We start from the raw sequence: 57,671 nt of genomic DNA on the forward strand, positions 1-57,671 counted from the left end.
ATGCGTAAAAGTTGCCATCATCATAGCGGTTTTTAATGATACCCAACTCACGAATATCTCTAGATAAAGTTGCTTGTGTTGTAGACACACCAACTTTTAACAGACGTTGTGATAACTCTTCTTGTGTATCTATCTTATTATTACGGATTAATTCCCGAATAATCTCTTGCCGTTTTTGTTTTTTCATATGTCTCATTATACCATAAATTGACTGATTATCTTATTTAACACTGATGTTTATCATCACTTACATTTCTTCCGGTGCTTCAACACCTAAGAGTCTAAGACTTTCTTTCAATACAACACCTGTTGCATAAGCTAAAGACAATCGTGCTGCTTTTTCGCTACTTTCTTCTAAAATACGCGTATGGGCGTAATATTTATTAAAGGCTTGGGCAAGATTAATCGCATATTTGGCAATAGCTGAAGGTTCAAATAGCCTAGCTGCTCTATTAATCACATCAGGAAAAGCTTGCAATAATTTGACAATTGCCCAGCTCTCATCATCTGAAAGTGAGAAACTTTGGCCAATCACGGCTTCTGGTTTAAAGTCAGCCTTCTTGAGGATAGACTGAATTCGAGCGTGCGCGTATTGGACGTAAGGTCCTGTTTCACCTTCAAACGATACCATCTCTTCAAGATTAAAATCATAGCCATTCAACCGCTCATTTTTTAAGTCATAAAATTTAATCGCACCAACACCAACTTCATGTGCAACTACTGCTTTATTTGGTAAATCAGGATTTTTAGCCTCTATTTGTGCTTGTGCACGTTTGACTGCTTCTTGAATCGTTGGTTCTAATAAAATCACGTTACCTTTACGTGTTGACAATTTTTTACCTGCTTTGGTAACCAAGCCAAACGGTACATGATAAATATCCTCAGACCATGCGTACCCCATCTTATCAAGCACAGCTTTCAGTTGTTTGAAGTGTCCTGACTGTTCTTGTCCTACTACATAAATTGATTTAGCAAAGTCATATGTCCGCTTGCGATAAAGTGCTGCTGCTAAATCACGTGTGATGTAAAGTGTTGCCCCATCAGATTTTTTAATCAAAGCAGGGTTTTCAAATCCTTCTAACTCAACAACAGTAGCTCCTTCTGACTCCGTTAGGAGTTGCTTATCTGCAAGGATATCGATAATTTCTGACATTTTATCATTATAAAATGCCTCACCGTTCATACTGTCAAACGTGACACCTAATTCTTGATAGATACGATCAAATTCAACTAAAGACTCATCTCTGAACCATTGCCAAAGTGCTAGTGCTTCTGCATCACCATTTTCTAGTTTTAAGAACCATTCACGCGCAGATTCATCAATCGTAGGATCCTCAGCAGCCTCAGCATTGATTCTCACATAAAGTTTTAATAACTCTGAGATTGGGTGCTGACGGATTGCTGCCTCATCGCCATATTTTTTATAGGCTACAATCAACATGCCAAACTGTTTGCCCCAATCACCTAAGTGATTGATTCGAACAGGTGTGTAGCCAATCTTACGATAAATTTCGGCTAAAGCATCTCCGATAACGGTTGAGCGTAAGTGACCGATTGAAAATGGTTTTGCGATATTTGGCGATGACATATCGATAGCGACTTTTTCACCATTCGGTGCTACTGTTGCATAGTCTTCACCCTGTTCTAAAATAGCTGATAGTACTGATGTCATCGTTGCTGACTTATCTAAGAAAAAGTTAACATATGGTCCTGTTGCGACGATTTTTTCAAAACCATCTTGTGATAGTTTCTCTACGATATCAAGTGCAATCATATTTGGTGCTTTTCGTAAAGTCTTAGCTAGTGAAAAGACAGGAAAAGCCAAATCACCCATCTCTGGTTTCTTTGGTATTTCTAGTAAGTTAGTGATCTCAGACTCAGTGAGTGCATTATCTAAAACAGCTGCTAATGCTTGAGTTGCTAATTGTTTATCATTTGTCATTTTCATCATGTCCTTTAAAAAGTATTCATGTCTATTTTATCATATTTTAGTCCCTGTAGGGAATGAAATCGCGTATTCTAACTGCCAGATGACGCTATGAACCCCTTGTGAAACTTAGCGACAAAAAAACAAACCAGTCAGATGGTTTGCTCAAACTAAAAGACAAAGGCAACTGAGATCTGTCTCGTCATCGTTTTAAAACTATTATAGTTTCCCTAAATATAAGCAATAGCTAAAAAAAGTGCAATTCAGCCGATGGCTTCAATTAGTAGGTGTGCACAATATGTAGCACAACTGTCTTCTAACACTGAAGAGGTCTTGTTGTATCGAGAGTTTTTATAATAGTCCTTGTTTCTGTAATACTGCTTTAGTTCCTTTAGGATATTTTCCTTTATTATAATAATTTAAGAACCTATCCAACCAATCAGAAGAGGTATAGCCTGCTTGTATCGAAAAGTTTTTCAACTTAGCAGCATAGACCTTAACCGGAGTTAAATCTGTAAAATCCATTGATTGTCCAGCGTATATAACGTTTATATCCGATAATCTTGGTTTTACAAATTTTTCTTTTGTTGCTTTACCTATAGCCATGCCTACTAACGGAAATGAGTATTTTGGATACGCATAAGTGGTAACAATCTCTTCGGATAACCGCCTAATGCTACCTATGACACAGGTTCCAAGCCCCATACTTTCAGCAGTAATCGCAGCATTCTCAAGAGCAAGCGACGCATCAACCGCTCCGATAAGTAATGGCTCTATTTCTCCACCAAGATCTGCATCTATACCATACAAACTTAGGTTGATATTGAATAATAAAAAGACACTTGATTGCCTAATCGTGTTAACATTGTTCACTTGATTATCATGTTTTTCCACTAAATTGGCCAATTTTTCTTTTTCTTTTCCAGTAAAGACTAGAATACTATAGGCTTGACCATTTTCCCAAGAAGGAGCTTGCTTCGCAGATGAAATGATAGCACTTAGCGCTTCTTGAGAGAGCGTATACTCACCATCAAATCCTCTAACAGTTGCGTGATTTTGTATCACATTAATCGTTTCATTCATCATCGTTTTACGCCTCCTTTTAACGTCTGTACTTTATTGTATAATTAAGATATAATATGTGCAATACTGTCAAAAAAGATACTATGTCGATAGGAGAATATCATTGAGAAAAACATATGAACAAATGGTCAACTGTAATTGCGATACCGCTAATGCGTTAGCAGTCATTGGTGGCAAATGGAAAATCCTAATGCTATACCATATTTCAAAAGGTGATAAAGGTTTTAATGAGTTAGTCAGATTACTAGTTGGCATTACGCCTCACACCTTAAGCAAAGATTTAAGAGAATTAATTGAGGATGGTTTAGTTGAAAAAACAATCTTACAACATATACCACCAAGAACGAGTTATCAGTTAACTGATGTAGGCAGAGAGTTAGAGCCTATATTATTAAAAATTAAAGAGTTTGGCCATAGACATCCGATAAAACGCCATTAAAGTATAATTTAACGCCCAAAACATAATCTTTTAAAATTAAATAGTCGTACTTGATTTTTTTAGTTTAAATCAACAGTCAATATTGAATTGGACTCTACTAATTATTTTTCCATAACATACAATAAAACCTAGCCATATAATCACTAGGTTTTTTCAGTATGGGCAAACCGGTCAGACGGTTTGTTATTTTCTAGATTTGAAGCTCAATTACTAGTGAGCTTTTAGACTGATTTTTTGCCAAGTTTAAACAGTATCATACCAAAGCCTACATATGCTAATAAAACAAGCAACGGTTGGCTGATTGCATGACCATCAAAGAAAGCGATATTTCTGAGCAAGGTACCTGTTGCACCTGGCGGTAATAACTGTCCAAATGCTCCCCAACCATTAGGCAGTAACTCAGGTGCTGTGAGTAAACCTGATAATGGATTACCTAATAAAATCAGAACGATTGCGGCAATGCCAAGCCCCGGTAACCCAAGCACCTCTAATATGCCTAATACAAAGAAGCTAGTTGCCATAATACCAAGCATAGCCCCTAAGGATGTGAGTAAGTAATTACCATCAAATGTCCCTATACCAAATTGGATCACTGCAATCAAGCCAAGCCCACCGATGATTGAAAAACCAATAACGGCTATAAATTTTTGTCTTTTTCCTTTGATTAATTGGCTAATTGCAACCGTACCAATCCAACCACCAAGTGCAATGGGCAACGCACCTGCTGCTAATCCTGATCCCTTTTCATCAGTTTTTGGAAATGCTTTAACCTCAACAATCTTGACTTGTTTTGCTGAAATCGCGACTAGTTTTTGAGTAAGCACCTTAAGTTTGACACTATCTGTAGTCTTTGTCATTAATTGCGTCAGCTGTTCCTGTGCAGCTGATTTTTGTTGCGTCAACATTTCCTTAGCTACATCTGTTAATAGTTGGGCTACTGTAGTAGACGCTGCGGTTGCTTTATATAAAGTAACATCTCCTGATGGATCTATTGCATACACACCATATGCTTTTCTTTCTTTCATTGCGTTAACAGCTGTTTTTTCAGTATTAAATCGTGTGACTTTAAACCCTTTTGCTTGAAGTGACTGACTTATTTTATCGTAAATTGCATCATTTTTTTCTATGATACCAATAGGTACCTGTTGGACGCCACTATGTACAGCAGGTAAGGCAAAAGCTGCCATCATAATTGCTAATATTGCAGTAAGTATCACGACTAATGATAAAATAAAACGCCAAGTTGATTTCATTTTATAACTCCCTTTGTTTTGATACTTAAATCTTATCAAACAGACAACTAAAAAAACACCACCAATTTCCCACAAGTGTTGGATAGTGATGATGTTTGTTAATTTACGTAAGATAAATACAGGTAACCATAGCTTAATCCATCAAAAGTCGCATTGTTTTCGGTGAAATACGGCTAATAATTTTAGCAAATTCTTCTGGTGTTTCGATAAAATCTCTCTCAATCCATATTTTAATCAAATTCAATATCATCCCCTGAAAAATCGAAAACACATAAACATCTGGTAGATCGATAGCTTGAACGATATTGCCGTCAATTAAAAATTGCTCAGAAAACACTGAAAACCGTGCTGTAAACAAGCCATCAGACTTATCACTTAAAAATAGTTTGATGGCTTCTTTATGATCATAGATACGATGGATTAGTAAATTAATCCGAGAGTCTATCAATTCATGATCATCTAATTTGAGCACAGTCACTTCTGGTAGCCCTTCTACTATTTTAGTGATTAACCTCGTTTGTACTTGTGCCATCAAATCTTCTTTATCCAAGAAATGTTCATAAAAAGTAGACCGATTAATCCTTGCTTTTTTAACAATGGCACTCACACTAATCTTCTGGTAACCTACTGTATCTAGTAAGGCTAAAAATGTCTCTGTTATTTTTTGATCTGTCATGACATATCGTTTGTCAGTTTTTTTACTTATCATCATGGATTCCTACTACATGTTTAAGCATCTGTTTCGTACTCAAAGCGACAGTTGCATCTGTTGCCTCATTCGCACCATAAGCAATAAAAGGCTCCTCAAAAATCATACCGCAGAGTTGACTGGTCATCTCAAGTGGTCGCAATACCTCCGTCATTGTATGCTGTTTACGTCCATCGGGCTGATAGTCAGCTTCTGTTGATCCTGCAGATAGTAGCAGCATGAACGATTTACCATGCAAATAAGTCCCGGTTGAGCCATGTGCAAATCCTCGAGTTAATACCACATCTTGCCATTGTTTCAGTAAAGGTGGTGTGCTATACCAGTACAAAGGAAATTGGAAAACAACTCGATCATGTTGTTTTAGCAAGTCCTGCTCTTTTAAAGCATCAATCTTACCATCTGGATACGCCGCGTACAAGTCATGGCAAGTCACATCTTCTTGCAATAATGCTGCTTGCCAAGCACGATTAAAGCGAGACTGAGATAGATTAGGATGGGCCATAATAATTAATGTTTTCATATTTTTTCTTCCTTAAGATATACTTTTTAACAAGTAATACTAGAGTTTAATCTAGTCGCTATACCTCTAGTTTACACACAAAAAATAAAAAAGTATACTCAAAAACATTTTATTTTTTTTAAAAAATGCAGTATAATGCAGTATACTAAAACAATAGTAGACAATTATCAAAATGGAGAAATAGATGGCAAATACCAATCGACTTAAAATCGTTATAAATCAGTTAAAAGATTTGACCGCACAAGAATCTGTCATATTTAATCTCTTTCATACCAATAGTACGATTGATAAAGTCATTGATATGTTACGAAAATCAACCTCGACAATTCTAGCAACTGAGTTGCGAACACATGTGCAATACAAAGTCAAATTCGCAGATGTTTTATATCTTGACTATGTTGATAGAAATGTGTGTTTATATACCAAAGATGCGAGTTTTTGGGTCAAAACTTCTTTTGTCAAACTATTCACCCAACTGCCAAGTCATTTCGTTCAGATTTCGAAAAATAATGCTGTCAACATCTATGAAGTCCAAGCTGTAGAAACTAATATCGGCGGGAATTTAATCATCAAACTCTCTACCGACGAAAAACTCGTCGTCAGTCGTCGCTATATCAAAAATTTTAAAGCATTTTTGATCGACCAAGCGTAATTTAACCGCATGTGTTCAGTATACTGCCACATGTGTCAACTGCTATTTCTTTTTATGTCTTACATACCTATAATAAAAACATAAAAAGAAAAGAGGTTGCACATTACATGTCCCAATTATTAAACATCATCGGTCAAATCCTATCACATACACCTATCTGGGTGTGGGTTATTTTAATTGTCCTAATCAAAAGAGGGATGGCTTTGCAAACAGATTCTCCTGTTTCTCTTGCTAAATCCTTTATCATGCCGACTATCTTTATACTATGGGGATTAGATACGATTGTAACTAAATTTCACCATCCACTTTATCTGCTAATGGCATACCTACTATGTTTATGTTTGGGCGCTTGTGTTAGTCTTTATATTTATCGCAACAAAAGATTTTATATCCAAAATACAATTTTGATGCAAAGCGGCAGCAAGATACCTTTAATCATCATGATCAGTAATTTTTGTATTAAATATTGTTTAAATGTGCTATTATCTACACAACCTTCACTATACAGTGTATTTGGGTTTAATCTCATCTATGGCGTCATCTCAGGATTTACCGTCGGACTATTTTTTGGTGGGATCATTCAATCATTTCGAGCAAAATCACGTCTACTCGCTTAACCTTACATCACAATTCATAGCAAGGAAAAATTAAGATGTCTATTTTACAACGCTGTTTCAAAGCCTTAGGTATCGGGTCTTTTGTCTACTTATTAATCCTGTTCATCAATGATGGTGTAGTCGTCTACACGTCAGGAGTGATCTATGTATTTGCAATTTCTATATTTATTGCATTGACAAGTTATATCTTTAATATAGACTCACTAAATTTCATCACTTGTTTAGTCATCCATTATATATTAGTGAATATATTTGTGATTGTTGCCAATTATACCATGCACTTCACCGGAAACTACATTCACTTGTTTTTCTCCATTTTTATCATCTATGTGGTGTCTTTTATCGTGACAACAATTCAGACAAGGCTAACTGTTAAACAACTCAACAACTTACTAGACCAAGTCCATCACAAACCTTAGTCCGTGACACATCCCAATCATATTATAAAAATACCTCTTAAAGATAGTCAATCATCTTTAAGAGGTATTTTTTATAGACTACATGGTCAGTCTTTGACTTTGTGGCTGTCAGTTGCTAGTCATGCCAAAATCTCTTGCTGCCCATTGCTATATACCACGATAACTGATTCTTTTGTCGGCACGTTGTAATCCGAATCTGTCAATGGTGCACCATAAGCTGTACCAGTTTTATAAAGTTTTCGTTTATATAACTTCCCATCCTTTATAATCTCTGCATCAATAGACCACTCACCATACTTAGAATAGTCATATGTATGACTAAATTTGATTTTTTCTATACCAGGTTGTGTCCGTTTAAGCGCCATTACTGCTAGCCGCTGATTATCAAGGTTTTTCTTTTCATTACTGTTTTTGTCCAGATTCCCCTTAATGCGTAAGCATAAAACAACTGTGATTAGCAATATAATCCCTAATACGATTTTTACTTTCTGTTTTGTCATCTTTTTATCTCTCAAGCATCATCCTCACAGTTATTCAGTTAAAAAGATATCTTTTCAACGTCTCTAAACCTACTTCGTATACCACTGATAGTCCAATTACTACAAAAAATAGATACAGAAAAAATTTCCTATTATAGTTGTCTCCCTTGCGATAATAATAATATTCATGGTAATCAAAATTTAGTAGCCAGCGAATAAACGTATACACCATAAACAAACCATAATAGTAATATAACCTCATCATTAAGAGATGTGTTTGCGTATCATCTACTTTCCAGAGAATCGAATTTTCTAGAAAAGGACTGATCACTACTGTTATAGCTAACACTACAACACTGATTAGAAACAGTACTAAGTCTTTAGTTTTCAATTGCTTTTTAGAAAGTGATTGATTGCCAGAAATATATCTTCCCAGTGTATATATAATTAATATCCAAGTTACCCAGCCAACAAATAAAGATACATGATCACCATCATAACCGTGACTTATTAAGTCATTTGTATCTGAATATCCGTCTATAAAGGGAGATGAAATATATGCCGAATCATAAAAATAGAAAATAGATACTATCAAATTATCCAGATACGCATAACAGCGCCCTAGCTTGAGTCGCCTAGCATTTTTACGTAGTGTCCGTCTATCTACCATCGCCTACCTCTCCACAGTTACCTGATTACCACCACGAAGCATACTGTCTGAGTGTGATTCTGGTACTTCGAGTATAGGCTAAGGCATTAATGGCTGCACGATCATAAAGCGATAGGTGAATGAGGGCAAGATTTGTTACTGTATAAGTAGCTACAATAGGCACAATACCAATCGGTCCCCCTAAACACAAACTAAAAACAGCACTTTCAACGACCGTTCTCATTGCTTTTCTGGTATTTTTTTCTACTTCTTTTCTTGGTATTTTTTTAGCAGCTTCATCCCAATAGTACATAAAATCGTCAACTGTCTTCACTTTACGTAAAACACCATCATTCATATACTTATAATAATCTTTTGTAAACCTCCCTGCTTTTAAAAGACCTTTAGCTGTAGCCACCCAAGTTTTAAATGACTTCAAGTTTTTTATTAATTTACTTAAACTTACTTTCTCTAACCCAGATCCACTCTTAACCAGCTCTGCTGTTCTTCTAGTACTGTTGAGCAGTTTACCACCGTAGGTTGTCTTGATAAAGGCGTTATATACACTGTCATCATTTTCTCCCATATATTCAGGACAGTAGTAATCCGTTCGTAACTTGGGTCCCACGTTACCTGCTGTTTTGTCTGAATCGTTGACATCAAAATAGTAGAGGAGATACATCTTCATCTTCTCTTCTTCTGTCGGATTGCTGCCATAGCGGTTTCGGGCATATCTGTTGATAGAAAAATACTTATCCGTCTCTTTAAAGTTAATCGGATCTTCAGACATTCTTGCACGGCTATTTTCCTGTTGAACTTGAGGAGGTGGGCTTACTCTTGAAAAATCAATCTGCGTCTTAGCTAACATCTCAAAAGATAGTCCGATTTCCCTGAGTTCATCATCCATCATCTGATAGAGCTCTAACTTTTGCAAATTCTCTCGCTCTTGATTTTCCTGACTAAGCTGTTCGTAAGCTTTCACAGTTGCGCTACTAAACGGCAAACAAAATGTAAGCGCTAACAATAGACATAAAAATTTTTTCATTTATTCACACATCTTTCCATGATATAATCTGATTATATCATCAATCGAATTCATTGTCTAATTTTTTCGTATATTTTATGAATTATAGAAAATAAAAAAAGTTACACTAAGGTAACTTTTTAGTTTAGGATTTATTCAACTGAGAATAAATAAGGATAAACAGGTTGTCCACCATCAAATATCTCGATTTCAACATCAGGGTACGTCTCTGATAATTCAGCTGATAACTTATCAGCTAATTTACGCGAACCATCCGCACCGATATAGAGACTAATAATTTCAGCATCTTCGTTATCAGCGAGCATCTTAGCAAATGTTTGCGTTAAGACATCATGTATATCTTTTTCTGAAACCACAATCTTGTTATCGATCATACCAAGCCAATCATTTTCATGGATGGCAAGTCCATCAATAGATGTATCTCTGACAGCATTTGTCACTTGACCACTCGTCACTTCTGAAAGATTTTCAGTCATATCTGAGACATTTTCAGCTAATGTTTTACTTGCTTCAAAAGCTAATAAAGCTGTTAGACCTTGTGAAACTGTTTTAGATTCAACCACACTAGCAGGCACATCAACAACATCAGCTGCTGATTGGGCTGCCATAAAGATATTTTTATTATTTGGTAGAATAATCACATTTCTAGCATTCACAAGATCAATTGCTTTCACGATATCCTCCGTAGACGGATTCATTGTTTGACCACCAGAAATAACATAATCAACACCCATATCTTTGAAAATTTTAGCTAAACCATCACCTGCAGCGATTGCGATGATACCAAATTCTTTAGGCTCAGCCGATTTTACAGGTGCTACTTGCTTTTCTTCTTTAATCACTTGTGCATCGTGTTGCTCACGCATGTTGTCAACTTTGACTTTAACTAAAGCACCGTATTTTAGCCCTTCTTGCATAACAAGACCTGGATCTTCAGTATGCACATGGACTTTAACGATTTCATCATCATTAACAACTAATAAAGAATCACCGATTTCATTCAAGTAATTTCTAAACGTCTCATAGTCAAAAGATTTACTCGCTGTAGGCCCTTGACCTAAGCCAACCATGATCTCTGTACAATAACCGTATTTGATATCTTCAGTTGCAATGTGACCTGCGACTGATTTATGATGTTCAGCATTGACCATCTCATCCATAACAGCAGGTGTTGCTTCAAATTCTGCTGAATCTAAATATTCACCAGTCGCTGCAGCAACAAACCCTTCTAAGATATAAACAAGCCCTTGACCACCAGAGTCAACGACACCGACTTCTTTTAAGACAGGCAACATATCAGGTGTTTTAGCAAGTGCTACTTTAGCCCCTTCAAGAGCTGCTTTTAAAACAACTATCGCATCATCAGACTCATTAGCTGCTTTACCCGCAAAAGCTGATGCCCCACGAGAAACTGTTAAAATTGTTCCTTCTACTGGTTTCATAACCGCTTTATAAGCGACTTCTACACCATTTTGGAAAGCTTTTGCTAGATTTTCTCCAGTAAATACTGTTTCATCTTTGATAGCTTGACCAAATCCACGGAAAATTTGCGACAAGATAACACCTGAGTTACCACGCGCACCCATCAAAAGACCTTTAGCAAGAATAGCCGCAACTTCACCTACCGTAGTCGCTTGTTTATCGGAAACGGCTTTTGCACCGTTTGTGATCGTCATGCCCATGTTAGTCCCTGTATCGCCATCTGGAACAGGAAAAACATTAAGTGAGTTAACATACTCAGCTTGACTATTTAATCTGGTACTAGCAGCCTGAATCATCTCCTGAAATTGGCTTGCATTAATTGTATTAGTCATGTTAGTCAGCCACCACTTTCACATTCTGTACGAAAACATTGACTGAATTTGCTGTTACACCCAGTTGGTTTTCTAGATTAAATTTAACACGTTCTTGTACATTTTTAGCAACTTCAGAAATCTTGACACCAAAAGATACAATCACATAAATATCAACGTCAACACCATTATTTGTCGCCGAAATCACAACACCTTTAGCATAGTTTTCTTGACGTAGCAGTGTTTTGAAATTATCTTTGACAGCATTTTTACTAGTCATACCGACTACACCGAAAATTTCAGTCGTTGATGCACCAACAATGGTAGAAATTACATCATTTTCAATGTCAACTGTTCCATTTTTTGTATTAATTGTCACAGACATATTTTATCCTCGCTTATGATGAGTTTTGCAAAGTTTACTTAAAGCAAAACTCCTATGTTTAAAAGCCTAACAACCATCTATAACCTGATGAGATCACAAATATCACAGACTCTTGCATCTATTTTAACATAATCTAATCAATTAAAAAACCGTGAAGTCTTTTCACGGTAAATTTATAATAATTAAACGCGTTCTACTGAAAGGTTTTTAAGTGCACGAGCTGATGCCCATACTGATTTCACTTTACCATTTTCAACGATTTTAATTTTTTGTAAGTTTGGTTTAACTTGTTTTTTCGTTTTGTTCATCGCATGCGAACGGTTGTTAGCAGATGAAGTCTTACGACCTGTAAAGTAACATACTTTAGCCATGATATATTTCTCCTCGAGTATTTTTTTTGTTAGTCATTTCATAACATACTAGAACATTATATCATATCTCACTTTAAAATCAAGCCATTTTAATGATTTTTTTCAGGTATTGCCCACAACGTTAAACACACATTTTTCAGTATAATACTTTATTAATATCCTGTCGGATGATTTTTATGCCATTGCCAAGCATTCGTGATGATGTGTTCAATATCATGTTTAGCAGACCAGCCTAAAACTTGTCCTGCTTTACTTGCATCTGCGACTAAGGCATCTGGATCCCCTGGACGACGTTCTCCGATTTGACTAGGAATGTCGCATCCTGTCACTTTTCGTGCAGTTTCAAGCACTTCTAAATTTGAGTATCCTTTACTTGAGCCCAGGTTAAATGCATCAGATTGACCACCAGCTTTAAGATATTCCAACGCCTTGATATGCGCATCTATCAGATCTTCCATATCGATATAATCTCGAATACAAGTCCCATCAGGCGTCTGATAATCATCACCATATATAGTAATCACGTCACGTTGTCCTAATGCAGTTTGCAAGATAATCGGAATCAGATGTGTTTCATTTTTATGTGCTTCTCCAATAGAGCCATCACCTTTTGCTCCAGCTACATTAAAATAGCGAAGTGCTACATATGTCATATCTGTCGCAGTTGATTGCCATTTCATCATTTTTTCCATGATGAGTTTACTTTCTCCATAAGGATTAATCGGATTTTGAGGTGTTAATTCAGAAATTGGCGAACTTTCTGGCACGCCAAATGTTGCAGCTGTTGATGAAAAAACAATATGTTTCACATCAAATGCTTGCATGGTCTCCAAAATAGAGATACATCCTCCTACATTATTATCAAAATACATCATTGGGTTCACCATAGATTCCCCAACTAAAGAATACGCACAAAAATGCATGATGCCTTCAATATTGTTTTCTGAGCTAAAGACGTGTGATAAAAATTCGCGATCTAAAACATCCCCCTCATACAAACGCACGTTCTCAGGTATAGCTTGTCGATGACCTGTAACGAAGTTATCTACCACTGCTACATCATACCCTTTTTCCATCAACATCGATACAGCGTGACTACCAACATACCCTGCCCCGCCAAGTACTAAAACCGTCATAATTTTTCTCCTTATAACCTGTTCAAATGCTAGTTGCTTATAATATCTGTCAACAAACTTTCATTTTTCATAATACCTTAATTATACAATTTTACTTAATTAAAATCTATCACATTTTAAGTTAATCATAATAGACCACTGATTAAGTCATCGCAAGCGATCCATAGCACACCTTATCTATCATTAACAGCCGCTATGAATCTGTCGAATCCTATCTGTCCGTTATGATCATCTTTAAAAACACCCGCATCTTGTAAAACTTGCTCAAATACTGCACCAACTGCTTGTTGAACTTTTTCATGTACGTCTTGGGGGGTAACAGTTAGTGAATTTTTCAAATGATTTGCCCAACTCAGATGACTATCAGCAATCTCATTTGATTGATTAAGCAAGTACTTTTCAACCTCATTAAGTTCATCTTTTAAACGCGGTGGTAAAATGGCAAGTCCCATCACTTCAATTAAACCAATATTTTCTTTTTTAATGTGATGTAGCGTCTCATGTGGATGAAAGATACCATCTGGAAATACTTCACTTGTATTATTATCTCTAAATACTAAATCAAGCACATAATCAGTACCTATTTTTCTAGCAATTGGGGTAATCGTATGATGCAATACATTATCTTCAGTTTTCGAAACAATCTGTAGCGATTTGTCATCATATTGTCGCCACTTTTCTAGTATCTCGCTACTCGCAGCTAACAAAACAGCCTTATTGGTACTACTTAATCGCAAAACCGACATCGGCCAATTCACAATACCTGCTTGAATATCTGGATAATTTTGTAATTGGACAGTTTTGCGGATATGTGCTTTCATCATCGGAAAGTCATAGTACCCTGCTTGATAATGGTCATGTGTTAAAATAGAGCCTCCGACAATCGGTAAATCAGCATTTGAGCCGATCATATAATGCGGGAACACATCCAAAAAACTGAGTAAATTATCAAATGTTTGCTCATTAATGATCATCGGCTGATGCATTTCATTAAATACAATAGCATGTTCTTGATAATAAGCATATGGCGAATATTGAAATCCCCATTTTTGATCACCTAGTCGCATTCTAATGGCACGATGATTACTTCTTGCTGGATGATTACCTCCGCCATACAGACCTTCATTTTCAAGACACAAAGCACATTTGGGGTAGCCTGATGATTGTTTCATTTTCTCCAAAGCGATCATTTTAGGATCTTTTTCTGGTTTGGAAAGATTAATGGTAATCTCTAACTCACCGTATTTTGTTTGATGTTTGAAGCCAACATTCTTAGCAATATCTCTTGTTTTGACTTGATCAACTTGCCGTGCCAATTGATAAAAATAACTGGTTGCAAGTTCCGGCTGTTCATCATACTTTTCCCAAAATTCGTGGTTAATTTGACTTGGTTTTGGTGTGATGAAATCCATCAATGCAGCCTCATAAAAAGGCGCATCTTCCTCAGTAAATTGCTGATTTACTTTTGCAATCTCAAGTAAATCGTCCATCAAGATAAGCGCATTATGTTTTTCACAACCACCTTTTGGTTCTTGCCAATCATCAACACCTAAAAAATGAAGCAATTGATTCCGCAAATAGATTTTATCTATTGCATTAATCGTCCCATTTTCTTCTGCTATATCTATAAAATTTTGAATGGTTTGATACTTTGACATGTCTAATTCCAATCTAGATTTATTTTCATTACCTTTATCATTTACTTCAATTGACATGTATCTGTTTGTCAAATTTCAACACCTTACTTTAGTTTACATCTAATTTTGTTGCACCAGAGCCAATCTGAGCAACATAGAAACTTGCAGGATACCCGACTGTCTTTTCATAAATGTCACCAACTGCTTTTTCAAAAGCAGCAACTCTATCATGCGCAACAAGCACGATAGCACAGCCACCAAAACCTGCACCTGTCATACGAGCGCCTAATGTACCTGGTTGTTTTTGGGCCGTTTCTGCTAAGGTATCCAACTCAATTCCTGTCACTTCATAATCATCTTTTAGCGATGCATGAGAAGCGTTTAAAAGGTCTCCAAATTTCGTTAAATCACCAGAAACAAAGGCTTTTTTGGCGATTTTAGTCCGATTGTTTTCATAAACTGCATGGCGTGCACGCTTAATTAGCATTGTATCATTAATTAAGTCTACATTTGCATCAAATTCTGCGTTAGAAAGCTCTGCAAGTGCAGTAATCGGCAATTTGGTTTGTAGACGTTTAAGTGCTTCTCTTGTTTCTGAAAATCGTTCATTGTATTTAGATTCGGCTAAAGCACGGGGTTTGTTTGTATTCATAATCACGATATCGTAATCACGTAATTCTACAGGCACCATTTCATATTTTAATGTATTGCAATCAAGTAAGATGGCTTTTTTAACTTCACCAAACCCAATTGCAAATTGATCTAGAATACCTGAATTAACACCAATAAACTCATTTTCTGTTTTTTGTCCTAGTTGCACAAGTTCCAGACGAGGAACATTTAGCTTAAATAAATCATTTAGTGTCACACCAACTAAAAGTTCAAGAGAGGCTGAAGATGATAACCCTGATGCTGTCGGAATCTCTCCTTGTATTAAAAATTCAAATCCACTATCAATTTTATACCCTGCCTCTTTTAAGACCGTTATCATGCCTTTGACATAGTTTGACCAACTGTTGCCATCTTTTACACCACTGTCTGCTAAGTCAAATTCAATGATGCCTATTTCTGGAAAATTTTCTGAATAAAGCCTAACTTTATGGTCATCTCTTAGCCGTGCCAAACCTGTTGTACCAATGGTAATGGATGCTGGAAAAACATAGCCACCATTATAATCGGTGTGTTCTCCAATTAAGTTAATCCGACCAGGAGAGAAAAAGTATGAAATTCCTCGTTCATCTCCAAATATGGCTACAAATCTGTCTGTCAAACCTGACAAAACTTGACTATTATCTACAACTGTTGACATTTTATTCTCCTCTAACTGTTTATCATTATACGACACTTAATACTTATGACAAGCTAGTTTACCTGTAATTGGTAAACTGTTTTTGCGTGATAAGTATCTCCAGCAACTAATGTAATATCTCCAAGTTCTGGCATTTGCTGTGAACCTGGTGATACTTGACATTCAAACGTTATTCCACCATGGTTTGCTTGTGGTCTACCATGATAGACAGTCCCTAATTCTCCAAAATTGGCTGTAAAGATGACAATACTCGGCCGATCTGTGCGAACTGAAATACTTAACTCTCCCAAACTCAGTCGTGCTTGTTCTTTTTCAAGTGTCACTTCATCTAATAAAAAGGGATGATCGATACCACCAACAAGCTGTACTTGTGCCATAGCAGAATTTAATGCCTGACTCAGTAATTTAGGCTGATGAAAATCTAAATCTGTTCCTTCTAGATTAACAATATCCCCTCGTACAAGCTCTGTTTTATCTTTTAATGCGACAAATCGTGATGCTGCCATTTCAAGCATATGCTGATCAATTGTTTGGCTAGCATCGCCAGTCAAATTAAAATAAACATGCCCAGTCGGATTAAAAACAGTATCTTTGGTTGTTGTTGCCTGATAATCAATTGTCCAATTATTGTCTTCGTCATAGGAATGGGTCACAGTCATACTAAGTTGACCTGGGTAACCATTTTCCCCATCATTTGAAATGTAGCTAAACTTAACTTGGGCTTTACTTTCCTTTTCAGAAATATCATACTGCCAAAGTTTTGTATGTATACTTGAGTCGCCACCATGTAGTGTTTGCGGGCCTTCATTTTGATTCAGTTGTACTTTCTCTCCAGAAATCTCTACCACTCCATCTTTAATTCTCCCTGCTGTTCGGCCAATAGTTGCACCAGGATAGGTATCTTTTTCAAGATATTCTTGTGCAGAATCGAATCCTAAAACTAAGCGTTTACCATCTTTTTGCCAATCCACAATACGCGCGCCAAGGTTAGTAAAACTAATACTCACACCCTGTTGATTGGTCAGAGTAATCAGGCTACTGCCCAATCCAAAATCACTTATCCTAATCTTCATACTGTTCCTCCTAAAACAGATGCTACTTCTCAAAATAATTGAGTAGTAGCATCTGCTTAACAACACCTTTGTAAGCAAGGTCGTTAACTATTTAAAACGTTCTTCAAGTTCCTTGACAATTTCTTCATGTCGTTTTTCCGTTAATTTTACTTTGAATAAATAAATCGCTAGTGAGATGATCATCAAACCTGCTGGCACAATAAAGGCATATAATTTAAAAGTTGCAACACCATAAGTATGCCCACTAACATATTTTGAACCTGTCATGCCTGCTGCGATGGCAACAAATCCATAAATCCCATTTGAAAATGCACCAGCAATTTTATCAAGTAATGGTCGCATGGCAAGAGTTACTGCCTCATTACGCACACCATTTTTCCATTGTCCATATTCAACAGAGTCAGTAATCGTCATTAAAACAGATAAGAAAACTAATTGATATGGTGTTGTTAAGAAAATTAACCCAGCTACCGTCATAGGCACAGATGACCCTACAGTAAAAATGACGTATCCAATAAGCATTGAGATGATGGCACCTGTCAAAACTTTACGACGACCGAACTTCTTAGCTAAGATTGGAAATAGTGGTACTAAAATAATTGAACCGATAAAGCCAACAATACCAGTGATTGAATACAAACTGACATTACCGATGACAAAGGTAAAGTTTAAAATCAGTGTTGCTGTTGTTGCCACATAAGCAATCGCAAATAAAATGTATGAGAGCGACAACCACATCAATTGATCATTTTTTACTAGCGCTTTAAATACATCTAATGTGTTTGTCTTTGTCCCTTGTTGTCTAATTGTTGATTCTCGTTCTTTAGTTCCCCAAGCTGCTACTAAAGCTGATATCCCTTGAACTAATGCTGCAATGACACCAAAAGCAAAGAAACCACGTGCACCTTGTGTATGACCTCCTTTTGTAAAAAATAGTGTGATTGGGATCGCAAGAATCGTCGCACCTTGTGCACCAATAGCTGACCCAAAACGTGCAAATGTGCCTAAAGTTTCGCGTTCTGAATTTTTTTCTGATAGCGCTGGAATCATTGACCAAAAAGCAATATCCTTAAATGAATAAAAGGCATCCAAGATGATAAATGAAAGAATAAAGACGATCGTAAATAACGTCCGATTGCCACTTTTTGATAACCCAAAAAAGTCAGAGAACATTAGCATAATCATCAATGAAGACATAAGCCCGCCAACAACTAACCAAGGTTTAAATTTACCCCATCGTGTTTGTGTATTATCAATGATCGACCCAATAATTGGATCAAAAATAATTTCTATGAGACGTATAATCACAACTAAACTTGTCACAAGTGCAATCATTGCATCTTCATGAGGTGTCCCAGCAAACATCTGTGCTGTGACAAAGGCAATAAAGAATGTACTAATTGAGTAATAATAGACATCGTGCCCGAGTGCACCGAATCCATACGATAAAAGTTGCTTCATTTTTCCACTGTTCATGGTAATCCTCCCAGTAATTACGATTTGAAATCGCTTACATATTTAGTTTAACATGTCATAGTAGGAAAATATTTCCAAGTTATAGATATCGCTTAGGAAATGCTTTCAATATTAAAAAGATACTAAAAGTATCTTTTTATCAAATAACCTTTGTATATGATCAATTAATCATTATTTTTTTGATAAATTGAATAGCCATCTATCAAAACCCGTCCCAAAATAAAAAGCGGTAATCTGCTATGCACGTCTAAATCAAAATGATTAATCTCTAGTCTACTTTTATACCCTATCAAACAAACATCTGATAAACGCACAAGTTCACTATCTTGATTAGTCGTTAATGCTAAAATATTACCTAACTGTCGATTCACTTGTTTTAATGGTATATTGATTTCAGCATTTTCGCCAGATAATGAAAGCGCAATGACAAGCTGATGTTCTTTAACAAAACGTGTATAATAAAGCATCTGTTGTGGATCATCATAAAGACTCACACTTTTATGGAATAGCTGCAATTTTCTTAATAACTCATTTGCAACATTTATCGTCAGACCACGGGCAAAAAGCAAAATTTCCTCAGCCTCATCTATTAATTTTACTGCCGCCTCTACATCGGTAGCAGATATACTATAAATCGTCTGTAATAATTCTTCCTCATTTTTAGCAATAGCCTCTAAAAATTCTCTAGAAAAACCAGTCCTGTCAGGTAACTTTTTCTCACGAACTGAATATCTAAATTCACCATATCCTGAAAATCCTTTTTTTCGTACTGTACGATTGACTGTAGAAATAGATACGTGAGCCAAATTTGACAAATCTGAAATTGATAACTTTGGAATATTATCATAATTTTCTTGGATGATTTCCCAAGTACAGCGTTCTGCGTTGGTAAGATTTGACATATGATTAATCAACTCCATTAAATTTTATGTTTCTATTTAATTAAAGTATATCATGAAGCGCTTACAATTGATATAAGCAAACTAGATACTCTCTCTAAACCTGTTCGTTTGTCATAAACAAGTTATTTAAAAATGAAACCAATCTCATTTATTCGAAATACTCATGAAAAATTCAGCTTTTTCTGTTAAAATAGGGATATGGAAAATTATATTGATCAATTAACAGGAAAAAATAGCGAATACGTACATATCATCACGCGTGAACTTGTCAAAATAGGCAAGACAGATGAAGAAATAAAAGCTATTTTATCAGAAATATTGCCACAAATTGTAGCCGCACAGGAACAACGTGTGCTCGCTAAAGATCTGCTTGGCACGCCTTCAGAATTCACAGCTAAATACACACCACAAACTCAGCTCAGCAAAAGCACAAAAGCTGATCAATACGATAACGAAACACCTGTATTAATGTGGCTAGATAGTGCACTCTTAATGTTAGGGTTCATCACTATCTTAAATGCTATTATGTCTATCTTTAATAAAGGTGCTCGCGCATATGGGATCGTTACACTCGTTACGATGAGCTTTGCTGCTGGTTTTGTCATTTATCTCATGTACCGACTTGTATACAAACCACAAAACGAAGGTAAAAAAAGACCTGGATTCAAATCTTATGCAATTCTCACGCTAGCATTTCTGGCTTGGATTATTTTGTATAGCTTGTCCGCCTTATTACCAGCTAGTCTTAATCCTTCACCAAATAGCTATGTTGTCGGTGTGATTGGTCTTATCGCTTTAGGGATTCGTTACCTCCTAAAACGTAAATATCATATCAGATCTGCCATGGCTACATCACCAAAAAGAAACTAATCCTTTTTTATCTATGATTTACTCAGACTAAAGACAAAGTATGAACGACTTTGTCTTTTTTTGTGGCGTTTTCTCCGAATTCTTGTCATGTTTCGAGATAGCTACCTTATAAGAAACTATTGCTATTCCCTATTCTAGTCAATGTCTATATGTCAAAAAACCGCTTGTTGAGCGGTTTTTGGCCTATAGGATACAGCTCATCATATGGACTAATGCATACAGTTTTAATAGATGATCTAATTAGAAAGTGGCGTTTGTTTAACTTTCAAAACACCATCAGCTTCGATCAAGGCCACACCATCAACTTGACTGATTTGCGATACTCTCTCTTGAATCGCTGTTACCGTCTCTGGATCGGCTAATTTTGGTCGGCCACGCTTGCTGGGGCGGTCATGCGTCAACTGCAAATCAATCGGAATCAAGTGATAATCGAACGTTTCTTGATCTGCATTTAAGTCAAAACTAATCAAAACACTTTGACTAAACCTATCTTCAGCATTGAAGCCTTGCCAGTTACCAGCTTTGTCTTTAGCCCGATTAGCATGTAGGGTTGAAGGTTTTGAGTTTGTTGGATAGCCATATGCTTCATACATTTCTGGTGGGATAATTGATTCTCCCGACTCAAATTCCATCACCAGACTATGAATATTATAGAAAATAGGTTTGCCTTGATGCAGAGCTATGCCTTTTAGAAAATGCGCGCCATGTCCGATAACTGCATCTGCGCCATGATCAATCGCTGATTTCGCAAACTTTTCGATAAATGCGGCAGGCTCATCAGCATACCAATCCTCATTTAATCCTTCATGGGCATGAAAATTGACAAAAACATAATCAGCACGATTTTTAGCATCGGCGATGTCAGCTAAAATGTCAGCTTGGTCCTGCTCATTCGCTTTAGTGCGAACAGCATAATCTTCACCCAACTCGATCGATACATGTTCTTGCCAAAGAGAGCCAAATTTAAAGGCGCTATCATCTGGTCCTGACCAAGTTTCTACACGGCTACCCTGCTCTGAACTAGCTCGTGTCCCCAGCTTATGATCTATCTCAGCTAACGCTTCAAATGCAGGTTTAGGTAATACATAGCTACGCTCCCAACGTAAGGGATTAACACCAGGACGAGCCGGTACGCCATTACCTGCATTACTTGCAGCAAATACCTCACTTCGTGTGACAGCTACAGTGATAATGGCAATTCGACCATCTCGTGTATCGATAAACTGTGGTTTTCTAGCATCAAATAAACTTTCGCCTAAACCCAAAGGATGTAGCCCTCGACTTCTAGCTTCTGCCAGAGTATCTAACATTCCTGTGATACCAAAATCACCCGTATGATTATTAGCAAAAGAGAGGTATTTCATATTTAGATCTGTAAATTCGTCAAGCGTTTCAGGCCGAACTGCGGTTACATATCCTCTTCCAGCAGCAGGTGGGGTATCTTTTTTAGGCGTCACAAATTCTGCGTTGGCCAAAACTGCGTCTGCTGACTGCAACAACTCAACAAGTTTAGGATCTATTGTCTCTTTCAAATTACGACTTGAAAAGAGCAAATCCCCTGCAACGATTAACTGCATCGCTTAGTCCTTCCTCATTATTGATTAATTTCTTTTTCATCAGGTAGATAGCTAGCGCCCAACTGTTCTTGACTAATTTTTTCGAGCGTACCATCTTTGTATATTTTTTTAATTTGCTGATTGACGACTTTTAAGAGCTTGTCACCGTCTTTAGTTTTAGGTAAAAGCAGATAGGCATCAGGATAGATACTTGGATCTGAGAACGGCACAATTTTCAGTTTAAACCCATGTTCTTTAATCGCTTGTTTTGCTGAAATAGTACTGATAATCCGTACATCATATTTACCCTCTTCAATATCTTGAAATTGTTTGATAAAATCTTGATCTGTATATTGAATATCAATTTTACCACTATGATTTTTATTATAATTTTCTAGTAAAGTGGCACCACTATTGCCGACCTCTGTCACTGCTTTTTTGCCTGTCAAATCATCTAAAGATTTGATTTGGTTGTCATTTTCTCGAACTACTAAAACATAAGGATTTTTAGTAATTGGCAATGAGAAGTTATACTTTTTAGCACGTTCTGCGTTATACGAAAAGTTATTTGCACCTAGTTGATATCGATCGGTATCCAAACCAGCCAAAATTGATTCAAATTCAGTCGTTTCAAGATCGACCTTATACTCCTGCTTCAACCCAGAAAACAACGCCTTAACCACCTCTACATCATAGCCTGTCAACTTCCCATTATCTCGATAACTAAAAGGCTTACTAACTCCAGTCGTACCGATGTTGAGGACTTGAGGGGCTGATGCCGACTGACTCGATGACTGCTTTTCTTTTTTCTGCTGACCACATGCGACCAAACTACCGCCAATAACTGCAAGGGCTAGTCCACTCACGATTAAACGTTTTACTTTTGACTTCATTATATTCGTTTCCTATCTAAATATTTTTCTATACACTTAATCATACTATGTTTAATTGACACTAGCGTTTTCGTTTATTTATACCCGTTATTCATTTTTGATAACAAGTCATCAAATGATTGAATCATTAGTATATGCCACTAAAATAGTTATAATAACTGACAAACTAACTGAACTTTATCTCATGAACTGAAAGTAAAATAACAGATTATGAATCGGACTGCTTGTTGATGTGAGAGAACTTTTTTTGTGCCTACCGATCAAAGATAGATAAAAAAGAACTCAACATACTTTACTAGTTGTATATGTTTCTCAACTTGTCTTATTGTGGTACCAAAAAAACCCTTAGCACATTTCCGCTAAGGGTTTTTGAGTCTGACGCAAACCAATTGGTCTGAGTTTCCCAGTTATTTGGCATCGTACCAAGTTTTACCATTATTTTCATCTACTAATAAAGGAACTGAGAGAGAAATCGCTTCTTCCATCGTTTTTTTAACTAGCGTTTGCATCACTGCTAACTCGTCATTTGGTACATCTAGAACGATTTCATCATGTACCTGAAGTAACATTTTACTTTTATACTGACCTGCTATCAAAGCGCGATCTAGATTAATCATGGCAACTTTAAGAATATCAGCCGCTGACCCTTGGATTGGGCTATTAATCGCTGTGCGTTCAGCAAACGAACGAACCGAAAAATTTCTAGCATTAATATCTGGTAAGTTACGGCGTCTGTGGTAGAGTGTTTCGACAAATCCTGTATCTTTAGCACTACGAACGATATCTTCCATATATTTTTTAATATCTGGATAGCGTTCAAAGTAAGTATCGATATATGTCTTTGCTGCTTTTCTTGAGATACCTAGATTATTTGATAAGCCAAAGTCTGAAATCCCATAGACAACACCAAAGTTTACCGCTTTAGCATTTCTACGATCATTTGCTGTCACATCTTCTGGCTTATCAATACCAAACACGCGCATCGCTGTCGATGTATGGATATCTGCGCCTTCATTAAACGCTGAAATCAAGTGCTCATCTCCCGATATATGTGCCAATACACGTAATTCGATCTGAGAATAGTCACTTGATAATAGAACTGAGTCTTCATTTTCAGGCAAAAAGGCCTTGCGAATCTTACGTCCTTCTGGTAAGCGAACAGGGATATTCTGTAAGTTAGGTTGTACACTAGACAAGCGGCCTGTCTGCGTTAAATCTTGGACATAACGTGTATGAATTTTACCATCAGACATGATTTCTCCAAGTAAGCCTGTGACATAGGTAGACTGAATCTTTGAAATCTGACGATACTTCAAAATCTTATCAACAATCGGTGCTTGGGGTGCAAGTTGCTCTAGTACATCAACTGCTGTAGAATAGCCCGTTTTCGTTTTCTTAATGACAGGTAAGCCCATTTTTTCAAATAAAATCACACCTAACTGTTTAGGAGAGTTGATATTAAAAGGTTCTCCTGCTAGCTCATAGATCTCTTCAGTCAATCCCTTGAGTACTTGCTCATTCTCAAGTCCGATTTCACTTAAAACCCCACCTGAAACTTTTATTCCCGTAATTTCCATCTTAGCTAATACATCTGCTAAAGGAAGTTCAATACGATCCAGCAGATCTTCTTGATCATTTTCTCGTAATTTATCAAGAAGTGGTGTCTTCGTTTTAACTAAGACATCTAGTTTTCTGGCAAGATGATCAAATAAAATCGCATCTTCAGGTACTGCGCGTTTAGCTCCCTTACCGTAGATCAATTCATCATCTGGCAACTCAAAGCCAAATAAATCTGCAATGGTTGAGATTTTATTATTTTCTATCGTAGAATATAGATACTTGGCAAGCATACTATCAAAATCAACTACTGGATAATTGATGCCTTGACGTGCCAATAGAACTTTATTTTTCTTAAAATCAAAGGTATTTTTTGGAAAACGTACATCACTAAGCAAGGCAACATTTTTTGACACATAAATCTGCTTCTCATCACCCCAAGTAAATCCGATGATATTATCGCGATGATAATCTTCTCCAAGGATTTCAAGATAGAAGAATTGATCATCATGGAACATATCATCACTAAGATTTTCTGCCACGATTTTAAACTCAATTGCTTCAACTACTTTCTCGGTAGCACCTTCTAAGTTTTCAAGAAATTTATGAAAGCCCATCTCTTTATAGAAAGCTTTTAATTTATCGTAGTCACTTCCCGCATACAGTGTGTCTGCTAAGCTGATTTCGATCGGTGAATCGAGATCAATCGTTGCAAGCTCTCTTGATAAAAAGGCTTGTTCTCGATCGTTGATCAAGTTTTCTTTGAGTTTAGACGTTTTCATGTCATCTACGTGATCATAAATACCATCTAAAGACCCATGCTCAAGTAATAATTTGATACCTGTTTTTTCACCTACCTTAGTCACACCAGGAATATTATCAGATTTATCTCCCATGAGTGCTTTTAAATCGATGAATTGTTCTGTTGTCAATCCTAATTTCTCATATAGATAGGCTGGCGTATAAGTTTCAAGCTCTGCCACACCTTTAATTGTAATCTCAACTGTTGTTTTTTCCGTTGTCAGTTGTGTTAAATCACGATCTCCAGATACCACTGTGATTTTATCGAAACCAGATTTTTCTGCCTGAGTGGCTAAGGTCCCAATAATATCATCTGCTTCATAGTTCACAAGTTCATAATGCCTAATCCCTTGTGCTTCAAGCATCTCTTTAATAAAAGGCATCTGCTCACGGAATTCATCTGGTGTTTTGGCACGGCCGCCTTTATACTCTGCATACATTTCCGTTCTAAAAGTTGTTTTTCCTGCATCAAAAGCAACCAACACGTGTGTAGGTTGTACAGCTTCTAAAACGTTTCCTAACATGGTATGAAAAGCAAAAATCGCATTTGTATGAAGCCCTGATGGTGCAACAAATCGATCGATCTGTGTATAAAGTGCAAAAAAAGCACGAAAAGCGATGGAAGACCCATCTATCAAAAGTAGTTTTTTCTCTGTAGTTGTCATATTTCTATTTTAACACAAAAATACCCGTCTCATCTATGACAGGTATTCATCAATCTTTAACTTATGATCGCGCCTTAATGGCACCTAACTCCTTGTAATAAATATGCGTATCATATCATGATCAAAATGGTGACACATATTTGTCTGAAACAGATTTTTCTTTATCTGTTTCCGTTTTTGATAAGACAGGTTTGCCATCACCGTCAATCAAGGGAGTTAATCCCGCCCCAGTATCTCTGGTTACTAATAAATATTGAACGCCTGTCACCTTATCTGTGATAATATCAATCCCTTGAAAGGCACCCCCTGTTGTTCTTTCGAAACGGGTTTTTATATCATTTTTAGTAAACATTTTTATCCTCCTTTTAGTCAAAATACCTTGTATTTGTGATTGAGTAAACCTCTCCATATCTGCGACAAAGTCCGCTTTCATCTCACAATACTGCTTAAGGATAAGTTTACCTTATTTTTTATTAAAAATAAACCCTTATCCTAACACATAAGCTGACAAAATAGTTTTACTTTACATCCGTCCACAGACACTGTATAATCATGACAAGATAGAAAAGGAGTCAACAAATGATCATTATTAATGTATTTTTCCACATCAAACAAGCACAAAAAGCAGCATATTTAAAAGCAATGGATGAACTTGTAAGTCACTCTAAGACGGAAGAAGGCGCTATTTTTTACGACCTTTTTTCTGACCCAAAAGACGATACAAGATATATTATAGTTGAAAATTGGGCAAGTCAAGCAGCCCTTTCAGCGCATAATGAAACCGCTCATTTCAAAGCATTTGCTAGCCAAATTAATACATTTTTAGTAGAACCCTTCAGACTAGTCGTGAGTACTGAACAAGTATGAGTTAAAGGATAGACAAATAAAAAAGTAACATCAAATTGATGTTACTTTTTATTTGCAATTAAGCAATTATTTATCTAACTCAGCGTACAACAACTCTTGTACAACCTGTGGATTTGCTTGTCCTTTTGTTGCTTTCATAAGTTGACCAATCAAAGCCTTGGCTGAATTTTTGTTGCCACCTTTATAATCACTGACAGCTTTTTCATTTTTAGCCAAAACATCTGTGATGATTGGGATAAGTACAGCTGGATCTGAAATTTGAATCAAACCAGCTTTCTTAACAAATGCTTCTGCAGAGCCACCATTTTTAGCTAGTTCTACAAATACTTTTTTCGCAATTTTAGATGAGATAGTCCCATCAGAAATTAATTGTAGCATTTCAGTCAAGTTTTCAGGTGTTAACCCTATTTCTGTAAGAGTTTTACCTTCAGCGTTAAGATACTGTGCAACCTCGCCTTGCAACCAGTTAGATGCAAGTTTAGCATCAGCACCTGCCTTAATAGCAGCTTCAAAGAAATCAGCTGTCTCTTTAGAGGCTGTCAATTGTGCTGCATCGTACTCTGATAAGTCTAATTCAGAGACATATCTTGCACGACGTGCTTTAGGAAATTCTGGTAATGTTTTACGCACATCATCAATCCACTCGTCAGAGATTTCAAAACGAGGTAGATCAGGTTCTGGGAAATAACGATAGTCTGATGACCCTTCTTTGACACGCATCAAAGTCGTTTCACCTGTTTTTTCGTCGTAACGACGTGTTTCTTGCTGAATCACACCGCCAGCACGTAAGATTTTAGCTTGACGTGCAACTTCATACTCCAATCCTTTACGAACAAAGTTGAAAGAATTCAAGTTTTTAAGCTCTGTTTTTGTACCAAATTCTTCTTGACCATATGGACGTAACGAGATATTGGCGTCACAACGCATTGATCCCTCTTCCATCTTAACATCAGAAATACCTGTATATTGGATGATTTCTTTGATGGCAGTTAAGTAGGCATAAGCTTCCTCAGGAGAGCGCATATCAGCTTCTGATACAATCTCGATCAAAGGTACACCTTGACGGTTCAAATCAACATACGAATACCCATCTGTGCCGTGTGTATTTTTACCAGCATCTTCTTCTAAATGCGCACGTTCGATACGTAAAGTCTTTTTAGTCCCATCTGCTAATTCGATTTCAATGGTACCATTATAACCAATGGGTTCATCAAACTGAGAGATTTGGTAAGCTTTAGGGTTATCTGGATAAAAATAATTTTTACGGTCAAAGTGCATACTTTGATGAATATCCATATTAAGCGCAAGTGATGCCTTAATACCTGATTCGATAACCCCTTTATTCATGACTGGTAAAACCCCTGGAAAGCTCCAATCAACGATATTCGTGTTTTTATTTGCACCTTCACCAAAGTGAGCTGGTGCTGGTGAAAATATTTTTGAGTTCGTATTTAACTCAACATGGACTTCAAGTCCGATGACTGTTTCAAAATTCATAGATTAAAGTCCTTTCTTAAAAAATAATTGGTTTTGCTTTATGGAAATCAGTTGTCGCTTCAAAGGCTGCAGCAGCTTGATAAATTGTCTCTTCATCAAATGCTTTACCAATAATTTGCAAGCCAACTGGTAATCCTTCTACTTGTCCGGCAGGAATCGAAATACCTGGTAAACCGGCTAAGTTAACAGGAATTGTTAATAAGTCAGCTAAATACATGGCAACTGGATCATGACCTTGCGTATCTAAATCATAGGCAACACTTGGTGCTGTTGGGCCAATAATTAAATCATAAGTTTCAAATACTTTTTGGAAATCTTGCATGATAAGCGTTCTAACTTGACCAGCTTTTTTGAAGTAAGCATCATAATAACCAGATGACAAGCTAAATGTCCCTAGCATAATCCGACGTTTCACTTCTTCACCAAAGCCTTGTGAACGTGTCTTAACATAGATATCTTCTAAATCAACAGCATCCTCAGCACGGAATCCATAACGAATACCATCAAAACGTTGTAAGTTAGAACTTGCTTCAGATGATGCAATGATATAATAAACGGCTACACCATATTTACTATGTGGTAAGCTAACCTCTTCAACTGTTGCCCCAAGTTTTTCAAACTGTTTAGCTGCAGCTAACACTTGCTCTTTAACTTTAGGATCAATCCCCTCACCCAAATATTCTTTTGGCAAAGCAATTTTAAGTCCTTTGATATCTTGGCCTATTTTAGATGTAAAATCAGGAATCGCCACTTTTGAAGATGTAGAATCTTTAGGATCATGTCCTGAAACGGCATTTAATAATAAAGCATTATCTTCTACATTTTGTGAAAATGGACCGATTTGATCAAGTGATGAGCCAAAGGCAATCAACCCAAAACGTGAAATACGACCATAAGTCGGTTTAAGACCTACTACACCATTAAATGACGCTGGCTGACGAATTGAGCCACCAGTATCCGAACCTAGTGAAAGTAGGACTTGGTTTGAAGCAACCGCTGTAGCAGAACCACCTGATGACCCACCTGGTACTTTAGTTTGATCCCAAGCATTTTTCGTTGTTTTAAAAGCTGAGTTTTCAGTTGACCCACCCATAGCAAACTCATCCATGTTGGTTTTCCCTACAACAATCATATCTTTGCTGTATACTTTTTCTACAGCTGTTGCATCAAAAATAGGTTCATAATTATAGAGCATTTTTGAAGCTGCAGTCGTAAGGATCCCTTTTGTTGAGATGTTATCTTTCACAGCTAATGGGATACCAGACATTGGGTTTGTCGCATCAATTCCACGTGCATCAATCGCAGCAGCTTGAGCAAGCGCTGCTTCTTCAGTGATCGTGATAAAACTATCTACTTTGGCTTCGCGATCTGAGATGTTTTTCAAGGTCTCTTTTGTTAATTCAACCGCTGAAATATCTTTGTTCACCAATTTTTCATGGAGTGATTTAATTGTTGTCATTTAGTTATCCTCCATAATTGTTGGTACTTTGATAAAGCCATCTTCAGTTTCAGGGACATTTTTAAACAATTCATCTCTATCCCAGCCAGCGACAGCAACATCTTCACGCCAAGTGTTGACATTATCAACAACGTTTGATGTAAATGCTACACCAGTTGTATCCACTTCTTCTAATTTTAAAAACATATCAACTATTTTGGTTAATGATCCAGCAAATTCTGCTGTTTCTGTCTCGTCAAATGACAACTTAGACAAATTAGCCACATGTTTAACATCTTCTTTTGTAATTTCCATGTATTCTTCCTTTTTTATTTGTCAGATTATTTACTGATTGCAAGCTTATTATATCAATTTATCACTAGATTAGTCAAAATCAATATCTAAAACCAATTTCAACTCTGATAGCTGTTTTGGTTCAACATCACTTGGTGATGCCATCATCAAGTCAACGCCTGCCGAACTTTTTGGAAAGGCAACGACTTCACGGATATTATCTTCTCCCGTAAGGACCATAAAGATACGTTCCAAACCAAATGCACAGCCAGCATGCGGTGGCGCACCGAACTTGAAGGCTTCAAGCATGGCACCAAACTTCTCTTCTACAAAGTGCTCATCATATCCTAATATGCTGAATGCTTTATACATCACTTCTGGATTGTAATTACGTACAGCACCTGAACAAATTTCATAGCCATTCATGACCATATCATATTGGTCAGCTTTAATCGCTAATTTATCAGCATCAGTTTTAGCAGCTTCTAATACAGCTACGCCACCTTTAGGTAATGAAAATGGATTATGTCCAAAGTCGACTTTACGATTTTGCTCATCATATTCATAAAATGGAAAATCAACCACCCAACATAATGCCACTTTATTTTTATCTTTCAAATCATAAAAATCAGCAAACTCATTACGCATTCTACCCAATACTTTATTAACTGTCGCAGGTTTTCCAGCACCAAAGAAGACGATATCACCATCTTCAGCCCCTGTTTTTGAAGTAATTTCTGCTAATTCAGTTTCGCTCAAGAATTTTGCGATAGGCGATTTGATGCCACCATCTACAAAAGTGAGGTAGGCAAGACCACCAGCACCCTCTTTTTTGGCAATCTCAGTGAAGTGATCAATTTGTGAACGCGTCATGCTAGCTGCACCTTTGACACAAATTGCTTTAACTTTTTTAGCATTCTTGAAAACAGCAAATTCAGTCGTAGCAAGTGTTTCATCTAAATCAACTAAGGTCATACCAAATCGCAAATCAGGTTTATCACTACCATAGATATTCATCGCATCTTCATAAGCAATACGAGGAATTTCTGCAGATACTAAATCTTTTCCTGCAAAATCTTTAACTAAATTTTGGATGAGCACTTCCATCTCACGACGAATTTCCTCACCATCCTCAACAAAAGCACGTTCTACATCAAGTTGGTAAAAATCACCATAAAGACGATCCGCACGTGGATCTTCATCACGGAAACATGGTGCAATCTGATAATATTTATCCACACCACCTACCATAAGTAGCTGTTTGAATTGTTGTGGTGCTTGAGGTAGCGCGTAGAATTTTCCAGCATGAATACGGCTTGGTACTAGAAAGTCGCGTGCACCTTCTGGAGAAGAATTAGCTAAGATCGGTGTTTGGACTTCCAAGAACTCTTGATCTTCCATAAAACGACGAATAAATGACAAGTATTTTGCACGACGTTTTAAAGTCTCTTGCATTTTAGCACGGCGTAAATCTAAATAGCGATATTTGAGACGTAATTCTTCACTAGATTTATTGGCTTCATTTAATGAAATTGGTAATGGTTTTGAGGCATTCAAAATCGTGAATGCGTCTGCGACTAATTCAATTTTACCAGTTGTGATATTTGGATTTTCTAATCCTTCACCACGCTCACGTATCAAACCTGTGACAGCAATCGCGTACTCATCACGTAAATGTTCAGCTGCTGAAAAATTAGCAACATTTTCAGGTTGGATGACGATTTGCAGCAATCCTGCATCATCACGTAAGTCAATAAAAATGACCCCACCATGGTCCCGGCGTGAATTAACCCAACCTTTTACGGTAACTTGTTCACCTTGTTTTGTAATTGTGCTATTTGTTTTTGTTCTCATTTCTTCTCCTATATATGTATTGCCTATTCATCAATGCCACACACGATATTATCATTACATGTCATCAAAAAATAGCACCACAACCCCTGTCTAAAAAGGACGAGAGTCGTGGTGCCACCTTAATTTGTCATCTATCTATTTAGTAAATGACCTCTTTTTTTTATTCACAAAAATTTTAAAATAGTGTTCTTCATCTTATCCATCTGACACCATTTCCAGCAACAGGTGTTCTCTAAACAGACTTTTGATAAGATTACTGCTATTTTGTCATGTATGTTAGAAGTTACGTCCTTCAAGTTTTTCATAAATACCTGAATTGACAACTTTCAAATAAGTTCCCTTCATACCTAGAGAACGAGATTCGATAATCCCTGCTGATTCAAGCTTACGCAAAGCATTTACGATAACTGAGCGTGTAATCCCAATTTTATCAGCAATAACAGAAGCAGTCAAACGGCCTTCTTCACCACCTAACTCCTCAAGGATTGCCTTAACAGCTTTCATCTCAGAGTAAGATAGCGTGCTAACTGCCATATTAACAGCTGCTGATTTACGGATGCTTTCTTCCATTTTTTCGATTTGAAGGTTGGATAGTTGAATACCAATGACAGTCGTTGCAATTTCTACAAGTACCAAGTCATCTTCATCAAATTCACCTTCGTTACGCCAGATAATAAACGTACCTAAACGTAACCCACTACCGTAAATTGGTGCCACAGTTGTTTTACCATTTGGGAAGTCTTTGATCACTTCTTGTGGGTAGAGTGACAATACCGCATCAGCTGGTAAGTTAGCTTCAGTATCGTAAGTACGTGAAGCAACTTGTACATATTCAGCTGATAGTTTTCTTTCATCAAACATCGCTTCTACACGATCATTATTTGTTTTATAAGGCATCGCATAGCCTAAAACATCACCATGTCCATCGATGAATAATGAATTACAGTCGATAACACCAGAAAGACGTTCAGATAATCCTTTGTAAGGGAGTACATCACCTGAATTATTCAATCCTTCTTGTAAAATCGCTGTTATCTTTCTAGTATTTTCTAATAAAGTAGCCATGATTCTCCTGTTTTTTTAAAGTTTAGATATCTCAATTATAACAAAATAAACCAAAAATACAACAATATTCAGAAAATTATTTATTGTTTTGTTTTAAGACACAATTACCTGCGGTATTGATGTAAAAACCGCGTCATCTTCTCTTGAATCATAGCCAATTCATCTAATCTCGGCATATACACGATACGGAAATGATCTGGCTCTTTCCAGTTAAACCCACGTCCTTGCACAAGCATTACTTTTTCTTGCTTGAGAAAATCTAAAACAAATTGCTCATCATCTTGAATGTCATACATATTCCTATCGATTTTAGGGAAAATATAGAAGGCAGCTTTTGGTTTAACAGCTGAAATACCAGGAATTTCATTCATCGCTTTATAAATAAATTCACGTTGTTCATAGATGCGTCCACCTGGCAATAAGAGCTCATCTATTGACTGTGTCCCACCTAAAGAAGTCTGGATAACTTGTTGCGCTAAAACATTTGAACATAAACGCATACTAGCCAGCATATCTAAGCCTTCAATATAGCCTTTTGCATGTTTTTTCTCTCCAGAAAGCACCATCCAACCGACACGGAACCCAGCAATTCTATGTGATTTAGATAATCCACCCATAGTCACAACAAATAAGTCTGGTGCTAAACTAGCGATAGGGACATGCTGTAAGCCATCCATAATCACGCGATCATAAATCTCATCTGAGAAAATGATCAAATTGTGCTGGCGTGCTACCTCTGCGATCTCTAACAATAATTCTCTTGGATAAACAGCTCCTGTGGGATTATTGGGGTTAATGATGACAATTGCTTTAGTATTTGAGGTAATTTTAGACTTGATATCTGCGATATCAGGAAACCACTCTGCCGATTCATCACAAAGGTAATGTACCGCATTACCTCCTGCTAAACTGACTGATGCTGTCCATAATGGATAATCCGGCATAGGGATGAGCACCTCATCTCCATTATTCAACAGACCATTCATCGACATAGAGATTAACTCACTCACACCATTACCGGTATAAATATCGTTCACATCAACATTTGGAAATCCATGTAGTTGGCAATACTGCATGATTGCTTTTCTAGCACTAAAGATTCCCTTACTATCCGAGTAACCTTCACTATCACGCGCATTCATAATCAAGTCACGTAATACTTCATCCGGTGCTGTGAAACCAAATTCTGCTGGATTACCTGTATTAAGGCGTAGGATTTTCTCACCGTTTGCGCGCATCCGGTTTGCTTCATCTAATACTGGACCACGAATATCATATGCGACATGATCCAATTTACTTGATTTCTCAAAGACGTCCATTTTTTCTCCTAACTCGTTAGTTTCGTTCGTGATCTCTGTTAATTCAACCTGATATAATTCAGCTAATTTCCTGAGACTTTCTTCCTTTGGTTTTGCATTCCCTTTTTCCCAAGCCCAGTAAGAAGGCTTTGATACCCCTATACTCCTGGCCACTTCCGCTTGGCTTAGACCAGATTTTTCTCTCAGGCGAATTAGATTATTTTTCATACCACTACCGCTTTCGTTAGTTTTATTTAACTAACGTTAGTTTAACACTTCCGTGTTTATTCGTCAAGTTTTTTATCACGAAGCGCTATGGATGTCTGATATGTTGATACGCATACTGCTTACAGGACTAATGATCAAGCTAACACTTTTCGCCTAACACCAAATAAAAAAACTATCTGATTTAAAATCAAATAGTTTTTTCTAACTTAATCCTGTTCTTCAACAAATGTGTTAAAGACTTCTTCAATCATGTCCCATTCTTCATTTGCATCTTCAGGAATTGGTATCAAGTCACCTTCTGTACCATCTTCACTTTGTGTATAGGCGTAAGCTTGAATTTCTACTTCGCCATTTTCGTCTTCCTCAGCACCTGCTGGTACGACCAAGACGTAGTTTTTACCAAATTCTTCTTGGCCATCAATAGTCAACAGAATCTCAAATAATGTTTCATTACCTTGATCATCAACTAATGTGATAAATTCTTGTTCATGGTCGTGATTATGTGTATGTTCAGTCATTTTTTCTCCTAGATAGTATTAAAAGGCTTGGCTGTCAAGATAGTTCTGCAAAATTAATACCGCTGCTAATTTATCGATATACTTTTTACGATTTTCTCGACGCGTGTGCCCTTGGATGAGTATTTTTTCTGCCTGAGCCGTAGTCAATCGCTCATCTTGATAAGCAACCGGTATACCAAACTCAGCCACCAATAAGTCACCATAATGTCTGCTCGCTTGCGCTCTGATGCCTTCATCGTTATTCATGTGTTTAGGTAAGCCTAAAACAAACTTAGCTGGTTTGTATTCTTTGACTAACTCAGCTAAACGGTCAAACCCATACTCTTGTTTTGCTTCGTTAATCCGGATTGTTTCAACTGGCTGCGCTGTGTACCCTAAAAGATCACTTACCGCAACGCCAACAGTTACACTCCCAACGTCTAATCCCATTATTCGTTGCATCAAAGGTCTACACCTTGTTGTTTCAAATAGTTTTTGATCAACTCTTCAACAATGTCATCACGATCAAAGCGACGAATTTTATTTCGTGCATCATTATGACGTGGAATGTAGGCAGGATCTCCTGACAAGACATAACCAACCATTTGATTGATGGGATTATACCCTTTTTCTCCTAAAGATTTATAGACACTGGCAAGGGTTTCACCAATCTCTTTTTTGTCCGAGTCATCAAACTCGAAACGTACAGTTTCATCTGTAAAACTCATATTTGCCACCTCACTTCTGATTTATGTAGTTAACTTAATTATATGTTATTTTGGCTCAAAATTCAAATAATAGTCCTTATGATACAACCAGTTAATTGTATCCATGGGGTACTATCAACTGAAATTCGCAATAGTTGCTTAAGGAAGTATATTCCCTGCTGCTTGGTATAGTGAATACCATTCTTCACGTGTTAACACGATATCTGATCCCTCTGTCACTTCCACAATACGCGACAAATTCATCGTACCAATGATTGTTTGCATCTTAGCCGGGTGACGATTAACAAATGCAATTGCTATACCAGATGGCGTGCTATCATACTGCTCTGCCAACTCCGTTAGGCGTTTGTTAAGCTCAGGAAATTTTTCCGTATTCCCTACAAAAGGACCTTCAAAAAAGCCATATTGAAATGGCGACCAAGCTTGAATCGTCATATTTTCTATTCTTGAATACTCTAAAATACCACTATCACGCACTAAGCCTGCTTGATTCGTCATATTGACATTAATCCCTGCATCAACCATACCTGTATGCATTAAGCCAAACTGCAACTGATTAATATTCATCGATTGCTTAACGGCTGTTTTTAACAATTCTATTTGACCTGGATTTTGATTTGATACACCGAACGCACGAACTTTACCTGCTTTTTCTAGTTGTGCAAATGCCTCTGCTACCTCTTCAGGCTCCACCAAGGTATCTGGTCTATGTAATAACAAAGCATCTAAATACTCAGTATCTAATCTTTTTAAACTACCTTCAACGGCTTCAATGATATGTGCTTTCGAAAAATCAAACGCAATACCAGGTCGAATGCCTACTTTAGATTGTATGTAGATATCTGATCGAGAAATAGTTGTTGCTTTTAAAGCCTTAGCGAAAATCGATTCGCAAGTGCCGCCACCATAGATATCAGCATGATCAAAAAAATTCACACCATTATCATATGCCGTTTGAATAATTTTAGCAGCATCTAAACTAGGCTCATTCATTCTCATACATCCTAGTATGATTTGACTAGCCTTAATGTCTGTATTCGCAATTTGAATTTGTTTCATATCATCCTCCTACATACCTGGTAACCGGTTTCAATTATACCAAAAAAGTCGTGATTAATCTAAAGTAAAATTTAAAACCTTTACTCGCTTTGCTGTTTTTCAACAACATAAAAAAGAACATGGACTCGAGTTTCCATGTTCTTTTTATGTTATGCAGTTAAAACTGCACGGCCTTTACGACGACGGCTAGCGACTACGCGACGACCATTTTTAGTTGCCATACGTTTACGGAAACCATGTGTTTTTTGACGTTTACGTTTACTTGGTTGAAAAGTGCGTTTCATAAATATTTTCCTCCTGTACAGAATTTTTGGTTGTAAGTATAACCTACAATCTTTATGTCTAGCCTAGGCTTTTGATCAGTTACTAAACATACCTTAATATTATATCGTTTTTATAGTCCGCTGTCAATATCATCTTATGTTTCTGATTTGATTTTATTTTATGAATAAAACCTCTCTTGAATATTATCAATTCAGTAAGTGTTATTTTGATTTGATACAACATCCCTCCTAAACAGCTAAGCCTCATACTTAACCTATCAAAGCAGTCGTTACACATTCGTATCATATGAAAAAAGACAGATATGCGTCATCTGCTTTTCCTATCCATCTTAGACCTATTGTTTAACATGACTTATCTTGCTTATCAGCATTTTCTGACAAGTCATATGCAGCAATCTGACGATTCTCTAATGTCTGCATCCTACCTCTAACTTCATCTAGGCTATCCAGGTCAATCTCAGCGTATAAGATTTGTTCCCCATCTGCTGCGCGAGCAACTACCGTTCCCCACGGATTAACGACTAAACTATTCCCATAGGCTAACATCTTGGCATTTTGGCCATGTTGATCCGCTGCAACCATGTAAACACCATTTTCAATCGCTCTCGCTCGCAAAAGTACTTCCCAATGATCTTTGCCTGTCATCAAGTTGAAATCTGAAGGATTAAAAATAATTTGAGCACCTTTTAGTGCCAACAAACGATGCAACTCTGGAAATCTCAGATCGTAACAAATCGCAAACCCTAATTTACCAAGTGGCGTATCAACGACTACCAACTCATTACCAGAAGCCACGGTGTCAGATTCCCTGTAAACATTACCAGATGGATCTGTGATGTCAAAGGTATGAATCTTTCTATATTTTCCTACCACTTCACCTTGATCGTTAAATAAATAGCTTGTATTGTAATGTTTGTTTGAATCTGGAATGGTCTCAGACCAAGATCCCCCGTGTATATAGACACCTAAACTTTTTGCCAAATGCGAGATTAACCGAAACGTTTCACCACCATCATTTTCTGAATAACTGGGTACACGCGTGTCAATCACATTCATCACTTCTGGAAAAGCAATGAGTTTAGCACCCTCTTTGGCAGCTGTTCTGATCATCTTTTCAATTTTTTCCAAATTATTTTTTAAATGATCACTTGTTTGCAATTGCACCACTGCTATTTTATATTGTCTTAATGCTGTCATTTTAGTACCCCAACTCTAAATCAACACGATTCCGAATTACTTTATCTTGTAAAAAATCCGACAATACACCTGAAAATATAGCCATTGCACGAGGTAGATAGTCATCTATATCTCCTGCAGAATGCGGTGTTATCAGCACATTTGGCAAATCCCAAAATGGTGATTGTGCTGTTAAAGGTTCTTTTTCAAATACGTCTAATCCAGCAAAAGACAATTTCCCGTTTGTTAAATTTTCAAGTAAAGCTGTTTCATCAACCGTTTCTCCCCTTGAGATATTGATAAAACAGCTTCCTTGTTTCATAGCCGAAAATGTTTGATGGTCGAATAAGTGAAACGTTTCCGAGGTCAAAGGCGTTAACAGGACGACGATGTCTGCTTGTGAAATCGCTTGAGACAATTCTGACGTCACATACATATGTTCAAAGTTTTTTTGAGGCTGACCTGTCCGGGAAACTCCAATTACATTCATACCCAAAGCCACAGATTTCGAAGCTAATGCTTGTCCAATAGCCCCAGCACCTACAATACAAAGTTGACTACCACTAACAGTTCCTAAAGACACCTCTCCTTGTGACCAGTGATGTGCTATTTGAGATGTATACGCATGTCTAATCCCACGTGTATACGATAAAATCATAGCAAGTGCATGTTCACTCATAAATTCTGCATGCATACCACGACTATTCGTTAATATGATATCATGCTCTTTTAAATAGTCAAAGGGCATCTTATTAACACCAGATGATAAGGTGAAAATGAGTTTGAGATTAGGAAAATGTCTTAAAAACTCTACAGATATATTGGGGGTTGAGATTAAGCAATCAACTTCAAGAAACACACCCTCAAGTTCTTGGTCAACAATTAAAATTTCTTGTGAAAACTTTGTTTCATACTCTGCTTTTTGTTCAGGCGTTAAGGTATGCATCAGTGCAATCATTTCTTAAATCTCCTTTTCCATATAAGTTAAATCTCGACGAAAGCTAAACCCTTGGCTCTGCCAGAACTCTTGAGCTTTATCATTTTCAATAAAACAGACTAAATTGACTTTTTTAATCCCTTCTATTTTAAGTGACCGCAAAACTTCTGTTAACATAGCCTTACCTATTCCATGATAATGCATATCGGTGCGCACAGTTGCATGATAAATAAATCCTCGTCTACCATCATTTCCAGATAACATACAGCCTAGTATACTGCCACTTTTCTCAGCGACAAAACAGGTTGTTGGATTACGCTTTAAAAAAGCAGCTATACCCGATTCACTATCGTCCCATTGACGCAAACCTACTCCTGGCACACTGTTCCAAAGCAACCAGATTTGCTCAAAGTCAGATAACTGTAACAGGCGTATCTTAATTTTATCACACATCCTTTACCAACTTTCTAATGTTTAAAAAAGTAATTTGTGATATTTCATCACAATCCCTAAGGTCAAGGCTACAAAAATACCCGAAATTAGATACATCTGTTCAAACCCCACTTGCATTGCAACAAACCCCCAGATCATAGCACCACTGCCATAAGCCACATCTAATGACGCTGAAAATATCGCCGTTGCACGCCCACGCTGATGATCGCTGACATGATTTAAAACAACCGCATTCATAATAGGCAATACACTCGCAAAACCAATACCATATAGACTACCAGCTAGTAAAAAACTGATTAAAGTTGTGCTTTTAGAAACCAATATTAAGGATGCAATAATAAAGCATAGACTAATAAAAACAACCTTTGAAGTCTTAATTGTTACTAAAAACTTAGGATATATCAAACGCATCAGTACCGTTACAAGTGCATTTACCGTAAAATAATACCCAATATTTGATACATTTCGTTCAATTGCAAACTGTGAAACGAAAGCTGTAACACCAGAATTTGCTAAACAAACAATCGATAAAATTAAACTAGGTACCAGTACTGGCACACTCAATAGCCCTTGTTTAGGCGATAATCTGTGTGCTTTAGCCTGTCTTAGATCATTTGCTAAATTATCCTTGTTAGTCAATCGTTGGTTGAGTTGAGGTTTGGTTATTTTTTGTTCATAATGATCAGATACCAGCAAACTTGCCAAAAAAGCGATAACAGTTAGTAATAACCCAACAAAAAACAAAGAATTGAAGCCATAATTCTGAACTAGATATAAGCCAATCAACGGACCAATTGCTTGAGGTAGGGTCTGCGCAATACTAAAGTAGCCTAACCCCACAGATAAACGATTTCTAGGTATTAAATCACTTGCTAACGTACCAACAGCTGTATTTTCAATACCCAAAGCAGCACCTTGAACCAATCTTAAGAAAAATAAAAAACCAAGTTGATGGTTAAGATTTAAGACCAAAAAATCTGCAACCAGAACCGCCATACCTATTATCAAAATTAATTTGCGACCAAATTTATCTAATAAGCCTCCGATAGGTATTCTCAAGCATAAAGCTGAAAGGCCTAGAATACCCACAATAGTCCCAGCATCTCCTTTGGTTCCGCCAAGATGCGCCACATATAAAGGCAAAGTCCCCATCTGCGTAGTAATAGCTGTCCCTGCCAGAAAAGAAATGAGCATCACCAACAATAAGTCTTTGGATAGAATCTTTTCATGCGTCAATTCAAGTTTTTTTTGAGAAAATACCACTTATTTGACCCGCCTAACTAAAATTCAAGCGCGATAAAAACTCTTGAGTTCGCTGCTCTTTCGGATGATTGAATACCTCATCTGGTGTCCCAGATTCTAAAACTTTACCATCTGCCATAAAAATAATTTTGTCAGCAACTTCATAAGCAAATTGCATCTCATGTGTCACGATAATCATCGTTCTACCACTCGCGGCAAGTTCTTTCATGATGGCAAGCACTTCGTCTACTAATTCAGGATCTAAAGCAGAAGTCGGCTCGTCAAACAACATCAATTCAGGCTCCAAAGCCATCGCTCTAGCAATCCCAATCCTCTGTTGTTGACCTCCTGATAACTGACTTGGATAGGCAGAAGCTTTATCAGCTAGCCCAACTTTTTCAAGTGCTTTCATCGCCACTGACATTGCCTTTTTTTTCGGTACTTTTCGCACTGTAACCAATCCCTCCATAACATTTTGAAGTATGGTCATATGTTTAAACAATTCATAGCCTTGAAAAACCATAGCAGTATTCATCCGAATCGCTTTGATTGATTTTTTAGTCGCAGCACTAAAATCAACACGATTATCTCCTAAAATAATCCTGCCAGCATTAGCACGTTCCAAAAAATTAATGCAGCGCAGAAATGTCGTTTTCCCAGATCCGGATGGTCCTAAAATGCAAACCACTTCACCTTCTTGAACAACAACATTCACTCCTTTTAAAATTTTGTGATTACCAAAACTTTTATGAACATCTGTAATTTCAATTTGATTTGCCATACTTCCACCCCTTTTAATTATATCTCAACTCAGATCTACGCTTAATCTGATAGTCTATGCAACAATGTTCAGGTTTTCTTCATTATTCACTACTGCAACTGCATTATCTAAGGCAGTTTCAACGATTTCACGCACTGCTAAACCCGTAAAGTAGGCAATATGTGGTGTAATCAATACATTTGGGAAAGCCACAAGTTGTTTAACTAGCGGATTTTCACTCCACCCAGTTAAAAAATACTTTTCTTCATCTTCAATTGCATCAATCCCTAATCCACCAATTTTCCCTACCTCTAAAAAAGGGATCAACGCTTGAGTATCAATTATTGCGCCACGTGCTGTATTAATTAGTATGGCATTTTCTTTCATCTGGTCAAACACATCAGTTGAAAATAAATGATAATTTTTAGTTGAAGCAGGAATATGAATCGAGATAACATCTGATTTTTGGATAAGTGCTTCAAAACTCACATACTTAAGTCCTCGTGCTTTTAAACTAAGATTTTCACGTGTTGCACAAGCAATCACATTTGCGCCCATAGCCATGAGATTATCAGCAACAAGACTACCAATTCTACCAGTTCCTAAAATACCAATCGTAACATCTGATAACTCTCGACCTAAATGTGCTTTTCTATTATCATGATTCAAATAACTTGGTACATTACGAAGTGTCATTAATATTAGCATCACTGCAAAGTGTCCAACTGATGTTGGACTGTAGCCTGGTACATTTGTGACTGTCAGCTGATGTTGTTTGGCAAAATCAAAATTAATCCCATCTACTCCTGTTGATTTGATAGACAATACCTTGATGCCATTCTCCTCAAGTTTTTGGTATAGTCTAGGTTGTGTTGCCATTTCCTGGCTTGGATATAAACAAATGCCGTCAAACCCTTTTGTTTGATCAACATTATCTATGCTCAGATTTTCAGTGACAACTTTTACAACTGTTTGATGCTGCTTAGCCCACATATCTATGAATAATTTTTCTTGCTCATTTGCCCCCATAAAGATTAATTTCATAAGTTACATTACCTCTTTTTCAAGTGCCTTTACTGAAGTTGATAAATTTGCTGACTGTAATGCTTCATTGATAATATTGATCCCTTTGCGAATCTCATCTAATGTTGGTTTTGTAAAGTTTAATCTGAAATAGTTATCAAACCCTTCTTGCGCTACACTCATTACATTTCCTGGGATAATCGCAACTTGGTGTTCAATCAAATAATCATAAAACTTAGCAATATCAACAGTTGAAGATAGTTTTCCACATAAGAAATAACCACCTGCTGGTTTAATATAAGTCATCAAATCTGGAGAAATTTTATCTAGTTCATCCATCATGAGCAAATATTTTTCTTTATATAATTCTCGTAAGCCATCAATATGTGCTTCAAAATCATAATCAATCATGAACTTTGCAGCAACTAGTTGCCAATATTGGTTAGTATGTGAATCACTGGTCTGTTTCCCTAACAAAATCATCTCATATGCACCTTTGGGAATGACTAAGAATCCTACACGGCTAGATGGCGCTAAAATTTTAGAGAACGAGCCCGAATAGATCACGATACCGGCTTTGTCAAAAGATTTAATTTTTGGAATGTGTTCCCCAACGTATAAGAGATCACCATAAGGATCATCCTCAAATATCATAACACCATAGGCTTTGGCCAATTCATATACCCGTTTTCGATCTTCGAGTGGCATTGAAGTCCCCAACGGATTCTGGAATGTCGGAATCAGATAGATTAATTTAATCTTTTTTTCAACATCTGCAACTAAAGCCGCCTCTACTAAATCTAAATCTATCGATTCACCTTTCATTGGTATCGCAAGAGGTTCAGCACCATAAGCACGAATACTATTTACCGCACCTGAGAATGTTTGTGATTCACAAATAACCACGTCACCTTCATTGCAAAATGCCTTGATTGTCAAATCCATCCCCTGAGTCGATCCCGATACAACCATCAACTCATCTGCTTCACTATCATAAGCATTCACAACAGCAGATAACCGCTGTCCTAATACTGATAAAAATTCTGGATGACCTTCTGATGGACCGTACTGTAGAAAAGTTTCATGATTATCTAGATCATAAAGTTTTTGAGAAATCTCTGCAAGTTTATGACTAGGAAAAGCCGCTTCTGGCGGGAAACCATAGGCAAACGAAATCACGTCTGGATGTTCCATATTTTTTCGGGCATTAGCACGCAATGGATTTACCTTAATTTTTGAAATACGATTTGAAAATTGATAATTCATAATTCCTCCATATTCATACTTAAGCATTTGTGTATCGTGATAAAAATGCTTTCGTTCGACTTTCTTTTGGATGATTGAACAACGCATCAGGTGTGCCTTGTTCTACAACCACACCGCCTTCCATAAACACAACCTTATCTGAGACTTCATATGCAAACTGCATTTCATGTGTGACAACGACCATTGTGACACCAGATTTTGCGATATCTTTCATTAACGCGAGCACCTGTCCAACTAACTCTGGATCTAGAGCACTTGTTGGCTCATCAAATAAAATGACATCTGGATTGATAGCTAATGCTCGTGCAATACCTATTCGCTGTTGTTGACCACCTGATAATTGTGACGGGTAAAAATCAGCTCTATTTAATAGAGATACCTTATCTAACACTTCGACAGCACGTTTTTCAGCATCTACCTTAGATAATTTTTGTGCCAACATTAAAGGTAGCATGATATTTTCTTTTGCCGTTTTATTAGCAAATAATGCATAGTTTTGAAAAACCATTGCTGTTTTACGACGAACAGATAATATCTCTTTTTTCTTCACACTTTTAAATTCGACCGTTTGACCATCAACGGTCAGCTCACCCTCATCTGCCGACTCTAAAAAATTAAGACATCTCAAGAAAGTCGTTTTCCCAGAACCAGAAGGTCCCAAGATGCAAATAACTTGGCCTGGTTCAACTGTTAAGTCCACCCCTTTCAGTACTTCATTTGCACCAAAACGCTTATGAACATTTTTTGCTGTCATCATGCGGCATCCCTCCGAAGTCTACTATTTAAATTACGCTCTAACATCCCCGCTCCCTGTTCAATAAAAATATTGATAATCCAGTAAATTAGCGCGACTGCCAAGTAAGCCTCTAAAAACCGATAATTTTGTTGTGCAGAAATTTTTGCTGCTGCAAAGATATCCACAACACCAACCATTGATACTAAAGCAGACGCCTTAACCAAACCAATTAAAGTATTACTCATCATCGGTAAGGCGACTGGCAGCGCTTGAGGTAAAATAATTCTAGTAATAATTTGAAATGTTCCCATCCCAATCGATTTTGCAGCATCCTGTTGACCTTTCCCAATTGAGGCAAACGTTCCACGAAATGTTTCGCTCAAACCAATCGTTGATAAGATAGATAAGCAGAATATAGGAATCAGCAGTGGATTGATATCTTTAAACTTCATATGCCAACCAACATTTACAGCAAATTGATCAAATGTTTTAGCAAAAATCAAATAGGTAGCAAGTAGAATCAAGACAATTGGAATTGCTTTTAGCACAGTGAATAGTCCTGCTAAAAATTGGGATAAAACTGGTACCTTATAAAACCTTATCAAAGCAATGATTAAGCCTAGAAATAAACCGATGAACAACGCACTTAGTGCGACTTCAAGCGTTGTGCCGATATATTTACTAGCAATCTTTAAACTTTTGAGAAAAACTTCAAACTTAAAACTCATAGACTTGACTCCTCACTTTGTCGGTTTCTAATTCAAAATGAACTAAAAGCTGAACTTGCTATCCTAGGTGAGTAACTATTCATGTTAACCTTTTGGTACGTAGTCTCCACCTAGATATTTTTTAGATAATTTCAGTATCGTGCCATCTTCTTTCAATTTTGCCATTTCATCATTGACTGCTTTTTGTAATTTTTCATCTGCTTTTTTATTAAATAAGATATAAGCTTTAGACTTATTAACCGGCGTTTTACCAATTACAAAATTAACACCATAGTTTTTCACATACAAATCGTTTGAATATTTCGGTGCTAAGGTTGCATCAACTGCACCAGATTTAATAGCTTCCACAATTTGCTCATTTGTATATTCTCCATAAACAAGAGTAAAAGCATCTTTGTGCGCTTTCAAGTAATTTTCAGCCATTGCTGCTTGGTTGGTACCTGTTGTAACATAAACCTTTTTACCTTTTAGCTCATCAAATGAATCTAGCGCTTTGCCTTTATCACCATTAGTCACAATAAACGTATCCCAGTCTGTATAAGGCACTGTACCGTAGGTGAATTTTTGCTTACGTTCATCATTCACTTCAAACTGGAAACTAGCAATCATTGCTTTCCCAGACTCTAAGTTTGATAAAGTAGTTGGAAAATCACCGCCAATAAATTTAAATTTGTACTCAGGTAATGCCTTATCGACCGCTTCCATCAATTTCACATCAAGCCCATCATATTGGTTATCTTCATTAAGATATGCAAACGGTAGACTAGCATTCCCTGTAGCGACCGTGACAGTTGTAACACCTTTATCACTTGTATCATCAGCTTTGTCTGCTTTTTTACCACAAGCAGTTAAAGTAAAGAGAATCGTTGCACAAGTTAGTGTAACAGTCAGTTTTCCTACGATATTCTTTTTCATTAATTGAGTCATAATACTTCCTCCGATAAAGTTTTTTTAGTCACAATAGTTTGTGATGCTTTTTGAGATGAGTGAACTTGATCTACTTTGGATTTCCGTTTTCTATTGAATAAGCTAACTCTTCTACGACTCGCAACTAGATCATAGTTGGTTTTCTTTTCAATCCATTTAAATAATAACTCGAGTACAATACTACAAAATATAAATATTATTGCTGCATCAACATACCCCTCAAAAATATGCATTGTCACAGCACCCAGTGCCTGCGCACGACCGATGACATCTAATACACCGATTGTAAAAGCTAATGAGGTGTCTTGCAACAAACTAATTGTTGCTGTACCAAAACTAGGTACTGCAACTTTGATAGCCTGTGGCAAGATAACTTTAAGATAAGCTTGTTGCTTAGTCAAGCCTGATGCTAACGAAGCCTCCAATTGATTTTGTGGGACACTTAGAATTGCGGCACGAATTGTCTCTGATTGAAAAGCTGCTGTATTGAGACCATAAGTGACATAAAGATAATACATTTTGTCTAGATCTCTAATATCAAGGCCAATCATTTTCAACATTTCTGGCAATCCATAAAATACGATGAATAGCTGCACAAGTATAGGAGTACCTCGAATAAAGGAGACAAACACAGCTGAAAGTTGTGATAAAACAGGTACTTTTTCAATGCGTATCATTGCAATTAAAGCACCAAGTACTAAGCCAATTATTGTAGCAACAAACACAATCATAAGGGTTGTTGGTAAAGCAGATAAAATCTTTGGAAAATATTTTTCCGCCAATTCTATGTTAAACAGTTGGTTCATGCAATCTCCTTTTCAAAAAAATAAATTCTCTTAAATTTCGATGCTCAAACCCTTACCATTTATAAACTGTTTTTTAATTTTCTCCTTTCTAAAATTCAAGAGCAAAAACGAGTTTATGATGTACAACTGATTCAAACATTTTCAAGATTAGATTTTGAGTCATCAACTGATTACTTTGATGTTTACAATCTTAACCCATTTATAAACTAAAAACAATAGAATTTTCTGATTTTTCTGATTATTAGTATAGTAAACTAGTTTATGACTTAAAATTTAGTTGAAAGCGGTATTATTTTTATATTATTAACCATAAATTTTAGATTTTCGGCATTCGTGTTATAAAAAGTGACGCAAAAAATCTTTTTTCATCCCAAATTTACATTTATTCAATTTTATGATAAAATTGTGTCATATTTTATGACAACAACTATACTTTTAGGAGAAAATAATATGAATTTAGATAATATTGATATCAAGATATTAAATATTTTGCAAAGAAACAGTCGGGAGCCATTAAAATCAATCGCTCAGCAGTGCTTCATTTCTTCTCCTTCTGCTTCTTCTCGCATACAAAAACTAGAGAAGTATATTATAAAGAATTATCGACTAGTCATAGATTATGAGAAACTGGGATATCAAATCAAGGCGTTTATAAATGTTTCATTGAAATCAGATAACAAAAAAGAGTTCATCCATTTAGTACAGGACATTCCAAATGTTTTAGAGGTTGATAATATAACCGGAAATTATGATTTCATTCTGAAGGTTTTGTTTAAAGACGTTCATGAATTAGAAAAATTTCTCATTAAACTTAAACGATTTGGTCAAACAAATACAAATATTGTTTTCACAACACAAGTCGAAAATCGTGGTATGATCCATGATGAATCACACTTTGAAGATTAAACCTGTTTATTAATGACTTTGGGATAGAGCATTCATTTTATCACATATAAAAAAAGCTCTCAGTAATATAAACTGAGAGCTTTTTAGCTTTTATCTATTTGTTAGTGATCGGTTATGCTTTTGTGACAAGGATATATCGGCCACCATGTTTGCCGACTGATTCACTCTTGATGCCAGGTTCATGCGCAATGATTGCATGAACGATCTTACGTTCATTGCTTTGTAAATCATTGATATAGACCGTCTCCCCCTCAGCTGCACGTTTAACCGCATGGTGCGCCAAACTTGTAATATAGACTTTACGCTTCTCATAATAATCACCGACATTAACTGCCACTGTAATGCGTTCATCAGTCAAACTATTGGCATAAGCCTTGGCAAGCACTTGAAACGCTTGTAGAATTTTTCCGTGCTTACCAATTAACAAACCATCTTGAGTAGACTTGAGTGTAAAAATAGTCAACTCGCCACTTTGTGCCACAGAAACTGTTGCCGGCACACCCATATCTTGGGTAATAAGTGTTAAGTATTTTGCAACTTCTTTAATCACTTTATTTTGACCAGACGTCAAGTTTGTTTCATCAGCATTGACATCTAATCCTTGAGTTAGCGTCTTTTTTTCAGCAATATCAAGTTTAGCTTCCTCAATAATGGCATCCCTATCTTCTTGAGATAACTCTCCTGCACTTGCTTTTTCAGCAGCTTTAACAGCCTTTACGACTTGAGATAACTCAACTGTAGCCTCCATAGCAGATTGTACTTTAGGTGATTCTGCAATAAAATCGGCAGATAGCCCACGAGTCGCTAACCGATCAGCTTGACGAACAGTATCTTCATGGATAGGCTCAATATTAACGCGTGCCCGTTTTTTCCCAATACCCAAAAAACCTTTTTTATCTTTTTGCTCAATTTGAATATGAACAGTTTCTCGTTTGACACCTAGCTTTTTTAATCCACGTTCGATCGCTTCGTCTATTGTTTTACCAGTAAAAATAGCCATACAATTAACTACTCCTTCCCATAGGGTTACTAACTAAAATATGCTGTGACAAGTATCATTTCTTTTTCTTCTTAGCATTCATTAACGCTTTTTGCTTACGTTTTTCTTTATCCTTTTCAGCTTTGACTTTAGCTTGTCTTTCTTCTTGAATTTTAAAAGGATTATTTAATAATAAAGTTTGGAATACTTGATAAGCGTTTGAAACAGTCCAATATAAGGCAACCCCTGATGCAACCGTAAGGCCCATTACAAAAATCATGATTGGCATGAGATAAGTCATACTAGTTGTCATCGCATTTTTTTCAGGTGCTGCTTTCATTGTTAACCATGAACTTGCAAAAGTAAACACTGCTGCAAGAACTGGTAAAATGAAATACGGATCATGACCAGCAATATTAAACCAAAGGAAATGACCATCTCTTAAAAAATGTACACGCGTAATCGCTTGATACAAGGCCCATAAAATCGGCATTTGAACAAGAAGTGGGAGACACCCCATGTATGGATTAACATTATTTTGTGCATAAATCTCTTGCGTTTTTTCCGCAATGATACGTTTACTTTCTTTATCTTTACCTGGGTACTGTGCTTGAAGCTTTTTTAGTTCAGGTTGAACATCTTGCATCTTACGCGTTGATTTCATTTGAATATGCATCAAAGGTAATAAAACTGTTCTGATAATCAAGGTAAATAAAATAATACCTACACCCACAAGACCGCCAAACGATAAGAAGTGAATAATCTCTGCAAATCCGTAAACAAATTTTTCCCAGATACCACTTGTTTGTCCAGTAATATCTGAACGACCACATCCTGCTAGGATTAATAATCCTAAAGCTGATATAGCTGATAATTTAAGTTTTCTTTTCACGTTTTTCCTTTTCCTAAACCTACCCCTTGATAATTTTAGCACCCTAATCCATTAATCTTTTTGATATATTTTTGATAGGTTTAATACATGAACCAAATTTTTTTGAATCTCATCAAATGTTAATGTTTCCACACCTTTTCGACAGATAATGACAAAATCCACTTTTGACAATTCTGGAGTTAGGGGGGCTAAAGCATGTCTAACAAGCCGTTTAACTCGATTACGAACCACGGCATTCCCTAATTTTTTACTTACCGACACTGCAGCCCTAAAATGGCCCAAATCTGATGGCAGCTGATAGATAATAAATTTTTTATTAGCAGTCGATTTTTTAGCATAAAAAATACGATCAAAATCTTTCTTTTTTTTTACTCGTAATGCTTTCTTAAGCGCCAAAATACTTTCTCCTACTATAAGTTATCATTGTCATTCTACCATAAAACCCCAAAAAATGCACCTTGTTATAGGTCCATTCCTGATATATCTACTTGTTATTTAAAGGGGTTAGTTGCTAGAAACTGATGACTCATTTTTCAAAGTTTCTTTTGCCAAGTCAATTTGCATCTTCACTTGATCAAATCCTGTGCCACCAAATGAAGTTCGTCTAGCAACTGCTGTGCGAGAGTTTAAGGTATCGTAAATATCTGCCTCGATCAGTTCTGATACTTCTTGATAACGTGTTAAAGGGACATCTTGCAAGTAGTGGCCTGCTTTACTACACTCTAATACCATCTCACCGACAATTTCGTGCGCTTTTCTAAAAGGTAAGCCTTTAGCTGCTAAATAGTCTGCTAATTCTGTCGCATTTGAAAAATCTTTTTCAGTCGATTCAGCCATAACTGACGTGTTAACTGTCATCGTCGCTAACATACCACTCATAACATCTAAGCTGGTTAAGATTGTCTCTGCAGTATCAAACATGCCTTCTTTATCTTCTTGTAAATCCTTGTTGTAAGCCAAAGGTAAAGATTTCATCACTGTCAGTAAACCAAACAGATTACCATAAACACGACCAGATTTCCCACGGATTAATTCAGCCATATCAGGATTTTTTTTCTGTGGCATAATAGATGATCCTGTTGAAAAGGCATCTGATAAAGTCACAAATTGGTATTCATGGCTACACCAAAGAATGATCTCCTCACAGAATCGTGATAAGTGCATCATGAGGATACTTGCATTACTTAAAAACTCTAAAATAAAGTCACGATCACTCACTGCATCTATTGAATTGACATAGAGGTCACTAAACCCCATCAAAGCTGCAGTTTCTTTTCGATCGATAGGAAAAGTCGTACCTGCTAATGCTGCAGCACCTAAAGGTGAAATATCAGCGTGCTTCATATTAAAGGCAAAGCGTTCTGCGTCTCGCGTTAACATACTGTAATATGCCATGATATGGTGACCAAACGAAATAGGCTGGGCATGCTGTAGATGCGTATATCCTGGCATAATCGTTTCAACATGATCAGATGCTAATGCCACTAAAACTTCCCGTAAATTTTGCAACTTATCTTGAGTCTCTACTAATGTGTCTTTTATCCAAAGGTGCATATCTGTCGATACCTGATCATTACGTGAACGTGCTGTATGTAACTTACCAGCTACCGATCCGATTTCCGTATGCAGATAAGTTTCCATATTCATATGAATATCTTCGTTTTCAATCTTGAATTCGATTTGGCCTGCTTCATATTTGGCCTCAACTTTTCTGATACCTGCTTTAATCTCTTCGGCTTCTTGGTCAGTTAAAATACCTGTTGATGCAAGCATGGTCACATGGGCAAGACTACCTTTTAAATCTTGACGCGCCATTTTCTGATCAAAAGTAATTGATGCACCAAACGCTTCTGTTTTCTTATCTAATCCAGCTTCAAAACGGCCACCCCATAATTTTGCCATACTATTCTCCATAATTTCTATATTTACTATATTTACAGTATACTCAAAGTCAAATTATTTTACTACTCTGATATCTATTTTTGATAATTTTATTTATTAAAAAAGCGCTTATGATAGCGCCTTTTGATGAAATTGTAGGTCTCTGACTACGATTAATTTCATGCATATTTTATGACTAATCGGCATCACTGTAACGATTATTAGTCCAACTCATTCAAATCCAGTTCCCTGACTTAGTTTATTTGATGGTTGCTTTAAACAAATTATTTTTCTTTATCTAATTTATCCCATACTTGCGCATTAACTTGTGATGGTAGACCCCATAACTTGATAAACCCTACTGCTGCATCTTGATCAAATTCGTCGGCTGCTGTATAAGTTGCTAAATTCTCATCATAAAGTGAATTAGGTGATTTTCTACCGATACAAATTGCATTCCCTTTATAAAGTTTTACTTTTACCGTACCATTAACAACTTCTTGTGTGCTATCGATATAAGCTTTCAACGCATCTGTCGCTGGATTAAACCAAAGCCCATTATAAATCGTATTTGATAATTCATTTTCGATCACTGGTTTAAAATGAGAGACTTCACGAACAAATGTGATATCTTCAATGTCTTTATGTGCTTTCAAAATAACAGTCGCACCTGGACATTCGTAAATTTCACGTGATTTAATCCCAACTAAACGGTTTTCAACATGGTCGATACGTCCGATACCGTGTTTCCCAGCAATGACATTCACATCATTGATCAACTGATATAAGGGAAGTTTTTTCCCGTCAAGTGCAACTGGAATCCCTTTTTCAAACGTTAACTCGATAAATTCTGCTTGATCCGGTGCGTTTTCAATTGATGTTGTCATGAAGAAAGCGTCCTCTGGACATTCATTCCATGGATTTTCTAAAATACCAGCTTCTATCGCACGACCCCATAAGTTCATATCGATTGAATATGGGTTATCAAGATCAGCAGGCACTGGAATTCCATTAGCTTTAGCATATTCGATTTCAGCTTCACGTGACCATTTCCATTCACGAACTGGCGCGAGTACTTTTAGTTCAGGAGCTAGGGAATGAATGGCAACCTCAAAACGAACTTGGTCATTTCCTTTTCCGGTACAGCCATGAGCAATCCCTGCTGCTCCTGTCTCACGCGCAACATCAACCAATGCTTTTGAAATTAACGGACGAGATAATGCTGAAACAAGTGGGTACTTTTGCTCATACATGAGATTACCTTTGATTGCATACCCAACATAATTATGTGTAAAGTCTTCTTTAGCATTAATAACGTAAGATTCAATCGCACCAACTGTCAACGCTTTTTCTTTGATAAAATCTAGATCTTTTCCTTCACCAACGTCTAAACAAGCTGCTACAACATCATACCCTTCATCTACAAGCCATTTGATCGCAACGGATGTATCTAATCCACCTGAATAAGCTAATACTATTTTTTCTTTTGCCATTATTATCACCTCTAAATATTTTGTTTCTTGATTATATATTCATTATAGTGCATAAAAATACATATGTCAAGTGTTTTTATTGCATATTTTTCAAAAAGTATGCAATAAAATTAACAATATGCGGATATTCATACAATATCCTTTACAAATATGGACTTTTTGGATAAAAGAAAGATAGCTGACACCCAAGTGCTAGTCCTTTATCATGCTTTACCTAATATCCTAATATGCTGGTGCTTATTTTTGACAAGCAAATGATTAAGAAGTGGTATCAATTTGCATTATTTCTATTTTATAGTAAACTAGACCTAGTATCTAAAACTACATAATACACTATTCAACTAGAAAGTATACAACCTATGTCAACACTTTTTTCTGATTCCAAATGGGGAAATCAAATAGAAACAGCAGCATTACCACGCTGGGATGAACTACCGGATATAGAACTCTATATGGACCAAGTCATCAACCTAGTAAGTAAATATTTGGGACCTATTTTATCTCACCAAGATCAACCTATGTTGACCAAATCGATGGTCAACAACTATGTTAAATTAGGCCTAATACCCGCACCTGTCAAAAAGAAATACTCCCGTGTACACCTAGCTTTTCTAATTGCTATCACGCTATTAAAACAAGTCCTGACAATACCCGAAATTAAGACCGGTATCATTTATCAAGGCCGTATTAGTGGCATACACGAAGCTTATAACATTTTTTGTGATGTCTTAGAGTCATCTCTAAACGTTGTTGGAAAACAAGTCCAAAGCATTGAGACTACAGGGCTATTCGCAAAACAAATCTCACCAGAATTCTTTATCGTCACAGCAGCGACATCATCACTTGCCACAAAACTGTTGGCACAAAAAAGTATTGAACTTGCTGAAAGTTTGGCGATTATGGAACACACAGAGGAGGGTTTAATTGACAAATAAAAAAATTGCCATCCTAGTTGATTCAGGATGTGATGTCCCAAATGCTCTAGCACAAGCAAATAATATATATGAAATTCCCTTAAAAATTATCTATGAAACTGAATCGTTTACAGATAAGGTTACCATTACTGCTGAAGAAATTTATGATCGATTGCCAACCGAAATACCCAAGACTTCATTACCTGAAGGGGCAGTTATCCAAGAGATCTTTAAAAAAATCATAGCAGATGGGTATGAGCAATTGATCGCCATCACCATATCCAGTGGACTCTCAGGCACCTTTAACTCAATCAGACTGATTGCACAAGATTTTCCACAACTTGAGACGTTCATGTTTGATACGAAAAATATCGGGATTGGCGCTGGATCACACGCTATTAAAGCAGCAGAACTCATTACACAAGGTGCTACTTTTGAAGAGATTACAAACAATTTATCACATAGCACAGATAAAAGTAAGATCTTTTTTAGTGTTGCAACATTAGAATACCTCCAAAAAGGAGGCCGCATCGGTCTTGTAAGCGCTGTGCTTGGTAATGCACTCAAACTCAATCCAATTATCACGTGTAACGAAGCCGGTGTTTATCACACTGTTGCCAAATCACGTGGTCGTAAAAAAAGTCTAGAAAAAACGGTTAGTTTAGTAAAAGAGTTTGTTGGTAATCATCAAAATGTTAGACTGCTTGTTGCCCACGGCAATGCTGAACCAGAAGCATTGGTGTTGGTCGATGTCTTAAAAAAAGAAATCCCACAAGCAAACGAAATCCTAGTTGACCAAATATCTCCAGCACTTGTCGTGCACACAGGCCCTGGTTTGATTGGTCTTGGCGCTCAATTATTAGATTAAACAGTTAGATCATAAAAAGCATCCGTTCATGAGGCAGATGCTTTTTAATATAGTCAGCAAGCTGATATCAAAAATCAACAAGTTTTACTATTAGTTTGCTTTTGCTTTTGTTTTTGTTTAGAGACCAAGTCCCGTTCGCTTACTTAGACCATTCTTATCATTTTGTTAAACTAGACTCTCAGCAGGTAGGGTTAATTCATTCCAAGCACTAATACCACCACTTAATTCTTTGACGTCATACCCTTCTTTCAATAACATAATACTTGCTTTTTTACCCATATGACACCATACATCCCAACAGTAAACAATAATCAATTTATCTTTTGGTAGCTTATCTAAGTTTTCTGCTAAAACAGTTAATGGTATATCGATAGCTCCTGCTATTTTCGTTTTTTTCAAATGAGGTGGCGCATTTCTAACATCAACCACTATGTAATCAGTTGGATTTTGTTTTTTATATTGCATCAAATCCATAGGGCTAATTGATAATTTAATTTGTAATTCTAAAAAAGCTATTTCATTCATTTTCTCTCTCCTCGATTCATAGCAGCATTTATGCGCTCGAAAACTTTCTTTTGGGCAAGTGTCATGTTACCAATGACTTCTTTTTCAACTTCTTCCATTTCAATCCACATTTTTTCAACAATCTCTCTACCTTTGACTGTTAAAGTAATTAAATTCTGTCTTCTGTCTTTTGGATTACTTTCTCTATTGATCAATTCCTTTTTTTCAAGCACATCAATGAGCTGCATCATTGTTGTTCTATCAACAACCATTTTTATCCCAATTTCTTTTTGAGTTAGCTTGGGTGTCTTATACACCACAGATAAAATACCATATTCTCTTGCATCAATACTATATATAGATAGCCTTTCAGTAAATAGCTCATTCATGCTTTGAGAAATCTTACTTAACGTATACCCCCAAGAGTCAAAAACATCATACAAATCGATCACCTCCATAGATAGTCAATTAAACTGACTATTAATATGATACACTAACTGAAAGTGATTGTCAATATATTAAGCATATAGCATGACAATAGTTATAGTCCAATAGCAAGTTGATATATAGCATACAGTCTCATTGCTGTTTTACAGATTTTAAGATAAAATAAGAGGTATGATAACTAAAGAATTTGATACGATTGTTGCAATCTCTACACCTCTTGGCGAAGGGGCGATTGGGATTGTCAGACTTTCAGGACAAGAGGCGATTCAAATTGCTGATAAAGTCTTCAAGGGTAAGGCTTTGGCAGACTGCGAGACACATACGCTGAATTATGGGCATATAGTTGAAGAGACACGTGTACTAGATGAAGTGATGGTTGGTGTGATGAAAGCACCTAAAACGTTCACTAGAGAAGATGTTGTTGAAATCAACACGCATGGCGGTATTGCAGTTATGAATGAAATCTTGCAACTTCTCTTGCGTAATGGTGCACGTATGGCTGAACCAGGTGAATTTACTAAACGTGCCTTTTTAAATGGTCGAATGGATCTCTCACAAGCAGAAGCCGTCATGGACCTCATCCGTGCCAAAACTGATCAGGCGATGTCGATTGCTGTGCAACAGTTAGATGGTAGTTTATCATCCTTGATCAACAATACACGTCAGAATATCCTTGAAACACTCGCGCAAGTTGAGGTGAATATTGATTATCCAGAATACGATGACGTAGAAGAATTGACCACAAAATTACTTCGTGAAAAAACAGCTGAGTTTAGACACTTACTCGATAACCTGCTTAAAACAGCTAAACGCGGTAAAATTCTTCGTGAAGGGCTTTCTACTGCTATCATCGGGCGTCCTAATGTCGGTAAGTCTAGTTTACTCAACCATCTACTTAGAGAAGAAAAAGCGATTGTCACGGATATTGCAGGTACAACGCGTGATGTGATAGAAGAGTATGTTAATATTAATGGCGTACCATTAAAACTAGTGGATACCGCAGGTATTCGCGAAACTGATGACATCGTGGAGCAGATTGGTGTAGAACGCTCACACAAAGCATTAACTGAAGCCGATTTAGTATTACTGCTACTTAATGCTAGCGAGCAACTAAGTGACCAAGATGAGGCTTTATTAGCCTTGACACAAGAGACTAACCGGATCATCTTACTCAATAAAACAGATTTACCCGAAAAGATTGATTTATCAAAATTACCAGACGATATCATCAAAATTTCGGTACTCAAAGATACAAATATTGATAAGATTGAAGACCGTATCAATACACTCTTTTTTGACAACGCTGGTATAGTTGAACAGGATGCTACATATCTCTCTAACTCTCGACATATCGCCTTAATAGAGCAGGCACTGGCCTCATTAGATGCGGTAAATGACGGACTTGATA

61 protein-coding genes (2 of these 61 cut by a window edge) are annotated in these 57,671 nt (G+C 36.7%); 10 read left to right on the forward strand and 51 right to left on the reverse strand.

Annotated elements, in window-relative coordinates; translation table 11 throughout:
• From argR to RU87_RS06315, 3 genes are all read right to left on the reverse strand, one after another.
• Window positions 1-187: the 5' end (the start) of an arginine repressor gene (argR, locus tag RU87_RS06305; protein WP_068163008.1), read on the reverse strand. The gene continues 296 nt to the left of window position 1, outside the view; the window shows 187 of its 483 coding nt (coding positions 1-187); it begins with the start codon at window positions 185-187; its stop codon lies beyond the left edge, outside the window.
• 60 nt (window positions 188-247) lie between these two features.
• Window positions 248-1,942, reverse strand: a complete 1,695-nt coding sequence (gene argS, locus RU87_RS06310; protein WP_068163183.1) for an arginine--tRNA ligase — start codon at window positions 1,940-1,942, stop codon at window positions 248-250.
• A gap of 336 nt (window positions 1,943-2,278) precedes the next feature.
• Window positions 2,279-3,013 (reverse strand): nitroreductase family protein, encoded by a 735-nt coding sequence (locus RU87_RS06315; RefSeq protein ID WP_068163005.1) that lies wholly within the window; start codon window positions 3,011-3,013, stop codon window positions 2,279-2,281.
• A 100-nt stretch (window positions 3,014-3,113) separates the two neighbouring features.
• Between RU87_RS06315 and RU87_RS06320 the strand changes: the two genes are divergently transcribed.
• Window positions 3,114-3,449, forward strand: coding sequence for a winged helix-turn-helix transcriptional regulator (locus RU87_RS06320; RefSeq protein ID WP_197456623.1), 336 nt, complete (start codon window positions 3,114-3,116; stop codon window positions 3,447-3,449).
• 221 nt (window positions 3,450-3,670) lie between these two features.
• Here the strand turns inward: RU87_RS06320 and RU87_RS06325 are convergent, their stop codons facing one another.
• From RU87_RS06325 to RU87_RS06335, 3 genes are all read right to left on the reverse strand, one after another.
• A complete protein-coding gene (locus RU87_RS06325; RefSeq protein ID WP_068163003.1) occupies window positions 3,671-4,702 on the reverse strand; it encodes an ABC transporter permease in 1,032 nt (343 codons plus the stop codon).
• 133 nt (window positions 4,703-4,835) lie between these two features.
• Window positions 4,836-5,411: a TetR/AcrR family transcriptional regulator gene (locus tag RU87_RS06330; protein WP_068162999.1), complete on the reverse strand. Its 576-nt coding sequence runs from the start codon at window positions 5,409-5,411 to the stop codon at window positions 4,836-4,838.
• Complete coding sequence (locus RU87_RS06335; protein ID WP_068162996.1) at window positions 5,401-5,931, reverse strand: NAD(P)H-dependent oxidoreductase; 531 nt, start codon at window positions 5,929-5,931, stop codon at window positions 5,401-5,403. The genes RU87_RS06330 and RU87_RS06335 overlap by 11 nt, the downstream gene beginning before the upstream one ends.
• Window positions 5,932-6,115: 184 nt before the next feature.
• Between RU87_RS06335 and RU87_RS06340 the strand changes: the two genes are divergently transcribed.
• From RU87_RS06340 to RU87_RS06350, 3 genes are all read left to right on the forward strand, one after another.
• The gene (locus RU87_RS06340) at window positions 6,116-6,583 is read left to right on the forward strand and encodes a LytTR family DNA-binding domain-containing protein (protein ID WP_068162993.1); all 468 of its coding nucleotides are present in this window, start codon (window positions 6,116-6,118) and stop codon (window positions 6,581-6,583) included.
• 107 nt (window positions 6,584-6,690) lie between these two features.
• Window positions 6,691-7,200: a DUF6622 family protein gene (locus tag RU87_RS06345; protein ID WP_068162991.1), complete on the forward strand. Its 510-nt coding sequence runs from the start codon at window positions 6,691-6,693 to the stop codon at window positions 7,198-7,200.
• 35 nt (window positions 7,201-7,235) lie between these two features.
• Complete coding sequence (locus RU87_RS06350; protein ID WP_068162988.1) at window positions 7,236-7,619, forward strand: DUF3021 family protein; 384 nt, start codon at window positions 7,236-7,238, stop codon at window positions 7,617-7,619.
• 119 nt (window positions 7,620-7,738) lie between these two features.
• On the opposite strand, the gene RU87_RS06355 is transcribed toward RU87_RS06350, so the two are convergent.
• The 12 genes from RU87_RS06355 to RU87_RS06410 form a co-directional block, all read right to left on the reverse strand.
• Window positions 7,739-8,119 (reverse strand): hypothetical protein, encoded by a 381-nt coding sequence (locus RU87_RS06355; protein WP_143471384.1) that lies wholly within the window; start codon window positions 8,117-8,119, stop codon window positions 7,739-7,741.
• Between the two features lie 34 nt (window positions 8,120-8,153).
• On the reverse strand, window positions 8,154-8,768 hold the full coding sequence (locus RU87_RS06360; protein ID WP_068162983.1) for a hypothetical protein: 615 nt from the start codon (window positions 8,766-8,768) through the stop codon (window positions 8,154-8,156).
• 25 nt (window positions 8,769-8,793) lie between these two features.
• Window positions 8,794-9,750, reverse strand: a complete 957-nt coding sequence (locus RU87_RS06365; RefSeq protein ID WP_167373830.1) for a hypothetical protein — start codon at window positions 9,748-9,750, stop codon at window positions 8,794-8,796.
• A 173-nt stretch (window positions 9,751-9,923) separates the two neighbouring features.
• Window positions 9,924-11,606 carry a DAK2 domain-containing protein gene (locus tag RU87_RS06370; protein ID WP_068162977.1) on the reverse strand — a complete coding sequence of 561 codons (1,683 nt, stop codon included), beginning with the start codon at window positions 11,604-11,606 and terminating at the stop codon, window positions 9,924-9,926.
• Between the two features lies 1 nt (window position 11,607).
• Window positions 11,608-11,970 (reverse strand): Asp23/Gls24 family envelope stress response protein, encoded by a 363-nt coding sequence (locus RU87_RS06375; RefSeq protein WP_068162972.1) that lies wholly within the window; start codon window positions 11,968-11,970, stop codon window positions 11,608-11,610.
• A 182-nt stretch (window positions 11,971-12,152) separates the two neighbouring features.
• The gene (gene rpmB / locus RU87_RS06380; protein ID WP_003140443.1) at window positions 12,153-12,341 is read right to left on the reverse strand and encodes a 50S ribosomal protein L28; all 189 of its coding nucleotides are present in this window, start codon (window positions 12,339-12,341) and stop codon (window positions 12,153-12,155) included.
• Between the two features lie 152 nt (window positions 12,342-12,493).
• Complete coding sequence (gene galE / locus RU87_RS06385) at window positions 12,494-13,477, reverse strand: UDP-glucose 4-epimerase GalE (protein WP_068162969.1); 984 nt, start codon at window positions 13,475-13,477, stop codon at window positions 12,494-12,496.
• Between the two features lie 173 nt (window positions 13,478-13,650).
• Entirely contained in the window at window positions 13,651-15,135 is a 1,485-nt protein-coding gene (gene galT, locus RU87_RS06390) for a UDP-glucose--hexose-1-phosphate uridylyltransferase (protein WP_068163177.1), read from the reverse strand.
• Window positions 15,136-15,223: 88 nt separating this feature from the next.
• A complete protein-coding gene (locus tag RU87_RS06395) occupies window positions 15,224-16,423 on the reverse strand; it encodes a galactokinase (protein ID WP_068162966.1) in 1,200 nt (399 codons plus the stop codon).
• Between the two features lie 53 nt (window positions 16,424-16,476).
• Window positions 16,477-17,496: an aldose epimerase family protein gene (locus RU87_RS06400; RefSeq protein ID WP_068162963.1), complete on the reverse strand. Its 1,020-nt coding sequence runs from the start codon at window positions 17,494-17,496 to the stop codon at window positions 16,477-16,479.
• An 87-nt stretch (window positions 17,497-17,583) separates the two neighbouring features.
• Window positions 17,584-18,972 carry a glycoside-pentoside-hexuronide (GPH):cation symporter gene (locus RU87_RS06405; protein WP_082782173.1) on the reverse strand — a complete coding sequence of 463 codons (1,389 nt, stop codon included), beginning with the start codon at window positions 18,970-18,972 and terminating at the stop codon, window positions 17,584-17,586.
• A 164-nt stretch (window positions 18,973-19,136) separates the two neighbouring features.
• Window positions 19,137-19,886, reverse strand: coding sequence for a MurR/RpiR family transcriptional regulator (locus RU87_RS06410; RefSeq protein WP_425268494.1), 750 nt, complete (start codon window positions 19,884-19,886; stop codon window positions 19,137-19,139).
• Window positions 19,887-20,072: 186 nt separating this feature from the next.
• Here RU87_RS06410 and RU87_RS06415 point away from each other — a divergent pair, with 186 nt between their 5' ends.
• Window positions 20,073-20,744, forward strand: coding sequence for a DUF1129 family protein (locus RU87_RS06415; RefSeq protein ID WP_068162956.1), 672 nt, complete (start codon window positions 20,073-20,075; stop codon window positions 20,742-20,744).
• A 236-nt stretch (window positions 20,745-20,980) separates the two neighbouring features.
• On the opposite strand, the gene RU87_RS06420 is transcribed toward RU87_RS06415, so the two are convergent.
• The 4 genes from RU87_RS06420 to RU87_RS06435 all read right to left on the reverse strand — a co-directional run bounded on the left by RU87_RS06420 (window position 20,981) and on the right by RU87_RS06435 (window position 26,568).
• Complete coding sequence (locus RU87_RS06420; RefSeq protein WP_068162953.1) at window positions 20,981-22,321, reverse strand: CapA family protein; 1,341 nt, start codon at window positions 22,319-22,321, stop codon at window positions 20,981-20,983.
• Between the two features lie 17 nt (window positions 22,322-22,338).
• A complete protein-coding gene (locus tag RU87_RS06425) occupies window positions 22,339-23,193 on the reverse strand; it encodes a transporter substrate-binding domain-containing protein (protein ID WP_068162950.1) in 855 nt (284 codons plus the stop codon).
• Window positions 23,194-23,600: 407 nt separating this feature from the next.
• Window positions 23,601-26,216: a DNA polymerase I gene (gene polA, locus RU87_RS06430; RefSeq protein ID WP_068162949.1), complete on the reverse strand. Its 2,616-nt coding sequence runs from the start codon at window positions 26,214-26,216 to the stop codon at window positions 23,601-23,603.
• Window positions 26,217-26,337: 121 nt separating this feature from the next.
• Entirely contained in the window at window positions 26,338-26,568 is a 231-nt protein-coding gene (locus tag RU87_RS06435) for a DUF6440 family protein (protein WP_068162946.1), read from the reverse strand.
• Window positions 26,569-26,795: 227 nt separating this feature from the next.
• Here RU87_RS06435 and RU87_RS06440 point away from each other — a divergent pair, with 227 nt between their 5' ends.
• The gene (locus RU87_RS06440) at window positions 26,796-27,083 is read left to right on the forward strand and encodes a putative quinol monooxygenase (RefSeq protein WP_068162941.1); all 288 of its coding nucleotides are present in this window, start codon (window positions 26,796-26,798) and stop codon (window positions 27,081-27,083) included.
• 66 nt (window positions 27,084-27,149) lie between these two features.
• Here RU87_RS06440 and gatB read toward each other — a convergent pair whose 3' ends face one another.
• From gatB to RU87_RS06550, 22 genes are all read right to left on the reverse strand, one after another.
• Window positions 27,150-28,580, reverse strand: coding sequence for an Asp-tRNA(Asn)/Glu-tRNA(Gln) amidotransferase subunit GatB (gatB, locus tag RU87_RS06445; protein ID WP_068162938.1), 1,431 nt, complete (start codon window positions 28,578-28,580; stop codon window positions 27,150-27,152).
• A gap of 16 nt (window positions 28,581-28,596) precedes the next feature.
• Window positions 28,597-30,039, reverse strand: a complete 1,443-nt coding sequence (gene gatA / locus RU87_RS06450) for an Asp-tRNA(Asn)/Glu-tRNA(Gln) amidotransferase subunit GatA (RefSeq protein ID WP_068162935.1) — start codon at window positions 30,037-30,039, stop codon at window positions 28,597-28,599.
• Complete coding sequence (gene gatC, locus RU87_RS06455) at window positions 30,040-30,333, reverse strand: Asp-tRNA(Asn)/Glu-tRNA(Gln) amidotransferase subunit GatC (protein WP_068162930.1); 294 nt, start codon at window positions 30,331-30,333, stop codon at window positions 30,040-30,042. It abuts the gene before it with no gap.
• A 69-nt stretch (window positions 30,334-30,402) separates the two neighbouring features.
• Window positions 30,403-32,166, reverse strand: a complete 1,764-nt coding sequence (aspS, locus tag RU87_RS06460) for an aspartate--tRNA ligase (RefSeq protein WP_068162928.1) — start codon at window positions 32,164-32,166, stop codon at window positions 30,403-30,405.
• 276 nt (window positions 32,167-32,442) lie between these two features.
• Complete coding sequence (gene codY / locus RU87_RS06465; RefSeq protein ID WP_068162925.1) at window positions 32,443-33,231, reverse strand: GTP-sensing pleiotropic transcriptional regulator CodY; 789 nt, start codon at window positions 33,229-33,231, stop codon at window positions 32,443-32,445.
• Window positions 33,232-33,335: 104 nt separating this feature from the next.
• Complete coding sequence (locus RU87_RS06470) at window positions 33,336-34,757, reverse strand: aminotransferase class I/II-fold pyridoxal phosphate-dependent enzyme (protein WP_082782172.1); 1,422 nt, start codon at window positions 34,755-34,757, stop codon at window positions 33,336-33,338.
• 206 nt (window positions 34,758-34,963) lie between these two features.
• Window positions 34,964-35,275, reverse strand: coding sequence for a DUF1292 domain-containing protein (locus tag RU87_RS06475; RefSeq protein ID WP_068162922.1), 312 nt, complete (start codon window positions 35,273-35,275; stop codon window positions 34,964-34,966).
• 18 nt (window positions 35,276-35,293) lie between these two features.
• Complete coding sequence (gene ruvX / locus RU87_RS06480; protein ID WP_068162919.1) at window positions 35,294-35,716, reverse strand: Holliday junction resolvase RuvX; 423 nt, start codon at window positions 35,714-35,716, stop codon at window positions 35,294-35,296.
• Window positions 35,716-35,982, reverse strand: a complete 267-nt coding sequence (locus RU87_RS06485) for an IreB family regulatory phosphoprotein (protein ID WP_068162916.1) — start codon at window positions 35,980-35,982, stop codon at window positions 35,716-35,718. The genes ruvX and RU87_RS06485 overlap by 1 nt, the downstream gene beginning before the upstream one ends.
• A 138-nt stretch (window positions 35,983-36,120) precedes the next feature.
• Window positions 36,121-37,041 carry an aldo/keto reductase gene (locus RU87_RS06490; RefSeq protein ID WP_068162912.1) on the reverse strand — a complete coding sequence of 307 codons (921 nt, stop codon included), beginning with the start codon at window positions 37,039-37,041 and terminating at the stop codon, window positions 36,121-36,123.
• A gap of 149 nt (window positions 37,042-37,190) precedes the next feature.
• On the reverse strand, window positions 37,191-37,325 hold the full coding sequence (gene rpmH / locus RU87_RS06495) for a 50S ribosomal protein L34 (protein WP_047914782.1): 135 nt from the start codon (window positions 37,323-37,325) through the stop codon (window positions 37,191-37,193).
• A gap of 342 nt (window positions 37,326-37,667) precedes the next feature.
• Window positions 37,668-38,522 (reverse strand): carbon-nitrogen hydrolase family protein, encoded by an 855-nt coding sequence (locus tag RU87_RS06500; RefSeq protein ID WP_068162909.1) that lies wholly within the window; start codon window positions 38,520-38,522, stop codon window positions 37,668-37,670.
• A gap of 1 nt (window position 38,523) precedes the next feature.
• Complete coding sequence (locus RU87_RS06505; RefSeq protein ID WP_068162906.1) at window positions 38,524-39,459, reverse strand: D-2-hydroxyacid dehydrogenase; 936 nt, start codon at window positions 39,457-39,459, stop codon at window positions 38,524-38,526.
• A gap of 3 nt (window positions 39,460-39,462) precedes the next feature.
• A complete protein-coding gene (locus RU87_RS06510) occupies window positions 39,463-39,891 on the reverse strand; it encodes a GNAT family N-acetyltransferase (RefSeq protein WP_068162904.1) in 429 nt (142 codons plus the stop codon).
• 21 nt (window positions 39,892-39,912) lie between these two features.
• On the reverse strand, window positions 39,913-41,154 hold the full coding sequence (locus RU87_RS06515) for an MFS transporter (protein WP_231860442.1): 1,242 nt from the start codon (window positions 41,152-41,154) through the stop codon (window positions 39,913-39,915).
• 13 nt (window positions 41,155-41,167) lie between these two features.
• Window positions 41,168-41,914, reverse strand: a complete 747-nt coding sequence (locus RU87_RS06520; RefSeq protein WP_068162903.1) for an amino acid ABC transporter ATP-binding protein — start codon at window positions 41,912-41,914, stop codon at window positions 41,168-41,170.
• A 54-nt stretch (window positions 41,915-41,968) separates the two neighbouring features.
• Complete coding sequence (locus RU87_RS06525; protein WP_068162901.1) at window positions 41,969-42,937, reverse strand: NAD(P)-dependent oxidoreductase; 969 nt, start codon at window positions 42,935-42,937, stop codon at window positions 41,969-41,971.
• A 3-nt stretch (window positions 42,938-42,940) separates the two neighbouring features.
• Window positions 42,941-44,182 (reverse strand): aminotransferase-like domain-containing protein, encoded by a 1,242-nt coding sequence (locus RU87_RS06530; RefSeq protein ID WP_068162900.1) that lies wholly within the window; start codon window positions 44,180-44,182, stop codon window positions 42,941-42,943.
• 19 nt (window positions 44,183-44,201) lie between these two features.
• Complete coding sequence (locus RU87_RS06535) at window positions 44,202-44,939, reverse strand: amino acid ABC transporter ATP-binding protein (protein WP_068162899.1); 738 nt, start codon at window positions 44,937-44,939, stop codon at window positions 44,202-44,204.
• Window positions 44,936-45,646, reverse strand: a complete 711-nt coding sequence (locus RU87_RS06540; protein ID WP_068162898.1) for an amino acid ABC transporter permease — start codon at window positions 45,644-45,646, stop codon at window positions 44,936-44,938. Before RU87_RS06540 ends, RU87_RS06535 begins: the two co-directional genes overlap by 4 nt.
• Window positions 45,647-45,730: 84 nt before the next feature.
• Window positions 45,731-46,573, reverse strand: coding sequence for a transporter substrate-binding domain-containing protein (locus RU87_RS06545; protein ID WP_231860441.1), 843 nt, complete (start codon window positions 46,571-46,573; stop codon window positions 45,731-45,733).
• The gene (locus RU87_RS06550) at window positions 46,570-47,379 is read right to left on the reverse strand and encodes an amino acid ABC transporter permease (RefSeq protein WP_082782171.1); all 810 of its coding nucleotides are present in this window, start codon (window positions 47,377-47,379) and stop codon (window positions 46,570-46,572) included. Before RU87_RS06550 ends, RU87_RS06545 begins: the two co-directional genes overlap by 4 nt.
• 450 nt (window positions 47,380-47,829) lie before the next feature.
• On the opposite strand from RU87_RS06550, the gene RU87_RS06555 reads away from it, so the two are divergent.
• On the forward strand, window positions 47,830-48,285 hold the full coding sequence (locus RU87_RS06555) for an Lrp/AsnC family transcriptional regulator (RefSeq protein ID WP_068162896.1): 456 nt from the start codon (window positions 47,830-47,832) through the stop codon (window positions 48,283-48,285).
• Between the two features lie 112 nt (window positions 48,286-48,397).
• On the opposite strand, the gene RU87_RS06560 is transcribed toward RU87_RS06555, so the two are convergent.
• The 5 genes from RU87_RS06560 to RU87_RS06580 form a co-directional block, all read right to left on the reverse strand.
• Window positions 48,398-49,285 (reverse strand): Jag family protein, encoded by an 888-nt coding sequence (locus RU87_RS06560; RefSeq protein WP_068162894.1) that lies wholly within the window; start codon window positions 49,283-49,285, stop codon window positions 48,398-48,400.
• 55 nt (window positions 49,286-49,340) lie between these two features.
• Entirely contained in the window at window positions 49,341-50,156 is an 816-nt protein-coding gene (yidC, locus tag RU87_RS06565) for a membrane protein insertase YidC (protein ID WP_068162888.1), read from the reverse strand.
• A gap of 51 nt (window positions 50,157-50,207) precedes the next feature.
• Window positions 50,208-50,552, reverse strand: a complete 345-nt coding sequence (gene rnpA / locus RU87_RS06570) for a ribonuclease P protein component (protein WP_068162877.1) — start codon at window positions 50,550-50,552, stop codon at window positions 50,208-50,210.
• A 108-nt stretch (window positions 50,553-50,660) separates the two neighbouring features.
• Window positions 50,661-52,058 carry an argininosuccinate lyase gene (argH, locus tag RU87_RS06575; RefSeq protein WP_096835829.1) on the reverse strand — a complete coding sequence of 466 codons (1,398 nt, stop codon included), beginning with the start codon at window positions 52,056-52,058 and terminating at the stop codon, window positions 50,661-50,663.
• 263 nt (window positions 52,059-52,321) lie between these two features.
• Entirely contained in the window at window positions 52,322-53,530 is a 1,209-nt protein-coding gene (locus RU87_RS06580) for an argininosuccinate synthase (RefSeq protein WP_068162873.1), read from the reverse strand.
• Between the two features lie 359 nt (window positions 53,531-53,889).
• On the opposite strand from RU87_RS06580, the gene RU87_RS06585 reads away from it, so the two are divergent.
• Window positions 53,890-54,465, forward strand: a complete 576-nt coding sequence (locus RU87_RS06585; RefSeq protein ID WP_068162868.1) for a DUF1836 domain-containing protein — start codon at window positions 53,890-53,892, stop codon at window positions 54,463-54,465.
• Window positions 54,455-55,312: a DegV family protein gene (locus RU87_RS06590; RefSeq protein WP_068162865.1), complete on the forward strand. Its 858-nt coding sequence runs from the start codon at window positions 54,455-54,457 to the stop codon at window positions 55,310-55,312. Before RU87_RS06585 ends, RU87_RS06590 begins: the two co-directional genes overlap by 11 nt.
• Before the next feature lie 165 nt (window positions 55,313-55,477).
• Here RU87_RS06590 and RU87_RS06595 read toward each other — a convergent pair whose 3' ends face one another.
• The gene (locus RU87_RS06595; protein ID WP_068162863.1) at window positions 55,478-55,837 is read right to left on the reverse strand and encodes a rhodanese-like domain-containing protein; all 360 of its coding nucleotides are present in this window, start codon (window positions 55,835-55,837) and stop codon (window positions 55,478-55,480) included.
• The gene (locus RU87_RS06600) at window positions 55,834-56,259 is read right to left on the reverse strand and encodes a MarR family winged helix-turn-helix transcriptional regulator (protein ID WP_425268493.1); all 426 of its coding nucleotides are present in this window, start codon (window positions 56,257-56,259) and stop codon (window positions 55,834-55,836) included. Before RU87_RS06600 ends, RU87_RS06595 begins: the two co-directional genes overlap by 4 nt.
• A 175-nt stretch (window positions 56,260-56,434) precedes the next feature.
• Here RU87_RS06600 and mnmE point away from each other — a divergent pair, with 175 nt between their 5' ends.
• A protein-coding gene (gene mnmE / locus RU87_RS06605; protein WP_068162860.1) for a tRNA uridine-5-carboxymethylaminomethyl(34) synthesis GTPase MnmE crosses the window boundary here: on the forward strand, window positions 56,435-57,671 show its 5' portion. Its footprint extends 131 nt past the window's final position; only the first 1,237 of its 1,368 coding nucleotides appear in the window; its start codon is at window positions 56,435-56,437; the stop codon falls past the right edge of the window.

This window comes from Pseudolactococcus plantarum, from assembly GCF_002441715.1.
Lineage (GTDB): Bacteria > Bacillota > Bacilli > Lactobacillales > Streptococcaceae > Pseudolactococcus > Pseudolactococcus plantarum.

Excerpts from the sequence above, each read along its gene's own strand:
- argS (WP_068163183.1), bottom strand. The coding sequence starts at position 1,942 with ATGACAAATGATAAACAATTAGCAACTCAAGCATTAGCAGCTGTTTTA.
- RU87_RS06315 (WP_068163005.1), bottom strand. The coding sequence starts at position 3,013 with ATGATGAATGAAACGATTAATGTGATACAAAATCACGCAACTGTTAGA.
- RU87_RS06325 (WP_068163003.1), bottom strand. The coding sequence starts at position 4,702 with ATGAAATCAACTTGGCGTTTTATTTTATCATTAGTCGTGATACTTACT.
- RU87_RS06330 (WP_068162999.1), bottom strand. The coding sequence starts at position 5,411 with ATGATAAGTAAAAAAACTGACAAACGATATGTCATGACAGATCAAAAA.
- RU87_RS06335 (WP_068162996.1), bottom strand. The coding sequence starts at position 5,931 with ATGAAAACATTAATTATTATGGCCCATCCTAATCTATCTCAGTCTCGC.
- RU87_RS06340 (WP_068162993.1), top strand. The coding sequence starts at position 6,116 with ATGGCAAATACCAATCGACTTAAAATCGTTATAAATCAGTTAAAAGAT.
- RU87_RS06345 (WP_068162991.1), top strand. The coding sequence starts at position 6,691 with ATGTCCCAATTATTAAACATCATCGGTCAAATCCTATCACATACACCT.
- RU87_RS06350 (WP_068162988.1), top strand. The coding sequence starts at position 7,236 with ATGTCTATTTTACAACGCTGTTTCAAAGCCTTAGGTATCGGGTCTTTT.
- RU87_RS06355 (WP_143471384.1), bottom strand. The coding sequence starts at position 8,119 with ATGACAAAACAGAAAGTAAAAATCGTATTAGGGATTATATTGCTAATC.
- RU87_RS06360 (WP_068162983.1), bottom strand. The coding sequence starts at position 8,768 with ATGGTAGATAGACGGACACTACGTAAAAATGCTAGGCGACTCAAGCTA.
- RU87_RS06370 (WP_068162977.1), bottom strand. The coding sequence starts at position 11,606 with ATGACTAATACAATTAATGCAAGCCAATTTCAGGAGATGATTCAGGCT.
- RU87_RS06375 (WP_068162972.1), bottom strand. The coding sequence starts at position 11,970 with ATGTCTGTGACAATTAATACAAAAAATGGAACAGTTGACATTGAAAAT.
- rpmB (WP_003140443.1), bottom strand. The coding sequence starts at position 12,341 with ATGGCTAAAGTATGTTACTTTACAGGTCGTAAGACTTCATCTGCTAAC.
- galE (WP_068162969.1), bottom strand. The coding sequence starts at position 13,477 with ATGACGGTTTTAGTACTTGGCGGGGCAGGGTATGTTGGTAGTCACGCT.
- galT (WP_068163177.1), bottom strand. The coding sequence starts at position 15,135 with ATGTCAAAGTATCAAACCATTCAAAATTTTATAGATATAGCAGAAGAA.
- RU87_RS06395 (WP_068162966.1), bottom strand. The coding sequence starts at position 16,423 with ATGTCAACAGTTGTAGATAATAGTCAAGTTTTGTCAGGTTTGACAGAC.
- RU87_RS06400 (WP_068162963.1), bottom strand. The coding sequence starts at position 17,496 with ATGAAGATTAGGATAAGTGATTTTGGATTGGGCAGTAGCCTGATTACT.
- RU87_RS06405 (WP_082782173.1), bottom strand. The coding sequence starts at position 18,972 with ATGAACAGTGGAAAAATGAAGCAACTTTTATCGTATGGATTCGGTGCA.
- RU87_RS06415 (WP_068162956.1), top strand. The coding sequence starts at position 20,073 with ATGGAAAATTATATTGATCAATTAACAGGAAAAAATAGCGAATACGTA.
- RU87_RS06420 (WP_068162953.1), bottom strand. The coding sequence starts at position 22,321 with ATGCAGTTAATCGTTGCAGGGGATTTGCTCTTTTCAAGTCGTAATTTG.
- RU87_RS06425 (WP_068162950.1), bottom strand. The coding sequence starts at position 23,193 with ATGAAGTCAAAAGTAAAACGTTTAATCGTGAGTGGACTAGCCCTTGCA.
- polA (WP_068162949.1), bottom strand. The coding sequence starts at position 26,216 with ATGACAACTACAGAGAAAAAACTACTTTTGATAGATGGGTCTTCCATC.
- RU87_RS06435 (WP_068162946.1), bottom strand. The coding sequence starts at position 26,568 with ATGTTTACTAAAAATGATATAAAAACCCGTTTCGAAAGAACAACAGGG.
- RU87_RS06440 (WP_068162941.1), top strand. The coding sequence starts at position 26,796 with ATGATCATTATTAATGTATTTTTCCACATCAAACAAGCACAAAAAGCA.
- gatB (WP_068162938.1), bottom strand. The coding sequence starts at position 28,580 with ATGAATTTTGAAACAGTCATCGGACTTGAAGTCCATGTTGAGTTAAAT.
- gatA (WP_068162935.1), bottom strand. The coding sequence starts at position 30,039 with ATGACAACAATTAAATCACTCCATGAAAAATTGGTGAACAAAGATATT.
- gatC (WP_068162930.1), bottom strand. The coding sequence starts at position 30,333 with ATGGAAATTACAAAAGAAGATGTTAAACATGTGGCTAATTTGTCTAAG.
- aspS (WP_068162928.1), bottom strand. The coding sequence starts at position 32,166 with ATGAGAACAAAAACAAATAGCACAATTACAAAACAAGGTGAACAAGTT.
- codY (WP_068162925.1), bottom strand. The coding sequence starts at position 33,231 with ATGGCTACTTTATTAGAAAATACTAGAAAGATAACAGCGATTTTACAA.
- RU87_RS06470 (WP_082782172.1), bottom strand. The coding sequence starts at position 34,757 with ATGAAAAATAATCTAATTCGCCTGAGAGAAAAATCTGGTCTAAGCCAA.
- RU87_RS06475 (WP_068162922.1), bottom strand. The coding sequence starts at position 35,275 with ATGACTGAACATACACATAATCACGACCATGAACAAGAATTTATCACA.
- ruvX (WP_068162919.1), bottom strand. The coding sequence starts at position 35,716 with ATGCAACGAATAATGGGATTAGACGTTGGGAGTGTAACTGTTGGCGTT.
- RU87_RS06485 (WP_068162916.1), bottom strand. The coding sequence starts at position 35,982 with ATGAGTTTTACAGATGAAACTGTACGTTTCGAGTTTGATGACTCGGAC.
- RU87_RS06490 (WP_068162912.1), bottom strand. The coding sequence starts at position 37,041 with ATGAAACAAATTCAAATTGCGAATACAGACATTAAGGCTAGTCAAATC.
- rpmH (WP_047914782.1), bottom strand. The coding sequence starts at position 37,325 with ATGAAACGCACTTTTCAACCAAGTAAACGTAAACGTCAAAAAACACAT.
- RU87_RS06500 (WP_068162909.1), bottom strand. The coding sequence starts at position 38,522 with ATGACAGCATTAAGACAATATAAAATAGCAGTGGTGCAATTGCAAACA.
- RU87_RS06505 (WP_068162906.1), bottom strand. The coding sequence starts at position 39,459 with ATGATTGCACTGATGCATACCTTAACGCCTGAACAAAAAGCAGAGTAT.
- RU87_RS06510 (WP_068162904.1), bottom strand. The coding sequence starts at position 39,891 with ATGTGTGATAAAATTAAGATACGCCTGTTACAGTTATCTGACTTTGAG.
- RU87_RS06520 (WP_068162903.1), bottom strand. The coding sequence starts at position 41,914 with ATGGCAAATCAAATTGAAATTACAGATGTTCATAAAAGTTTTGGTAAT.
- RU87_RS06525 (WP_068162901.1), bottom strand. The coding sequence starts at position 42,937 with ATGAAATTAATCTTTATGGGGGCAAATGAGCAAGAAAAATTATTCATA.
- RU87_RS06530 (WP_068162900.1), bottom strand. The coding sequence starts at position 44,182 with ATGAATTATCAATTTTCAAATCGTATTTCAAAAATTAAGGTAAATCCA.
- RU87_RS06535 (WP_068162899.1), bottom strand. The coding sequence starts at position 44,939 with ATGATGACAGCAAAAAATGTTCATAAGCGTTTTGGTGCAAATGAAGTA.
- RU87_RS06540 (WP_068162898.1), bottom strand. The coding sequence starts at position 45,646 with ATGAGTTTTAAGTTTGAAGTTTTTCTCAAAAGTTTAAAGATTGCTAGT.
- RU87_RS06545 (WP_231860441.1), bottom strand. The coding sequence starts at position 46,573 with ATGACTCAATTAATGAAAAAGAATATCGTAGGAAAACTGACTGTTACA.
- RU87_RS06550 (WP_082782171.1), bottom strand. The coding sequence starts at position 47,379 with ATGAACCAACTGTTTAACATAGAATTGGCGGAAAAATATTTTCCAAAG.
- RU87_RS06555 (WP_068162896.1), top strand. The coding sequence starts at position 47,830 with ATGAATTTAGATAATATTGATATCAAGATATTAAATATTTTGCAAAGA.
- RU87_RS06560 (WP_068162894.1), bottom strand. The coding sequence starts at position 49,285 with ATGGCTATTTTTACTGGTAAAACAATAGACGAAGCGATCGAACGTGGA.
- argH (WP_096835829.1), bottom strand. The coding sequence starts at position 52,058 with ATGGCAAAATTATGGGGTGGCCGTTTTGAAGCTGGATTAGATAAGAAA.
- RU87_RS06580 (WP_068162873.1), bottom strand. The coding sequence starts at position 53,530 with ATGGCAAAAGAAAAAATAGTATTAGCTTATTCAGGTGGATTAGATACA.
- RU87_RS06585 (WP_068162868.1), top strand. The coding sequence starts at position 53,890 with ATGTCAACACTTTTTTCTGATTCCAAATGGGGAAATCAAATAGAAACA.
- RU87_RS06595 (WP_068162863.1), bottom strand. The coding sequence starts at position 55,837 with ATGAATGAAATAGCTTTTTTAGAATTACAAATTAAATTATCAATTAGC.